Source organism: Microcoleus sp. T3_D1 (assembly GCF_036700405.1).
Taxonomy (GTDB): Bacteria; Cyanobacteriota; Cyanobacteriia; order Cyanobacteriales; family Microcoleaceae; genus Microcoleus.
The window spans coordinates 1-57,671 of record NZ_JAUBOV010000019.1; the positions used below are offsets into that span (position 1 = coordinate 1).

General features: G+C 47.0%; 49 protein-coding genes (1 of these 49 running past the window's edge). 22 read left to right on the top strand and 27 right to left on the bottom strand.

Annotated elements, in window-relative coordinates; all coding sequences use genetic code 11:
- Positions 1–208: 208 nt before the first annotated feature.
- From QT992_RS10915 to purL, 7 genes are all read right to left on the bottom strand, one after another.
- Positions 209–1,294: a DUF3474 domain-containing protein gene (locus QT992_RS10915; protein WP_333337646.1), complete on the bottom strand. Its 1,086-nt coding sequence runs from the start codon at positions 1,292–1,294 to the stop codon at positions 209–211.
- 733 nt (positions 1,295–2,027) lie between these two features.
- Positions 2,028–3,494, bottom strand: coding sequence for an amidophosphoribosyltransferase (gene purF / locus QT992_RS10920; RefSeq protein WP_333315590.1), 1,467 nt, complete (start codon positions 3,492–3,494; stop codon positions 2,028–2,030).
- Between the two features lie 725 nt (positions 3,495–4,219).
- Positions 4,220–4,666, bottom strand: coding sequence for a hypothetical protein (locus tag QT992_RS10925; RefSeq protein WP_333315588.1), 447 nt, complete (start codon positions 4,664–4,666; stop codon positions 4,220–4,222).
- Entirely contained in the window at positions 4,663–4,965 is a 303-nt protein-coding gene (locus QT992_RS10930; RefSeq protein WP_333315586.1) for a hypothetical protein, read from the bottom strand. The genes QT992_RS10925 and QT992_RS10930 overlap by 4 nt, the downstream gene beginning before the upstream one ends.
- Positions 4,962–5,210, bottom strand: coding sequence for a type II toxin-antitoxin system ParD family antitoxin (locus QT992_RS10935; protein ID WP_333315584.1), 249 nt, complete (start codon positions 5,208–5,210; stop codon positions 4,962–4,964). The genes QT992_RS10930 and QT992_RS10935 overlap by 4 nt, the downstream gene beginning before the upstream one ends.
- Positions 5,211–5,453: 243 nt before the next feature.
- Positions 5,454–7,502 (bottom strand): bifunctional serine/threonine-protein kinase/formylglycine-generating enzyme family protein, encoded by a 2,049-nt coding sequence (locus tag QT992_RS10940; protein WP_333337650.1) that lies wholly within the window; start codon positions 7,500–7,502, stop codon positions 5,454–5,456.
- A 280-nt stretch (positions 7,503–7,782) separates the two neighbouring features.
- Positions 7,783–10,344 (bottom strand): phosphoribosylformylglycinamidine synthase subunit PurL, encoded by a 2,562-nt coding sequence (gene purL / locus QT992_RS10945; protein WP_333376994.1) that lies wholly within the window; start codon positions 10,342–10,344, stop codon positions 7,783–7,785.
- Between the two features lie 135 nt (positions 10,345–10,479).
- On the opposite strand from purL, the gene QT992_RS10950 reads away from it, so the two are divergent.
- Entirely contained in the window at positions 10,480–11,085 is a 606-nt protein-coding gene (locus tag QT992_RS10950; RefSeq protein WP_333052467.1) for a pentapeptide repeat-containing protein, read from the top strand.
- 169 nt (positions 11,086–11,254) lie between these two features.
- Here QT992_RS10950 and QT992_RS10955 read toward each other — a convergent pair whose 3' ends face one another.
- Positions 11,255–11,881, bottom strand: a complete 627-nt coding sequence (locus tag QT992_RS10955; RefSeq protein WP_333052464.1) for a Uma2 family endonuclease — start codon at positions 11,879–11,881, stop codon at positions 11,255–11,257.
- A gap of 115 nt (positions 11,882–11,996) precedes the next feature.
- On the opposite strand from QT992_RS10955, the gene QT992_RS10960 reads away from it, so the two are divergent.
- Positions 11,997–13,751 carry a DUF3352 domain-containing protein gene (locus tag QT992_RS10960; RefSeq protein WP_333376996.1) on the top strand — a complete coding sequence of 585 codons (1,755 nt, stop codon included), beginning with the start codon at positions 11,997–11,999 and terminating at the stop codon, positions 13,749–13,751.
- Between the two features lie 130 nt (positions 13,752–13,881).
- On the opposite strand, the gene mrdA is transcribed toward QT992_RS10960, so the two are convergent.
- Complete coding sequence (gene mrdA, locus QT992_RS10965; RefSeq protein ID WP_333337709.1) at positions 13,882–15,708, bottom strand: penicillin-binding protein 2; 1,827 nt, start codon at positions 15,706–15,708, stop codon at positions 13,882–13,884.
- Between the two features lie 175 nt (positions 15,709–15,883).
- A complete protein-coding gene (locus QT992_RS10970) occupies positions 15,884–16,144 on the bottom strand; it encodes a hypothetical protein (RefSeq protein WP_333315574.1) in 261 nt (86 codons plus the stop codon).
- Positions 16,145–16,270: 126 nt separating this feature from the next.
- Between QT992_RS10970 and QT992_RS10975 the strand changes: the two genes are divergently transcribed.
- Complete coding sequence (locus tag QT992_RS10975; RefSeq protein WP_333337663.1) at positions 16,271–16,753, top strand: hypothetical protein; 483 nt, start codon at positions 16,271–16,273, stop codon at positions 16,751–16,753.
- A gap of 147 nt (positions 16,754–16,900) precedes the next feature.
- Positions 16,901–17,707 (top strand): serine O-acetyltransferase, encoded by an 807-nt coding sequence (gene cysE / locus QT992_RS10980; RefSeq protein WP_333337666.1) that lies wholly within the window; start codon positions 16,901–16,903, stop codon positions 17,705–17,707.
- A gap of 98 nt (positions 17,708–17,805) precedes the next feature.
- On the opposite strand, the gene QT992_RS10985 is transcribed toward cysE, so the two are convergent.
- Positions 17,806–18,387, bottom strand: coding sequence for an Npun_F5749 family FMN-dependent PPOX-type flavoprotein (locus QT992_RS10985; RefSeq protein ID WP_333255457.1), 582 nt, complete (start codon positions 18,385–18,387; stop codon positions 17,806–17,808).
- A 232-nt stretch (positions 18,388–18,619) separates the two neighbouring features.
- Here QT992_RS10985 and QT992_RS10990 point away from each other — a divergent pair, with 232 nt between their 5' ends.
- Both QT992_RS10990 and QT992_RS10995 read left to right on the top strand, forming a co-directional pair.
- Positions 18,620–19,738 (top strand): tocopherol cyclase family protein, encoded by a 1,119-nt coding sequence (locus QT992_RS10990; protein WP_333337669.1) that lies wholly within the window; start codon positions 18,620–18,622, stop codon positions 19,736–19,738.
- Between the two features lie 300 nt (positions 19,739–20,038).
- Positions 20,039–20,539, top strand: coding sequence for a plastocyanin/azurin family copper-binding protein (locus QT992_RS10995; protein WP_333315565.1), 501 nt, complete (start codon positions 20,039–20,041; stop codon positions 20,537–20,539).
- Positions 20,540–20,627: 88 nt separating this feature from the next.
- Here the strand turns inward: QT992_RS10995 and clpS are convergent, their stop codons facing one another.
- The 4 genes from clpS to pflB all read right to left on the bottom strand — a co-directional run bounded on the left by clpS (position 20,628) and on the right by pflB (position 27,194).
- Positions 20,628–20,921 (bottom strand): ATP-dependent Clp protease adapter ClpS, encoded by a 294-nt coding sequence (gene clpS, locus QT992_RS11000; RefSeq protein WP_333315563.1) that lies wholly within the window; start codon positions 20,919–20,921, stop codon positions 20,628–20,630.
- 230 nt (positions 20,922–21,151) lie between these two features.
- Complete coding sequence (adhE, locus tag QT992_RS11005; protein ID WP_333337672.1) at positions 21,152–23,785, bottom strand: bifunctional acetaldehyde-CoA/alcohol dehydrogenase; 2,634 nt, start codon at positions 23,783–23,785, stop codon at positions 21,152–21,154.
- Positions 23,786–23,909: 124 nt separating this feature from the next.
- Entirely contained in the window at positions 23,910–24,650 is a 741-nt protein-coding gene (pflA, locus tag QT992_RS11010) for a pyruvate formate-lyase-activating protein (RefSeq protein WP_333315559.1), read from the bottom strand.
- 315 nt (positions 24,651–24,965) lie between these two features.
- Positions 24,966–27,194, bottom strand: coding sequence for a formate C-acetyltransferase (pflB, locus tag QT992_RS11015; protein WP_333337674.1), 2,229 nt, complete (start codon positions 27,192–27,194; stop codon positions 24,966–24,968).
- 696 nt (positions 27,195–27,890) lie between these two features.
- On the opposite strand from pflB, the gene QT992_RS11020 reads away from it, so the two are divergent.
- Positions 27,891–30,611: a bifunctional acetate--CoA ligase family protein/GNAT family N-acetyltransferase gene (locus QT992_RS11020; protein ID WP_333337676.1), complete on the top strand. Its 2,721-nt coding sequence runs from the start codon at positions 27,891–27,893 to the stop codon at positions 30,609–30,611.
- 392 nt (positions 30,612–31,003) lie between these two features.
- Here the strand turns inward: QT992_RS11020 and QT992_RS11025 are convergent, their stop codons facing one another.
- Entirely contained in the window at positions 31,004–31,606 is a 603-nt protein-coding gene (locus QT992_RS11025; RefSeq protein ID WP_333337679.1) for a superoxide dismutase, read from the bottom strand.
- 381 nt (positions 31,607–31,987) lie between these two features.
- On the opposite strand from QT992_RS11025, the gene QT992_RS11030 reads away from it, so the two are divergent.
- The gene (locus tag QT992_RS11030; protein WP_333337681.1) at positions 31,988–32,527 is read left to right on the top strand and encodes a phosphate-starvation-inducible PsiE family protein; all 540 of its coding nucleotides are present in this window, start codon (positions 31,988–31,990) and stop codon (positions 32,525–32,527) included.
- 213 nt (positions 32,528–32,740) lie between these two features.
- On the opposite strand, the gene QT992_RS11035 is transcribed toward QT992_RS11030, so the two are convergent.
- Positions 32,741–33,292, bottom strand: a complete 552-nt coding sequence (locus QT992_RS11035; protein ID WP_333286220.1) for a peroxiredoxin — start codon at positions 33,290–33,292, stop codon at positions 32,741–32,743.
- Positions 33,293–33,412: 120 nt separating this feature from the next.
- Here QT992_RS11035 and QT992_RS11040 point away from each other — a divergent pair, with 120 nt between their 5' ends.
- Positions 33,413–34,750: a peptidylprolyl isomerase gene (locus QT992_RS11040; protein ID WP_333315549.1), complete on the top strand. Its 1,338-nt coding sequence runs from the start codon at positions 33,413–33,415 to the stop codon at positions 34,748–34,750.
- Between the two features lie 116 nt (positions 34,751–34,866).
- On the opposite strand, the gene QT992_RS11045 is transcribed toward QT992_RS11040, so the two are convergent.
- Entirely contained in the window at positions 34,867–35,580 is a 714-nt protein-coding gene (locus tag QT992_RS11045; protein WP_333315548.1) for a tetratricopeptide repeat protein, read from the bottom strand.
- A gap of 525 nt (positions 35,581–36,105) precedes the next feature.
- On the opposite strand from QT992_RS11045, the gene QT992_RS11050 reads away from it, so the two are divergent.
- The 5 genes from QT992_RS11050 to QT992_RS11070 all read left to right on the top strand — a co-directional run bounded on the left by QT992_RS11050 (position 36,106) and on the right by QT992_RS11070 (position 40,302).
- Positions 36,106–36,822 (top strand): pentapeptide repeat-containing protein, encoded by a 717-nt coding sequence (locus QT992_RS11050; protein ID WP_333315546.1) that lies wholly within the window; start codon positions 36,106–36,108, stop codon positions 36,820–36,822.
- A 58-nt stretch (positions 36,823–36,880) separates the two neighbouring features.
- On the top strand, positions 36,881–37,174 hold the full coding sequence (locus tag QT992_RS11055) for a hypothetical protein (protein ID WP_333315545.1): 294 nt from the start codon (positions 36,881–36,883) through the stop codon (positions 37,172–37,174).
- A 208-nt stretch (positions 37,175–37,382) separates the two neighbouring features.
- Positions 37,383–38,114, top strand: a complete 732-nt coding sequence (locus QT992_RS11060; RefSeq protein ID WP_445251107.1) for a cytochrome c biogenesis protein CcdA — start codon at positions 37,383–37,385, stop codon at positions 38,112–38,114.
- A 318-nt stretch (positions 38,115–38,432) separates the two neighbouring features.
- A complete protein-coding gene (locus QT992_RS11065) occupies positions 38,433–39,845 on the top strand; it encodes a cytochrome c biogenesis protein (protein WP_333337686.1) in 1,413 nt (470 codons plus the stop codon).
- Between the two features lie 259 nt (positions 39,846–40,104).
- Positions 40,105–40,302, top strand: coding sequence for a DUF2283 domain-containing protein (locus tag QT992_RS11070; protein ID WP_015178821.1), 198 nt, complete (start codon positions 40,105–40,107; stop codon positions 40,300–40,302).
- A 37-nt stretch (positions 40,303–40,339) separates the two neighbouring features.
- Here QT992_RS11070 and queF read toward each other — a convergent pair whose 3' ends face one another.
- Complete coding sequence (gene queF / locus QT992_RS11075; protein ID WP_006633986.1) at positions 40,340–40,759, bottom strand: preQ(1) synthase; 420 nt, start codon at positions 40,757–40,759, stop codon at positions 40,340–40,342.
- Positions 40,760–40,904: 145 nt separating this feature from the next.
- On the opposite strand from queF, the gene QT992_RS11080 reads away from it, so the two are divergent.
- On the top strand, positions 40,905–41,501 hold the full coding sequence (locus QT992_RS11080; RefSeq protein WP_333337689.1) for a hypothetical protein: 597 nt from the start codon (positions 40,905–40,907) through the stop codon (positions 41,499–41,501).
- Positions 41,502–41,585: 84 nt separating this feature from the next.
- Here the strand turns inward: QT992_RS11080 and speD are convergent, their stop codons facing one another.
- Positions 41,586–42,008, bottom strand: coding sequence for an adenosylmethionine decarboxylase (gene speD / locus QT992_RS11085; protein ID WP_006633984.1), 423 nt, complete (start codon positions 42,006–42,008; stop codon positions 41,586–41,588).
- 57 nt (positions 42,009–42,065) lie between these two features.
- Here speD and QT992_RS11090 point away from each other — a divergent pair, with 57 nt between their 5' ends.
- Complete coding sequence (locus QT992_RS11090) at positions 42,066–42,251, top strand: hypothetical protein (RefSeq protein WP_333337692.1); 186 nt, start codon at positions 42,066–42,068, stop codon at positions 42,249–42,251.
- A gap of 147 nt (positions 42,252–42,398) precedes the next feature.
- Here the strand turns inward: QT992_RS11090 and QT992_RS11095 are convergent, their stop codons facing one another.
- The 5 genes from QT992_RS11095 to QT992_RS11115 form a co-directional block, all read right to left on the bottom strand.
- Positions 42,399–43,460 carry a pentapeptide repeat-containing protein gene (locus tag QT992_RS11095; protein WP_333337695.1) on the bottom strand — a complete coding sequence of 354 codons (1,062 nt, stop codon included), beginning with the start codon at positions 43,458–43,460 and terminating at the stop codon, positions 42,399–42,401.
- A gap of 348 nt (positions 43,461–43,808) precedes the next feature.
- Positions 43,809–43,949, bottom strand: a complete 141-nt coding sequence (locus QT992_RS11100) for a hypothetical protein (RefSeq protein WP_333245709.1) — start codon at positions 43,947–43,949, stop codon at positions 43,809–43,811.
- A gap of 995 nt (positions 43,950–44,944) precedes the next feature.
- Positions 44,945–46,165, bottom strand: a complete 1,221-nt coding sequence (locus QT992_RS11105; RefSeq protein ID WP_333337698.1) for a histidine kinase — start codon at positions 46,163–46,165, stop codon at positions 44,945–44,947.
- Between the two features lie 398 nt (positions 46,166–46,563).
- Positions 46,564–47,046 carry a BON domain-containing protein gene (locus tag QT992_RS11110; protein ID WP_333337701.1) on the bottom strand — a complete coding sequence of 161 codons (483 nt, stop codon included), beginning with the start codon at positions 47,044–47,046 and terminating at the stop codon, positions 46,564–46,566.
- A gap of 485 nt (positions 47,047–47,531) precedes the next feature.
- Complete coding sequence (locus tag QT992_RS11115; RefSeq protein WP_333337703.1) at positions 47,532–48,086, bottom strand: hypothetical protein; 555 nt, start codon at positions 48,084–48,086, stop codon at positions 47,532–47,534.
- A gap of 69 nt (positions 48,087–48,155) precedes the next feature.
- On the opposite strand from QT992_RS11115, the gene QT992_RS11120 reads away from it, so the two are divergent.
- Both QT992_RS11120 and QT992_RS11125 read left to right on the top strand, forming a co-directional pair.
- On the top strand, positions 48,156–49,562 hold the full coding sequence (locus tag QT992_RS11120) for an S-layer homology domain-containing protein (protein ID WP_333315532.1): 1,407 nt from the start codon (positions 48,156–48,158) through the stop codon (positions 49,560–49,562).
- A gap of 641 nt (positions 49,563–50,203) precedes the next feature.
- Entirely contained in the window at positions 50,204–51,238 is a 1,035-nt protein-coding gene (locus QT992_RS11125; RefSeq protein ID WP_333315530.1) for a histidine kinase, read from the top strand.
- Between the two features lie 341 nt (positions 51,239–51,579).
- On the opposite strand, the gene QT992_RS11130 is transcribed toward QT992_RS11125, so the two are convergent.
- The gene (locus QT992_RS11130; RefSeq protein ID WP_333315528.1) at positions 51,580–52,569 is read right to left on the bottom strand and encodes a hypothetical protein; all 990 of its coding nucleotides are present in this window, start codon (positions 52,567–52,569) and stop codon (positions 51,580–51,582) included.
- 230 nt (positions 52,570–52,799) lie between these two features.
- Entirely contained in the window at positions 52,800–53,777 is a 978-nt protein-coding gene (holA, locus tag QT992_RS11135) for a DNA polymerase III subunit delta (protein WP_333337706.1), read from the bottom strand.
- Positions 53,778–53,953: 176 nt separating this feature from the next.
- Between holA and QT992_RS11140 the strand changes: the two genes are divergently transcribed.
- The 4 genes from QT992_RS11140 to QT992_RS11155 form a co-directional block, all read left to right on the top strand.
- The gene (locus QT992_RS11140) at positions 53,954–54,694 is read left to right on the top strand and encodes a DUF1868 domain-containing protein (RefSeq protein ID WP_333337712.1); all 741 of its coding nucleotides are present in this window, start codon (positions 53,954–53,956) and stop codon (positions 54,692–54,694) included.
- A gap of 511 nt (positions 54,695–55,205) precedes the next feature.
- A complete protein-coding gene (cbiE, locus tag QT992_RS11145) occupies positions 55,206–56,510 on the top strand; it encodes a precorrin-6y C5,15-methyltransferase (decarboxylating) subunit CbiE (RefSeq protein WP_333343028.1) in 1,305 nt (434 codons plus the stop codon).
- A 377-nt stretch (positions 56,511–56,887) separates the two neighbouring features.
- Positions 56,888–57,586 carry a hypothetical protein gene (locus QT992_RS11150; RefSeq protein WP_333315524.1) on the top strand — a complete coding sequence of 233 codons (699 nt, stop codon included), beginning with the start codon at positions 56,888–56,890 and terminating at the stop codon, positions 57,584–57,586.
- A gap of 3 nt (positions 57,587–57,589) precedes the next feature.
- Positions 57,590–57,671: the 5' portion of a DUF1822 family protein gene (locus QT992_RS11155; RefSeq protein WP_333343027.1), read on the top strand. Its footprint extends 761 nt past the window's final position; 82 of the gene's 843 nt are visible here — the first part of the coding sequence; it begins with the start codon at positions 57,590–57,592; the stop codon falls past the right edge of the window.

A 57,671-nucleotide genomic window follows, 5' to 3' on the forward strand; every position in this document is an offset into this window, starting at 1 on the left:
GCGTCCCCGCTCGCGTATTGTACAATACGCGAGCGGGGACGCTCGCACTGTAAATGCAAAACTGAGATGCTCCCGAAGAGACCTCTGGGTTTGGGGCGGCTTGTCACCCCTCCAGATGTGGAACATCTTATTATCAAACACGCGCAAAAAAGAAAAACCCGGTTTCTTTAAGAAGCCGAGTTTTTACGTATTCTCTTGTTAATTTAAACTACTTAACTTCAGCCGATCGCCGACTGTTAGGCGATTCGTAGTAAACTCCAGAACCTGTATCGGAGACAAAATGACAATCCCAGTAAGAGCGAATAAAGCTCTTCCAAATTGGATCGGTTGACTTGCGATAATAATCGCCCAACACTGGTTTAATTGCTTCCGTTGCTTCCTTCAAGTGATAGTGCGGCATTGTCGAGAAAATGTGGTGGGCTACGTGGGTGCCGATGTCGTGATGGATGGAATTGATGATTCCGTAGTCGCGATCGATCGTAGACAATGCACCTTTCAAGAAAGACCAATCATTACCGCGATACCAAGGAATATCGGCTTCTGTGTGGTGCAGGAATGTTACCAAATCCAGCCACATCACGAACACTACATAGGGAACCAAGTAGAACTTGAGTAAAAACAGCCAACCAAACTGATAGGTTAGCGCGCCTAAAAAGCTTACCATCAGTACCAAGGATGCGGAACTTGTCAACACATCCCATTTTTCGGACGGACGGAAAATCGGGCTACCGGGCATGAAGTGAGAACCTACCCGATCGGGCGATCGCCGAAATAGATAAATTGGGTAGGCAAATAACATCAAATAAAAGCGTCCCAGCTTTTCGTACCAAGGCATTTGATTGTATTTGCTTTCCGATACCGGATACCAGCTTTCATCGTTATCTAAGCTGCCTGTATTTGCGTGGTGGGTTCTGTGACTAATCCGCCAACCGTGGAAGGGTACGAGAATTGGAGCGTGGGAGAGGTGTCCGATCAGGTTGTTGAGCCATTTGCTCTTAGAAAATGAACCGTGTCCGCAGTCGTGGCCCACTACAAACAATGCCCAAAACATGGTTCCTTGCATCAACCAAAAGATTGGATAAAAGAGCCAGGAATCGAGGGTGTAGGCGATCGCATACAAACCTGCGATGATGCCAAGATCTAAAAAGAAATAAGCCAGAGATTTCCATGCCGAGGGCTCAAAACAGTGGGCTGGAATGGCTGCCTTGATATCAGCAAGAGTAAAAGGTAACTCTGTTGTACGAGAGGATGAGCCTGGATTGCTCGGCTGATTGAGAACAGTATTTGATTGCACGAAGTTTCCGATTTAAGCTGACTTGAGAAACCGCATTCCGCCTTCTTTTAACAGTCAATCGATTTTAGATTTTAGATTTTAGATTTTAGATTCACTCCACAGATGAATCTGGGGGGTTAACTAATATCTAAATTTTTTGGCTCTCCCGGACAGGAGTCGGGGGGTTGTATCCCCTATGCAGGTGAGGTAACATTCAACCTGCAAGGAGCCATATTTTTACTCTGCAAGGGTTTCTAAAGTTATTTAGTTCGCATGAATAGCCCGTCCGCGATTCTCAAGCAAGTTGGCTTGTGGAATACTTGTGTGGGAAAAATTAGTGCGATCGACCCTGTTATCTGAAAAAATCTCATGTGCCCGTTGTTGGTGCGAAATGCGACTTCAATCTGAGAGTGGACATCTGGAGGAACTACCTCCAGTCTGCAGGTAGCATACAGCGTTTCGAGCAGGAATTGTGAACGAGAGTGTAGGGAAAAACCATCGATTTTAGATTGGCGATTTTAGATTCAAGCACAAATCTCAAATCTCCAATCTCCAATCTCCAATCCGAGGGTTGGGTTTCACACAAGTTCTACCCAAGCGACTGTTCACTACAGTTCACAAATTCTGCAAGAATTGCTAAAGCTAAGTTAATGTAACATTTCTACACACATTCTGGCAATGACTTACCAGAAAAACTTGAAAATCCCTAAATTGCGGAAAGTGACGGGCGATCGCTTTCTCGCTTTTGGATTTTCTAGGTTCCAGCTTTTTCTAATATGAGCTTAGACCGTTTTACCATTTCTGGAACGTCGATCGGATAATCACCAGTGAAACACGCCGAACAAAAACTCATCGGGTCTTCGTTAGTCGCCCTCAGCATTCCATCCCAACTCAAGAAAGCCAAGGAATCAACCCCAATTTGGGTGCCGATTTCTGCGACTGACTTAGTAGCAGCAATCAACTGATCTTGATTGTCGGTGTCGATACCGTAGAAACACGGATGAGTCACCGGTGGCGAGGAAATTCTCATGTGAACTGCGGTTGCGCCAGCATCCCGCAAGGCTTTGACGATTTTGCGACTGGTTGTACCGCGCACGATCGAATCATCGATAATAATTACCCGCTTTCCTTCCAACACATCTTTGAGAGGGTTGAGTTTCATGCGGATTCCTGACTCCCGCATTGTCTGAGTCGGTTGAATAAAAGTGCGCCCGACGTAGCGGTTTTTAATCAATCCTTCGGCGTAAGGAATGCCGGAAGCTTGAGAAAAGCCGATCGCCGCCGGGATTCCCGAATCGGGAACGCCGATGACTATATCAGCATCAGCCGGAGATTCTGCTGCCAACAAACGCCCGATCCGCAGGCGGTAGCTGTACAAACTTTCACCTTCCATTTGGCTATCGGGGCGAGCAAAATAGATCATTTCAAAGATGCAAAGTTTGCGCTTCTGCTGCTGACTCCAGTGGAAGGAAGCCATACCTTCCTCTGTAATCCAAACTAATTCCCCCGGTTCTACGTCCCGCAAAAATTCAGCACCGATAATATCCAAGCCACAAGTTTCCGATGCTAAAACGTATCGTACCGGAGTTGTGGGGAGGATGCCAATTACCAGCGGGCGGACGCCCTGGGGGTCGCGGACTCCCATCACGCCTTTGGGAGTGGCGATCGTCAAACTAAAGGCTCCTTGGCACATAGCAAAGGCGCTGATCGCTGCTTCCAGCCAGTCTTTGCCCTTGTCTACCTCGGAACCGATCGCCACTGCGATCGCCTCTGAATCCGTCGTGCTGACAAATTCGCACTTCCGAGACAGCAATTCTTCGCGCAATTCTTTTGTATTGACAAGATTCCCGTTATGTGCTAATGCCAGACTTCCCAAACGAGTTTCGACAACCACAGGCTGAGCGTTGACCACGCGCGACGAGCCAGTAGTAGAGTAGCGAGTGTGGCCTACGGCTAAGTTACCGGGCAAGTGACCTAAACTCGATTCGTTGAAGACTTGGGAAACCAGTCCCATATCTTTGTGCAGGTGGACTTTTTCACCGTCAAAGGTGGCAATTCCTGCTGATTCCTGACCCCGGTGCTGCAAGGCATACAAACCGAAGTAGGTCAACTTGGCGACATCTTCACCCGGTGCGTAGATACCGAAAACGCCACAAGCTTCCTCGGGCTTGTCGGGTTTGCTAGAATGCTCGTCAGCCGCGAAGGAATGGTTGGGAATCATAGATGGGTGGGTTCCTAATGGGGAAGGTGGGTTAGGGGGACAGTTTCAGCGGGAAATCTTGTTTGCGAAGGCGTCGCATAACTTAACATTCCCTTAATCTTGCCACGGATCTGTCGTAATTTCCAAATTGTGTAGCATTTCAGACCGAAGCGATGCGACGTTCAATCGCATTGTAGTATCGATCGCCGCCAAATCCTATATTAACCTTGATTAACGGCGGGCGAGGGAATCGGCGATTGAAAAAAACTGTTGGCTAATTCGCCAAGGGTGTTACCCCTCACATCACGAATGCAGCATTTTCTTTCGTTCTGGCTACTTAATAGCTATATGGTTAATTAAATATTTAGTCCAAAGCCACTATTTTTACGGGTGAGGGGTGAAACCACTTTTAAATTCGCCAGCAGTCGATTGAAATCGCTTAAGAGTCAAACTCTCGTCCCAACAGAGGGGAACGAAGAGATAGGCGATCGTGCAAGGGCAAATAAATTATAAAATTGCTTCACGGGCTTTTTGAAATATTAGAATTTAAGGGCGATCGAGCTTGACTTTTTCAGGGAATTGACCTACTATATCATCATGGGAATCTGTGCGGCCATGTAATGTCAATTTTGGGCGCGATCGAGTATTAAGTAATGTCGTATTGTGTAGGTGCGTCGCTATGAGATTGGCCTCTTACTTGGAGATTGTTTCGGGCGACGCACCCTACAGCTTCAACCCACGCACCATCAGGTTTTCGTTGGGGTAGACGTGGTTTCCACCGCCGATTCCAATTCTTGAAAAATTTTGTAACTACCGCAAACTACTTCGATACAAATATCCCCTTCCAGTCGAAAGTAGAAAAGGGACGAAGAACCTGTCTCAACCAAACCGGCTTGATTTTGAAAAGGATAGGACAAAGTAGATAAAATTTGACTCTTATCTTCTGTCAATTGTCTTAATTCTGCGTTACCCACCCAGAAGCAAGACTCTTCTGAGTCGGAGTGGACTGGTTGAGAGATTACCTGATGAACGAGTTGATAGAATTCGATGGAAGTGTCATAAATCCCGGTTCCGAATGTAAAGTCTAAGCGCAAGGTTAAAGGTTGGGGGATTAGAGTAATGCCTGCAAGGTCGGCACTTTTCAAGTCTTCTATGCAAAAATGTTTTAAAGGGCGATCGGCTGTAAGAGTCATAGAATTATATTTTCTCCGGTACTGTGGGTGCTTGAACCTGGGATAAATTGAATCTGATTGCCAAACTGGTCGTATCGGCGGCGGTAACTTTTACCGCGATCGTTTTTAATTTTAGGCCCGGTTCGGACAATTTCACCAGCGGGTCTAATATGAATTAAACTACCATCAGGATGCTCGAATGTTTCATATCCACCCTCTGTTTTAGTTTTGAATACAAAGCCGCTATCTGCTATAATCACTAGGGCTTCTGACTTGGTTTGGGCCGTTAAATTAGGCAACTGCTGAGATGCTACATTCATCGCTGCTGTGGGTCAAGTTTCTGCACCAACTGAGCGCGTTTTTGCTCCCACCAATCATCGGTAATCTCTATAGAATTGCCACTATCCAAACCAGCCAACAATAACGACTCAACCCGCGCGAGTCTTGCTTGTTCTTGGCGAATTAGGTGCAAGATGTATTCCGCTGCATTACTGTAGCCTCCGATTGCCACTTGTTCGTTAATAAAATTTTCAATTGAATCGGGAAGAGGAAGATTGATGGTCATATTTTTTATCCTTCCTGATGTGTGACCTTGGCCTATTTTAACTATTATAGGACTTATGCACGGGTGGTCAGAAACCGGGTTTTTTTGCCCAGAAGACGCGCTACAGACCGCAGAAACCGCAAAAAACCCGGTTATGAAGCTTTTGATGCGTCCAGGACTATATTTATCAACCAGGTTAAAACTGCCGAGTCTTAAAAGAATAGTCCTCGCGGGAGACTAAAGCACAACACCAGAAACCAGAGACTACGCGGAAACCAAAGCCACGCGAAAACCGATGTCCGAGTAACCATCGCCCGCCAAATTGCTAAGACGATACGCACTGCGACAATTCACCGCAGTGTCCTTCCAGGAACCGCCACACCGCACCCGGCGATCGCTTCGATCGTTGTCGAGATGACTGCACCATTCCCAAACATTTCCGTGCATATCATAAAGTCCAAAAGCATTGGGTAAAAAATTCCCGACATCAGTTGTTTGTTTGCGGTAAAGTCCCTTCGATGCCCCAGCGTAGGGATTATTGCCATTATAATTAACTAAATCTGGGGTAATTGTTTCACCAAAATAGAAAGGTGTTTTAGTTCCGGCGCGGCAAGCATATTCCCATTCCGCTTCTGAAGGTAAGCGATAAGTCTTGCCTGTTTTTTTAGAAAGCCGCTTGCAGAATTCCACAGCGTCATTCCAGCTTACTTTTTCGACAGGAAGTTTCGCACCTTTGAACTCAGAAGGGTTATTTCCCATCACCGCTTGGTATTGTTCTTGAGTTATCTCATATTTACCCATAAAAAAAGCCGGGATATTCACGGTACGCTGCGGCCCTTCATAACTACTTCGTCCGGCTTCCGTATCGGGCGAACCCATCACAAAACTGCCGCCAGGAATTGCTACCATGTCTAGAGTAATACCATTCCCCATATTTTCTATAAAAGCCTGTGCTTTTCCTTGGCGGCGGTTGGCGATTTGCCCCGTTGAGTTGACTGTCACTGTTTCAAAAGTAAAGCTTTTTAAAGCATTGGAAGATGGCGTAGGTTTGGGAGTTTCTGGTGCGGGTTTTGGAGATGGTTTTGGAGATGGTTTTGGAGATGGTTTTGGCGATGGACTTTCTGCTACAGATTGTGGAGATGGTTTTGGCGATGAACTTTTGGCTGTAGTTTTTGGAGATGATTTTTGAGCTGATGATTTAGGAGATGGGGTCGCCTTGTTGGATGAAGGTGGAAGATTTGGTGAAGATGAAGAAGTTTTGTTGTTCAACAAACTTTGACTCAGCACAGCTAATGCAAATCCTCCCCCAGCAAAACCCGCTAATTGCAAGAAACCTCGCCTTGTTGTGTTAGTTGGTAACGGCAAAGAGTGCTGTGGAATCACAGGAATTGTGGGAATTGGTGTCGGTGCGGGAGTTTGTGTTGACTGACCTTGAAAATCTCTTAAAACTTCCTCGGCTGATTGATAGCGCTGCTGGATATCTTTTGCCAACAACTTAGATAAAATCAATTCCAATCCCTTGTCTATGGGACTTTTCAAATGTTGCTGCCAATTGCCAGTCCAGCTATAACCGTGCTCCGTCCACAAACCATAAGGATGTACCCCCGTCAGTAGATGAAAAGCCGTCGCCCCCAAGCTAAACAAATCGCTGGCTGCATAAGCTTCACCCCCTTGCATTTGTTCAAGCGGTGCATAACCATGCGAACCAATTTGCGTTCCCTGTCGCGATATCACTGTTCCCGACAACTGTTTTGAAACTCCGAAATCAATCAGCACTAACACACCGTCGCTGCGACGGCACATAATATTCTCTGGCTTGATATCTCGGTGAACAATTTTTTGTTCGTGAACAAACTTGAGAACAGGTAGAAGTTCGAGTAATAGTTGCTTAACTTGGCTTTCTTGCCAAATTCCCTGATTTTGGAAAAGCGTCAACAAATTATCCCCATCCACAAACTGTTGTACGAGATACAAATATTTGTTGTCTTCAAAGTAGGCATCTAGGGATGGAATTTGCGGATGTTGTCCTAGCTGTTGCAGTTGTCTAGCTTCTAGCTGAAATAATTCTACCGCTTTGTTAATCGCCCACGTTCCCTGGACATCGGGTGCTAATTGTTTAACGACACAGCGTTGATTTAGTCTATCAATATCTTCTGCTAAATAGGTTCTGCCGAAGCCACCTTGACCGAGGAGTTTGATCATGCGGAAACGATTTCGCAGGATGGGTACGAGTTGAATACCGCAACTAATGCAATATGTTTGTCCGTCGGGGTTTTGAGGATTGGGGCAGTCGGGATTGATGCAGCAAATCATTTATTTTAGGAATGATATTGTTTATATTGTATAGTGTCTAAGAACCCGGATTTATGTAATATGTTTTTGCAAGAATCGTGAATTTTGTAAGAAGTTGGGGTTATTGGGCGTGTTTTAAACCCGGAGATACCCCCTAGCCAAGGGCGGGCACGGGGGCACCGCCCCTACGAAGGGCGGGCACGGGGGCACCGCCCCTTAAGAAGGGGGGGACAAGAGTATTCAAAGTCAACCCCTAGTCCCCTTTTTAAGGGGGATTTAGGGGACTCGAAATTTCATGTTGTCAAACAGATGCAATCCGACGCTCGATCGCATTATAGAATCGATCGCCCATCTCACTCATCCCAACCTCAATTAACACTTGATTGTCAGCACTCACAACCCGTAAAGGTGATTCAGCACAGCAAACTAAACCAAGCTTCTGCCACATTTTTGTCAAATGTTCCTGCAGGTAAGCTTCCCAAATTTCTTGATTTTTCGGTGCGACTGAAACTACAATGCAGTTGCCCATTTCACCAAACAAAATTTCATCCCAGCGGCTGACATTTGCCGAATTGAAACTTAGATGAATTTCTGCACCCATTTTAGCAGAAATACAAGATTCCGCGAGGGCGATCGCAATTCCACCTTCCGCACAATCATGGGCAGAACATACCCAACCTTGCCGAATTCCATCCCGACAAACCGATTGCACTTTTCTTTCTAACTCAAAATCTATCCTTGGGGGTTTCCCAGCTACAATCCCGTGAATTGCTGCTAAATATTCCGAACCTCCCAAAGTAGGAGAAGTTTCGATTTTTGAGCTTTCAGATGGAAGTTCTGAGTTTTGGGATGATTCACCAATTCCCAGCACATAAATTAAATCACCTTTCTTTAGCCAAGCTTGGCCAGAAATCTTGGTCAAATCGGGAATTAACCCCACCATTCCGATTACCGGAGTCGGATAAATTGGTTGAGGATTCCCCTCAGCATCAACCGTTTCATTGTAAAGAGAAACATTGCCGCCAGTAACAGGCGTTCCCAACTCCCGACAAGCATCAGCAATCCCGCGACAAGCTGACGCTAACTGCCAATATCCGATCGGCTTTTCGGGACTGCCAAAATTCAAATTATCCGTAACTGCCAGAGGTTCAGCGCCCACACAGCTTAAGTTTCTCGCTGCTTCCGCTACGACTGCTTTTGCACCTTCATAAGGATCGAGATAAACATAACGAGAATTGCAATCAACCGTTGCAGCAACTCCGGGAATAGCCCCCTGCGGCGCTTCCTCCTTGCTAAGGGGGGGAGAAACTTTTGGAGTTTCCCTACCTTGTGCCTTTGTAAATAGAGGAATTACCTCTTCTTCCTGTTTGCTTTCGGAAGCTAGAGAAACGGCATTTTCTCTCAGTAGATCCCCCTTAGCAAGGGGGTGTACTTCTAACCCGTTAGCAAGGGAAGAGTGGCAAGGTTCTAGCGGACGCAATCTGACAACCGCAGCATCAGCGCCTCCCGGCAAAACAACAGTATTGTTTTGCACTTGATGGTCGTATTGGCGATAAACCCAGCGTTTAGAAGCGATGGTAGGAGTATCTAAAAGCGTCAGCAAAATCTGAGTCCAAGTTTGGAAATTGCCGTTAATTTCGATACCTGCAACTGTGGATTGTGGCAGGGAATCCGCCGTCCATTCCCATGCTTTTTTAGCATATTCTGGCGGTTCTGTCAACAGCTCTCGGTGATAAATTGGCGTGTTATCTGCCAAAGCAGTTGCGGTAATTTCGGCAGCGATTTCGCCTTTAAAGAGAATTCGGACGATCGGCTCTTCGATGACTGTCCCCGCTACTACGGCGTGCAATCCCCATCTGTGGAAAATATCGATTAATTCCTGTTCCCGTCCTTTTTGGGCAACAAACAACATCCGTTCTTGGGATTCCGAAAGCAGGTATTCGTAGGGAATCATGCCGCTTTCTCGAACGGGAACTTTGTCTAAATCGAATTCAATGCCGACGCCGCCTTTGGCTGCCATTTCTGATGTCGAACAGGTGATTCCCGCCGCACCCATGTCTTGGGCGGCGACGACTGCACCGGTTTTGAATGCTTCTAAACAAGCTTCAATTAAGGATTTTTCTAAAAATGGATCTCCTACTTGGACTGCGGGGCGATCGTCCATTGATTTGTCGGTCAATTCGGCACTGGCAAAACTTGCTCCTCCCATGCCATCTCTGCCAGTAGTTGAACCGACGTAAAGCACGGGATTTCCGATGCCGGATGCGCCGGATTTGACGATTTCTTGAGTTTCCATTAAACCCAAGGCCATGACGTTAACTAATGGGTTGCCGGAATAAGCCGGATCGAAGTAAACTTCGCCGCCAACTGTGGGCACGCCGATGCAATTTCCATAATGGGAAATTCCCGATACTACGCCTTTGAACAATCTCTGAGTTTTAGCATCGTCTAAGTTGCCAAAACGCAGGGAATTTAAAAGTGCGATCGGGCGAGCACCCATTGTGAAGATATCGCGGAGAATCCCCCCGACACCGGTTGCTGCACCTTGGAAAGGTTCGACTGCTGAGGGGTGGTTGTGGGATTCAATTTTGAAGGCGAGTTGCAAGCCTTCTCCCAAGTCTACGACGCCGGCATTTTCTCCGGGCCCGACGAGAATTCGATCGCCCTCTGTGGGAAACTGTTTTAATAGTGGCCGCGAATTTTTGTAACAGCAGTGTTCGCTCCACATGACGCCGAACATTCCCAATTCAGCTTTATTAGGATGGCGGCCTAGACGCTGAACGATTTCTTGATATTCTTCAGGTGTGAGTCTTTCACCGGCAATTTGTTCCGGGGAAAATGGGGATTCGGAGATGGGAGACATGGAAACTCGTTATAAACCACAGGCTTTATTCTAAATGCCCTGCGCTTGGTTAATCTAAAATCTATAATCTAAAATCTATAATCCCAGGCATTTGCTTGGTTAATCTAAAATCTAAAATCTAAAATCTAAAATCGAATGACTTTACCTCAAAATCTCAATTTTGCTAACCAAAACTTGCGGAACCGTTCTTTTAAAGGGCTTGACTTATCTGGGGCGAATTTCAGCGGTTGCGACATTCGAGGCTGCAATTTCACCGGGGCGATTTTGAGGGGGGCAAATTTTCAGGGTGTCAGAACCGGACAAAGCCGCAGGCGGGTGAGAAATTTGATTGCTAGGGCTGGGGTGACAGCGGTGACAGTGACGGCTGCTGGGGCTTTGACGGGACTGATAGCCGGGGCGGATGCGGGGGCTGTGGCTGTGGCTGGAACCGCTGCGACGGCGATTGCTGCGACTCGGTGCGAGGCTGGGATTGTGGCGGGGGCTGTGGCTGGGGCTGCTGCTGCGATCGGCGCTAGCGGTATTGTGACATTTTTGGGCGGAGATACTCTCAGGGGAATTGTCTTATTTTTGGTTTCTGGGGTAATTCTGGGGTTAACTGCGATCGGCTTTTTTATCGCTGTTGAACAGATAGAAAAATTGTCGATAACGTCGTTTAGAAAAGCTGATTTAACTGATGCTGTATTCGATGCGGGGGTGGTTCTAGATGCAGATTTTTCTGATGCGCGAGGAGTGCCGTGGTAGACTGCACAATTACTGATTTTTTTGATTTTTTACCGAAAGCATCCAGGATACAAGCCCCCGGATTCATCCGTGGAAAAATAAAAAACCTGTATCCGATGAAACTTGCCGAACGTATTTATTCGTGGGGTGAATGCTTCAATTCTAAAATCTAAAATCTAAAATCTAAAATCTAAAATCGATTGACCCATTCCCGTAATTCTCGCACTGCTGTGGTTGCGCCTGTAGTTTGAGTGCGATCGATAAATTCCTCAACTTTTGCAGTAGGTAGCATCGGGAAAGCCCGCGAAAAATTGCACTCGGCATATTCGCCATTTTGCAATTGATAAAACTTGATGCTTCGTCCATCGTACCGCCAAATTTCGGGTACGCCTAAATCTGCATATAAATCGAATTGATTTAAGGAACTGCTGGTAATATCAATTTCCAGTGCTAAATCGGGCGGCGGATCTTGAGCAAAGTCTAATTCTGTTCTCCCTCTGACCAGTGCTTCATTCTGGATATAATAACAGGAATCTGGTTCTTTACCCGCTGCTTTTTTGCGTTTTTTGATCGTCATCGAGCCAAAGGGGTTGTACTCTAGATTGAGTTCTTCTATGAGAGTTACAATTAAGCGATCGATCAGCCTGTTGCGATTTTCATGTTCCGGTAGCGGCACCATAATTTCTAATTGACCTTGATGATAAGCAATTCTGGTGGAACGTTGGTTGCCCAGTTCCGCTAGCAGGCTTTCATATAACTGCCAACTGATATTTTGCAGTAAAACTCGCTGTTCGGGGGGCGTTGATATTGTTAGCATTTTACTTGAGTTTTAGAGCTTGAGAATATTTTAATTGATTCTTTTTTTTTGCGAACAGCACAAAAAGTATCTGCCGACAGCTACGGTCATGCGCTACTCTAGTTAATAATAGACTGTGGTCATTAGTCCTTGTTGTATGAAGTTGCGATCGTTCTTTTCTTTCCTCCTTGCTGGCGTCTTGGCACTCTTAGGCTTGAGTGCCGGTGGTTTTTACTGGCTGACAACTCACACTCCCCTGAATTTGCTCGCTGGCGGGCCGACAACTACTCCGGCTGCGGCTGTGTTTGTCTCGAAACAAGCACCTTTGTTAGCATCAATGCTGGTAAATCCCGATCGCCTCGAAGCATTGCGACAAGTTTTTGCCACTCCCGAAGAAAGAAGTCGATCGCACGCAGAATTTGAGCAAATCAAAAAAAGTTTCCTCGGCAATACAGGCCTCGATTACAGTCGAGATATCCAACCTTGGATAGGTGACGAAATTACCCTCGCCGTCACAAACCCCGATTTCGATGGCGACAGCAGCAACGGCAAACAAACCGGGTTTTTGCTGGCCGTTTCCTCCCAAAAGGTCGATCGCAGCCAAAAATTTCTTGACTCCTACTGGCGCCAACAATCTCGTGGCGATAAAACAGTGCAGTCGGAAATATATAAAGGCGTGAGAATTAATTATAAACAAGCACCAAAATCCCAGAAAAAATCTGCTTCGCTTTCGCCTTTTAATCCGTTTTCTCTGCCGACTTCCAAGTTGCCATCCAGCTTCGCAACAGCAGCCATCGGCGGTAATTTTAATTCTGGGAATAACCAAAGTTTTGTTTTATTTTCCAATAGCCCGATTGTGATTCGAGATGCAATTAATAACCTTGAAACAGCAAACCTAAATCTCAACAATACCCCGGAATATCAAAAAGCTTTGCAGCAGCTAACTCAAGGCAGAATCGCTTTAGCATTTGTCAATCTCCCGCAATCAGCAACCGAGCAAAATCCCCAAGTTTCTCTTAATTCCCTCGCAGTTGCTGTCGGAGTCAACCGACGGGGATTGCTGGCTCAAACTGCTTTAGTGACATCGCGAGAAAACACAGCTTCTCCAACGCTTTCCGAACCTGTGCAAGCCTTGCAATACATTCCCTCAGCGAGTCCTTTCGCGGTCGCCAGCACCGACTTAAGGAATTTTTGGGCTGATTTGTCATCGGCGGTTTCTACTAATCCAGAAGTCTCAAATTTAGTCGATCGCACCCTGGGAGATATTCAGCAACTTTGGGGCGTCAACCTGCCGCAGGATATATTTGACTGGGTACAAGGAGAATACGCTTTAGCAGTGCTTCCGAATTCGTCAAATGGTGCCGACTGGATTTTTGCCGCCGAAAACTCTGCTGATTCCCAAAAGGCGATCGACAAACTCGATGAAATTGCCCGCAGCAAAGAGTACAGCATCGGCAGCTTCACTCTGAGAAACCAGAAAATTACCGCTTGGACGCAGTTGACAACTAGCCAGAATTATGGTAAAGAAAATAATAGAAAAAGTGCGATCGAAACCGAGGCAAAAGGAGTCCGAGCCACCGTCGGCAAATACGAAATTTTCACCACTTCAGTAGAAGCAATGGACGCAGCACTAGAAGCAGCAGAAACAGTCTCTTTAGTTGCCAATCAAGATTTTCAAACCAGCATTGAACCGCTACCGCCCTCTAACGACGGCTATTTTTATTTAGACTGGCCCTCCAGCAGGGCAATTTGGGAAAAACAAATCCCGCTGTTGAGGTTAATTGAACTTTCGGCAAGACCATTGTTCGATCACTTGCGATCGCTAACTGTCACCAGTACGGGAGAAATAACAGGAATTCGCAAAGCTACTATATTTATGCGGCTCAATTAGTTAGTAGTCAGTAGTCAGTAGTCATTAGTCAGTAGTCAGAAGTCAGAAGAAAAACAAGACACTATGCCCAATTCCCCATTCCCAATAACTAAGGACTAATGACTAATGACTACTGACTAAGGACTAAGGACTAAGGACTAATAACTACTGGCTGCTTCACATTTTTCTGTGGCCCAAAATAAGCTTGAAATACCTCTTTGGCGATCGGGGCCGCGGCAACAGAACCATAACCGCCATTTTCCACAACCACGGCGATCGCAATTTCCGGCTTGTCAGCGGGCCCGAAGGCCACATACAAAGAGTGATCCTCCTGTCCGATGACCTCCGAAGTCCCTGTTTTGCCCGCTGTCAGCGGAATCGAACCGTCATTCAATCCCTGTCCCGTACCCTGGGCAACCACCGCGATCAGTCCTTCCTTAACCACCTGAACTGTTGAAGGTTTCATCCCCGTATGTACCCGTTGAGTCTCCGCTGTGCCGGTCATGGAAGTCAAAAGATGAGGCTTCACGCGATAGCCCCCATTAGCGATCGAACCCACCATCACCGCCCCCTCCAAAGGAGTCATCAACACCAACCCCTGCCCGATCGACATCGTTACCGTATCACCCGCATACCAAGGTTCTTTATATATTTTCTCCTTCTCGGCCGGCGTCGGGGCTTGACCGTGATCGCCGCCGCCTAGCCCCAAAAGATTCAAATCCGTCTCCTTGCCAATTCCCAGGCGGTGTCCCCACTTAGAAATTTGCTCCGGCCCGGTACTAATCCCCATTTGATAAAAAAACGTATTGCTGCTGAAAGCCAAGGCCTCCCGAAAGCCGATGTCGCCGAAACCGCCGCTGTGTTCGTTAAAATCAATTCCCCCCACAGTAATGTAAGACGAAGTACCCAGAATTGAGTCCGGCGAAAATTTGCCCGACTCCAGGCCCGCGACGGAAGTCACAATTTTAAAGGTACTGCCGGGGGGATAGCCTTGCGTGGCCCGATTCAAAAATGGATTTTCCGGGTCTTGAAGAGTTTCCCACTCATCCTTAGTGATTTTTCGCGTAAACAGATTGGGGTCAAAAGTCGGGTGGCTGGCCATAACTAATACCGCCCCGGTTTTGACATCCAGCGCCACTACTGCTCCCCGGCGGTTCCCCAGGGCTTTTTCGGCTGCTTTTTGCATGGACAAGTCTATGGTTAGCTGCACCGCCTCACCGGGTTTGGGCGGTGTCTCTCCCATCAGCCGCAATTCTTGATTTTGGGCATTTACCTCGATCAGCCGATCGCCCCAAACTCCGGCAATCTTCTGGTTAGAGCTCGCTTCTATGCCCATCTGACCTACAATCATCCCCATCGGATATTCAGGATGAGCTTCCAAGTCTGCTGCGGTAGCTTCGCCGATATATCCAATAACGTGAGCCGCCAAACTGCCTTCGGGATAGTAGCGGTTCGCTTCTGGCCGCACTTCCACTCCCCGCATTTGTCCCACCTCTTCTGCTAGCGGCACAAACACCTCTGGCGGCATTGCTTGCTTGAGCCGCACCGGTCTATAGGATTGAGGATCGACCTCTTTTATTTTTTTTAAAATTTCTTCGACCGGGATTTTAACCAGCGGACTCAACTTTTCTGCTGTCGCTTTCCACTGTTCCGGCGTTTGTTCTTTCGGCCACAAATATACCGATCGAGCTAAATTGTTTGCCGCTAGCAACTTGCCTTTGCGATCGATAATTTGTCCGCGATTCGCCGGCATGGGCACTAGGCGAACGCGATTGTTTTCGGCTCGTTCCCGGTGTTGCTTGCCTTGTATCAGTTGCAATTCCACCAGCCGACTAGCGTGCAGGCCCAGCAAACCTGTTGCCACCAGCATTAACACGATCGCCCGGTGTATCGGGCGATCCTGTTTCTTAGGAGTTTCCCCCAGGGTTTTGTCAGAAGAGTGAAATGCTGATATCGAATAAACTTGTCGTTGCATCATTCTATAGGTAGATGTCAAATCCTAGATTTTAGGTTTCTGATTGTCAATTGTGAAGTATACATCATCAAACCGGGCCCAATCTGGCCTTGACCTTTGGGGGAAGCGGAATGATTGATAATTTTTTGACTAACAACTAATAACTCATCACTCATGACTGTTGACTGCTGACTGTTGACTAATCCCCCAAGCACCAAGAAATAGCCAGAAAAATCAAGGCCAGGCTCAGCCAATTAGGGATGTGGAGCCAGCCCGATAGACCTATAGGTAACAATACCAAGGCCTGTGTCAATAGGGAACCGATCGCCAACAGCAAGACTAGAAGTATCAAATTTATCATCTTGACACCGTACAATTTCGGATATGAGTCGATCGCCTGTGGCAGAAATCCGACTGGCACAAGCGAGCGCGATCGTACAGGGATTGTCCTGATAGACATAAGGAAGAGAAGCCAGGAGGTTTTGAACTAATTTAAAAAATAGTCTTCCTCCAGAGTTTTTATTCCAGGGGCTGCGATGGGTAAATTCTGAGTTGTGATTTTAAGTTCTGACCGAGGAGTATTGCCATGTGGTTTAATCAGGGAGCCAATTTCAAAAACGGTGCGCTCTTGGGTGCGATCGCGGCGATCGCAGCCCTACCAGTTTTAGCAGAAACAGCCAATTTCGGCACTTTAACTTTATCGCGAGGTTTTGCAGCCCCAACAGCAGTTTTGAGAGGTTCCACAGGCGGATCGTACTCTCTATCTGTCATAGCCAACGCCGATCGCCACAAAAACAAATGTTTGGGTTTTGCCACCCCAACTCCCGACCACATCATAGTCTTGCAGCAAAAATTTTCACAACTCACACTCCAAATCAACAGCGGAGGCAAGGACACGACCTTACTCGTACAAGGCCCCGGTAATGCGGTGCGCTGCGGAGACGATATAGGTCAGAATAAAGATGCTGGCATAGTTGATTCAAACTGGCAAGCAGGCTCTTACAGGATTTGGGTAGGTACTCTCGAACCCGGAGTCCAGTCTAACTATACAATCTCAGTACAGGAATAGAACGCAGCGGCGCTGTTGGATGGTGACAATAAAATGTAGTCAAATTCTACCCCCCTCTCCCCCCTCCCGATCGACCGCTCACTTCCGCCATCAAGTAAAATGTAAAATCGAAAGTGGCGTGTTTAACCAAAATAGGTAACTCCGAAAGTGCTAAAGACTCTTAGAGCTGACTTCAGTATAATTTTCGATCGCGACCCTGCCGCTCGCAACTGGCTGGAAGTTTTGTTTTGCTACCCCGGTCTTCAGGCCCTAGTGCTGCACCGCCTCGCACACTGGCTTTATGTGTTGGGGCTTCCCTTCATCCCCCGCTTGATTTCCCACATTGCTCGCTTTTTGACCGGAATTGAAATCCACCCAGGGGCAACCATCGGCAAAAGCGTATTCATCGACCACGGTATGGGGGTTGTGATCGGCGAAACAGCGATTATCGGGGATTTTGCCCTAATTTACCAAGGTGTCACCCTTGGCGGAACTGGCAAACAAAGCGGCAAGCGTCACCCTACCGTCGGCGAAAATGTAGTTGTCGGTGCCGGCGCCAAGGTACTCGGCAATCTGCAAATTGGCAATAACGTTCGCATCGGCGCCGGTTCCGTCGTGCTCCGCGACGTACCATCTGACTGCACCGTAGTAGGGATTCCCGGCCGCATCGTCTATCGATCGGGAGTGCGCGTCAATCCCCTAGAACACGGCAGTTTGCCGGATTCGGAAGCTGTGGTAATTCGCTCTTTGCTCGATCGTATCGAGTCCCTGGAACAGCAAGTAAAAAGTTTGCTTCCTCAAGCATCTGTCTCCTTAACTTCTGATCCCAATTCCCACAATTTCTACTCAGTATCAGAAGCTTTAAACCAAGCCAGCAATGTAGCCTTAGCCGAAAAAACACAGCTAGTTACAACCCCTAGCTGCAAGTTAAAAGATAAAGCAATTCAAGAATTTTTAGACGGCAGCGGCATCTAAAAATAGTTTTGAGTGTTGAGTTTTTCATTGGGAATTTTTCAACTTAAAACTTTCCTACTGACAACAGTCAACAGTCAACAGTTAACAGTCAACTGACTTCAAGGATTAACCGATCGCACAGACCAATTTCCCTCCCCGTCGCGGCGATAAAGCGACCGGTTTTGCGGTTCCCCCCGCAACTCCAACAAATCCACCGTTTCCGGTTCCAACAACAGCAAGCAAAAATTAGGCAGCGGCTCGATCGCATTTGGGGAAGCAGAATCAAAAGCACTAGCCTCGGCTTTGTCATCCCCCGGATGCGGCCAAGCAAACTGTGATCTAGCCGCCTCAGAAAGCTCCTGCCAAGTTGTGCACCGCGATGAGCACAACTGGGCCTCTGGATAATCGGCCCCTACCAAAACTAGCTTTCCAGCAATCCGAAATTGTTCGCGAGTTTTCGGGAAATACCAGCAAATTTCCCCCCAAGGATAGAGATTAATCTCCTCTGCTTTTTGGCTGCGAATATCTGTAATAAACTTTAACTGATTAGTATCTGCTAAAAAGCCTCGAAACACCACAGTGCGGTTGGCCGGACGCCCGGTAGCCCGAACCGTTGCTAGTTGCAAGTAGCGGGCAAAAGCAAGACTCCGGTTGCGGTGGAGCGCGCGAGCTAAGGGCGATCGCCAAAGTGCTAAAGACATAATTAATAACCTATCATATTGGTAATGGGATTAGTCATTAGTCCTTAGTCAGTAGTCATTAGTCCTTAGTCAGTAGTTATGGGGAATAGGGAATTGGGCATAGTTTCGGGTTTTTCTTCTTCCTTCTTCCTTCTTCCTTCTTCCTTCTGACTACTGACTAATGACTGCTAGCTAATAACTAATAACTAATGACTCCTGACTAATGACTCTTCTTTCTGCTATTGGTAATTCTATGTCAAATTCACTCTCAAAACTCAAAACTATTGAAACTCCCCACAGTGGCTACCACTGGGACGGCAGTTCCCGCCGCTTTTTTGAAGGCTGGTACTACCGAATAACATTACCGATTCACGGACAATCCTTTGCATTCATGTATTCCATCGAAGACCCCAGAGGCGGTCAACCTTACAGTGGCGGTGCTGCTCAGATTCTCGGCCCGAAAGATAGCTATTTGTGCCGCACCTTTCCCGATGTAAATAAGTTTTGGGCGCACCGAGAAAGCTTGGGTTTCGGACATTGGGGCAGAACAGATTTACAAATTCAACCCCAATTTTTAGAGCCGCAAGTATTCGACAGCCGCGTCGAAGAAGGCTATCAAGCGACTGCTACTTTGAATCAAGGTTATTTGCACGATCCAGGAAGCGGCAGCCACTGTTTTTGGCAGTACGAAATTAAACCTATTTATGGCTGGGGAAACTCTGAGGAAATCCAGAAATCTACGGCGGGAATAGTATCTTTTCTACCCATATTTGAACCGGGATGGCAAATTTTAATGGCTCACGGTTTAGCCACGGGCTGGATCGATTGGAATGACGAACGCTACGAATTTAAAGATGCTCCTGCTTACAGCGAAAAAAACTGGGGCGGTGCTTTTCCGCAAAAGTGGTTTTGGGTTAATTGCAATTGTTTTCAAGGCGAAAGCGATTTAGCTTTAACTGCTGGCGGCGGCAAGCGGGGCGTGCTGTGGTGGATGGAATCGGTAGCAATGATTTGTCTGCATTACCGAGGCAAATTTTACGAATTTGTGCCTTGGAATTCCCAAGTTAGTTGGAATATTGAACCTTGGGGAAGCTGGAAAATGCAGGCTAGTAATAGTCAGTTTGAAATTGAGTTAATTGGCACTACAAACAGTCCTGGTACTTATGTGCGAACTCCTACAGAAAAAGGGATGGCTTTTTGCTGCCGGGATACGACGCACGGCGAATTGCGCTTGCAACTGCGAGAGTTGTTGGGGGGAAATGTGGAAAAAAATGGCAAGCAGCGTTCTAGAATTATCTTAGAGGCTCAAAGTTCTTTATCGGGTTTGGAAGTTGGGGGCGGGCCTTGGGATGAAGTTTGGCGATCGAATTAAGTCAGTAGTCATTAGTCAGTAGTCATTAGTCAGTAGTCAGTTGTCAGTTAATATAGCAATCCTAAATGATTCAGATAAATTTGTAGGGGTAGTGCCTTTCTTTGCCTAAGCTGTTGTACACCTAATTTGACAGTCAATTTTTCTATAATTATTGTGGAACGGGCATCCTGCCCGTCTCTGGATTCAATTTAAATGCGTAGCAGCCTACCCCCTATCTATCGGGCAACCACGGGGGGATTGCCCCTACAATAATTATGAAATGATTTAGGATTGCTATAGTTAACAGTAGTCAGAACAGCCATGATCAATTTACTCGGTTTGCAATTAGGCAAATTCTACCGCAGCCAGCGGTTACAAAAAACTTTCAAGGTGATTTTGGGACTAATTTTATGTTTGATCGCAATCTTGATGCCGGCGGCAATTGCTAGTGCGGCCGGTGATTTGTCTCGCCAACCTGTCACCGAAATTACTGTTAGTTTGGGTAACGAAGCTGGGGAACTTAAGTTTTTTCCCAATTTGCTAGAATTTGAATCGGGAAAGCGCTATAAATTAGTGCTGAAAAATCCCAGTTCGCAGAAACATTATTTTACTGCTAAAAACTTTGCTGATGCGAGTTGGACTCAAAAAGTTGAAGCTGGGAAAGTGGAAATTAAAGGAAGTATTCACGAATTGGAACTTAAACCGGGCGCTATGGCAGAATGGGTGTTTGTGCCGATGAAATCGGGAACCTACAACCTGCGCTGTACGGTAGCCGGACATACGGAAGCAGGGATGATTGGCAAAATTACGATCGCCTCTTAACCCCAATCTCCGTCGCCTCACCGGACATCCTATCAATTTCAGATTAATTACCGAAAATCGATCGAACTTTCGGCCCCCTAGACACTTTTCAAATAGACTCTAGCGGAGCCATTGTCAGTCCAGCACGGCTCAATTGCATATGATAAAGTTCTGCTTGCTCTTGCGGGCCAACCCAGACGGTGGCCTGGCCTTCGTGGTGGATTTGGTTGGCGAGTTTCCAAGCTTGATCGCTCGTCATCCCTGGAATGTATTTGGTCAAACATTCCACAACGTGCTGAAATGTGTTGAAATCGTCGTTGAGGACTATTACCCGATAGTTGGGATAAGGTTTGCGGGTAACTTGACTCGATCGAACGGGTGCTATGGTTGGTGAAGAGGTCATCGCGCGAACAGCCACTGAAACTACAAGATTTGTAAAATAGTTACCTCTAACATCATAACACAATTTCACAATTTTTTAACCCCTACTTGGTATTTTGATCCGGTTCGGGGTTTATTTTCACCGCCGGGCCCGGCGTTAGATTTCTCCAGAAAGTCTTGTGGGGAGTAGGAGTTAGGCATCCTGCCCCCCATTGACAGGCTTTTGAGGAGAAATCTATTGCACCGCGCCGATTAAACTACAGTTAACACTCGATCGACCTCAGAAGTGTCGCCGCTGTGAGAGTACGCTTGCACCAGAAGTTGCTTTAAATCTTCAATCAGCGGATAGCGGGGGTTCGCTCCGGTACACTGATCGTCAAAAGCGCGATCGGCCATTTCCTCCACGCGAGCAAAAAAGAAATCATCACTCATTCCCTGACTGGCGATCGCCTCCTGAATCGTGCTAGGAAGCTCTACCTCACGCTTGAGAGCTTCCACCGCTTCGATCAACTTCTCAACTTTCTCATCTTCTGTATCGCCGCCCAAATTCAGATAGTCCGCAATTCGAGCATAACGCCACTTGCTGTTAGGATACTTGTTTTGAGAAAAAATCGCTTGTTTAAACGGAACATCCGTTGCATTGTAGCGAATTACGTGAGAAATCATCAGCGCATTCGCTAAACCGTGAGGGACGTGGCAAGTTGCACCTAATTGGTGAGCCACTGAGTGACAAACCCCCAGAAAAGAGTTGGCAAATGCCATCCCGGCCATCGTAGCAGCATAATGTACTTTCTCCCGCGCTTTCGGATCGTTAGCACCATTTTTGTAAGCGCTGGGCAGGTATTTAAACAGCAAACGAATCGCTTCTAAAGCCAAACCATTTGTATACTCAGAAGCCAACACAGAAACATAAGCTTCTAAAGCGTGGGTTAGGGCATCAATGCCGCCGTAAGCAGTCAGTTTTCGGGGCATATTCAGCGTAAGTTCTGGATCGACGATCGCCATACTCGGAGTCAGAGCATAATCTGCAAGCGGATACTTAATCCCCGATCGTTCATCCGTAACAACCGCAAAAGGCGTGACTTCCGAACCCGTTCCCGAAGTAGTTGGAATTGCCACCATAATTGCCTTTGAACCCAAAGGCGGCAGTTCGTATACCCGCTTGCGGATATCCATAAACCGCATCGCCAATCCTTCAAACTCAATTTCTGGATGCTCATACATCAGCCACATTACTTTAGCAGCATCCATCGGCGAGCCACCACCAAAGGCAATAATCGCATCTGGATGGAAACTATTGCAGATTTCTAAACCTTTGCGAACAGTAGCAAGGGAAGGATCGGGTTCCACATCGTAAAATGTGTAGTGATCGATGCCGATTTCTTCCAAACTATCTGTGACTTCCTTAGTCAATCCCAATTCAAACAAAGGTTTATCCGTCACGATCAAAGCACGTTTCTTACCTGCAAGATCCCTCAAAGCTACAGGAAGACAACCCGACTTAAAATAAATCTTGGGAGGAATGCGGAACCAGAGCATATTCTCGCGCCGTTCTGCTACGGTTTTGATATTCAGCAGGTGATGGGGTGTCACGTTGACAGAAATCGAATTATCGCCCCAGCTACCACAACCGAGGGTAAGGGAGGGATCGAGGCGGAAATTGTACAAATCGCCGATCGCACCTTGAGAAGAAGGCGTATTAATCAGCACCCGCGAAGTCTCTAGTTTGCTTTCAAAATAACGAATGTGGTTCTGATTGTGGGGGGCGGTATAGAGTACAGAAGTATGTCCGTGTCCGCCAAAAATTATCAGCGCTTCGGCTTTGTCTACTGCTTCAGTAAAGTCCTTGGCGCGATACATAGCGAGAATCGGCGAAAGTTTTTCACAAGCAAAGGGTTCTTCTTTACCTACCGCCTCCACTTCTCCAATCAAAACCCTGATGTTTGACGGCACTGTAAAACCAGCAATCTGCGCCACCTTTTGCACGGATTGTCCGACAATTTCGGCATTCAATCGACCATCAATTAAGATTACCTGCCGCACTTTTTCCCGTTCTTCAGCATTCAGGAAATAAGCACCGCGCTTGATGAATTCCAGTTGCACTGCATCGTACACCTCATCCACAACAACCACCGATTGTTCCGAAGCACAAATCGTGCCGTTGTCGAAAGTTTTGCTGAGCAAAATTGAGCTGACAGCCATTTGGATGTGGGCGGTTTCATCGATGATGGCGGGAGTATTTCCTGCGCCGACACCGAGGGAGGGATGCCCTGAAGAGTAGGCAGCTTTTACCATTCCCGGCCCGCCAGTTGCCAAAATTAGTTTGATATCGGGGTGCTGCATCAAAGCTTGGGAAAGTGGCACAGTTGGCTCATCAATCCACCCAATAATATCCGGTGGTGCTCCTGCTGCTACAGCAGCATCGAGGATGATTTTTGCCGCCGCAGCCGTGCAGGATTTGGCGCGGGGGTGGGGCGAAAATATAATGCCATTTCTCGTCTTGAGCACGATTAAAGACTTAAAGATGGTGGTGGAAGTCGGGTTAGTTACAGGAACGATTCCCGCCAGCACTCCCACGGGTTCGGCAATGCGTTCGTAGCCAAAATGCCGATCGGACTCGATGATACCGCAAGTCTTGTCGTTTTTGTATTTGTTGTAAATCATTTCCGAGGCAAAATGATTTTTGATTGCCTTATCTTCGATGACTCCCATTCCCGATTCTTTGACTGCTGCCTTGGCTAAGGGAATGCGGGCGGCATTAGCGGCTAAAGCTGCTTGCTTGAATATGCGATCGACTTGTTCTTGAGTGTAGGTGGCAAATTCAGCTTGGGCTGCTTTCACTTTTTGAATTAGGACTTCTAATTCATCTAAATTGGTAACTTTCATGTTATTTTGCCTGATGTTTATTTCGGAAAAATTATTGCCTCAATCTTTGATTGGTAAGGAACCCGCCGATCGACGCCGATAATTTCAAGATTGTGGGTGACTTGTGTACGCGGTCTTTTAATTATTATATACCGCTAGCTCCGATCGCATTGACCCCGCGACTGCGAAAAATATCAACTGTTTGTTGCACGAGCTCCGGTGAAGCTGGAGGTGTATCCTTGAGCTCGTAATCAAATTTTAATTGTTCCCATTTGTATTCTCCCATTTTATGAAATGGTAATACTTCTACTTTTTCCACATTGTTCAGATTGGCAATAAACTCCGCTAATTTTTCTACGTTTTCGATGTGATCTGTGAGGTGAGGAACGAGAACAAATCGAATCCACGTCGGTTTGCCAATTTCGCTGAGATATTTGGCCATTGCTAAAGTAGGCTCGATGGAAACGTTGGTGACTTTGTAATACAGTTCGGGAATGTAGGATTTAATGTCCAATAAAACCAGATCGGTCTTTTCTAGAACCGGTTTAGCAACTTCTAAAACACAGAATCCTGATGTGTCCAGCGCTGTATGCAAACCCATTTGATGACAGCGGGTAAAGATTTCTTTGACAAAATCCGGCTGCATCAACGGTTCGCCGCCGCTGACTGTAACGCCTCCTTTCCGCAGGTAGGATTTACATTTTGTAATTTGATCGATTAAATAATCGACGGTTACTTCTTTACCGTCGTGGGAATTGCGACAGTCGGGATTGTGACAGTAAAGACAGCGTAAGGGACAGCCTTGGGTGAAGACGATAAACCGGATTCCGGGGCCGTCTACGGTACCAAATGTTTCGATTGAATGAATGCGACCAATTCCAGACATTTAATTTGCTGTTTGTTGGTAAGGATTTTGAGAGGACGGAGGAGCGGGAGGTCGGGATTAACAATAGCCGGAAAACTTTTCGGATCTCTTGTTTATAGCCGAGACTCGCTCCCCCGGCGCCTAGGGCGGGCACGGGGAGTAGGGGTCGCACCGCCCCTACGAAGGGGGATTTTCCGAGTTTCCGGTTCTCCCTTTCTTTCTTAAGGCTAGGGGGGGATTGAGCTTAATTGTTTAACAGCTTCTTCAGTCCCCCTCTGTTCGGATGAAAGTTTGACTATTGAGCGGTTTCAACCGCCGAGTTTTTTCGGCTGGGATTTAGACGCGTTCGTGGAAAGTCCGTTTAATCACATCTAATTGCTGTTCGCGGGTAAGTTTGATGAAATTAACCGCATAACCGGAGACGCGAATTGTTAGCTGGGGATAGTTTTCTGGATGTTCCATCGCATCTAGTAATGTTTGCCGATCGAGGGCGTTAACATTGATGTGATGGCCGCCATCGTGGAAGTAACCGTCTATAAGACTAACTAGGTTGTTAGTCCGATCGCTCTCCATTCTGCCCAAGGCCTGCGGTACAATCGAAAAAGTATTCGATATGCCATCTTGACAATCACTGTAAGGCAGTTTTGCTACAGAAGATAAGGATGCGATCGCCCCACAGGAATCTCGGCCGTGCATCGGGTTAGCACCGGGAGCAAAGGGTTCGCCTGCTTTACGTCCGTCGGGAGTGCTACCAGTTTTTTTGCCGTACACTACGTTAGAGGTAATCGTGAGTACCGATTGAGTCGCTACAGCCCCACGGTAGGTTTTGTGCTGGCGAATTTCGTTCATGAAGCTTTGCACGAGTTCGATCGCCACACTGTCTACGCGATCGTCATTATTGCCGTATTTGGGATATTCTCCTTCGATCGAGTAATCCACTGCCAAACCTTGCTCGTTGCGACTCACCTTAACTTTAGCGTGTTTAATCGCCGATAGGGAGTCCGCCACCACCGACAATCCGGCAATTCCGCAGGCCATTGTCCGGTAAACATCGCGATCGTGCAATGCCATTTCCAGGCGTTCGTAGCAGTATTTGTCGTGCATATAGTGAATGACATTCAGCGTATTGATATACGTTTTTGCCAACCACGCCATCATTTCTTGGAACCTGGCTCTTACCTCGTCATAATCGAGATATTCGGTAGTAATCGGTGGGAACTGCGGCGCGATTTGCTCGCCGGACTTCTCATCTTTACCGCCGTTAATCGCATAGAGCAGAGTCTTAGCCAAGTTAACTCGCGCGCCGAAAAACTGCATTTGCTTGCCAATTCGCATGGCGGAAACACAACAGGCGATCGCGTAATCATCGCCGTATTGAGGACGCATCAAGTCGTCGTTTTCGTATTGAATCGAACTCGTATCGCTGGATACCTTGGCACAGAATTCTTTGAAATTTTCCGGCAAGTTTTCCGACCACAAAACGGTGAGGTTTGGTTCTGGTGCAGTACCGAGGTTTGACAGGGTGTGCAAGAATCGGAAACTGTTACGAGTTACCAATGTTCTACCGTCAGTGCTTATACCGCCGATCGCCTCTGTTACCCAAGTTGGATCGCCAGAAAACAGAGCGTTATAGTCGGGAGTTCGCAAAAACCGCACCATGCGGAGTTTCATTACAAAATGGTCGATCAGTTCTTGCAATTCCACTTCGGAACTCGCGCCACTTTGTAAATCGCGCTCGAAATAAATGTCTAAAAACGTCGATACGCGCCCCAGAGACATCGCTGCCCCGTTTTGTTCTTTCACTGCTCCCAAGTAGCCAAAATACACCCACTGGACAGCTTCTCGTGCGTTTGCTGCCGGACGGCTAATATCAAAGCCGTAGCTAGCAGCCATTTCTTTTAACTCAAACAAGGCCCGGATTTGCTCGGATAACTCTTCGCGCAAACGAATTGTTGCCTCGTCCATCGCGTCTACTTCGAGTGATTCTTGCTGGGTTTTTTTATCATCAATTAGGCGATCGACACCGTACAGAGCAACGCGCCGATAGTCACCGATGATCCGCCCGCGTCCGTAGGCATCTGGCAAACCTGTGATGATACCAGAACGTCTCGCCAGACGCATCGAGCGCGTGTAAACATCGAAGACACCATCGTTATGAGTTTTGCGATATTTCGTAAATATTTCTTCTGTTTGCTCATCTAGCTGATAGCCGTAAGCTTCTAAACCCGCCTTGACCACCCGAATTCCGCCAAAGGGCATAATCGCGCGTTTCAAAGGTTTATCTGTTTGCAAACCTACTATTTGTTCTAAGTCGCGATCGATGTATCCTGCTGCATGAGCCGTGATAGATGTGGGAACTTTTGTATCAACATCCAATACACTTTTTTCGCGCTCTTGCTTCATTAATTCCAGAACTTTTTGCCAAAGCTGCTGGGTTTTTTCGGTTGGTGCTGCGAGAAATTCTGCATTCCCTTCGTAGGGGGTGTAATTCTTTTGGATGAAGTCTCTGACGTTGACTTCGTTTGTCCAGTTGCCTTCAGTAAAGCCGTGCCATTCTGCAAACATAGCTTGCTTTCCCCTCAATTTTTTGTTAGCGATCGATCTTTTCTTCTTCGACCACTACATCCAGTATATATTTAATTTCACTATTTTAAATCCTCAGTTCGCTATTTGTTACAAAAATTGACTTGCTAATTCCGTGGGAAGAATTAACTACCAGCCGGGAAGTCCCTCGGTATATTTAGAGGGGATTAATCACAGCGCTGCGCCCCGTACCCCGTTGGGAATTACGCCCGCGTGATGAAAGGCTCGTCGGGTGTAGGTACGGAAACCGACAATTATTCTTTTATACCCCTTGATGCTCTGAAAATACTCTGATACTATATTAGCAAGTGGGGGTGGAACTACCTCACTATAAAAAGCCTTTGAAAAAAAGGAAAAAGAAGCCTGCGGTCTAACTGTACTCAGTTGACCGTCAGGTTTGTTCACGATAGATAGTAGGCAGAGCATCCTCTTGAATTATTGTTGAGGAAGCTCTGACAAACTTGGCTCCCCAACTAACACTTGGACAACGGAAAGGTTGTTTAAGGGCGGGTCGGTCGGAAACGGGAAATGAGATTTTTGGGTCACGAACCGCGAACACGAGAGAAAGATGAAGAAAAAGCCGAAAAAGAGTTCGGATTTGATTCGGTGATTGTTATCGAAAGCAGAGCAATATTAATTGCTGATTAATTGAAGTAGGTTACTATGCAGATAAATTCAATGAATCAAAGCACTGCGAGCGATCGGGCTCACGATATTTGGAAAGAACAGCGTCATCCGCTCGATCGGATTTTTCGGCCTCGCTCCGTGGCTGTAATCGGCGCCACAGAGAGAGAAGGAAGCGTCGGACGAACTCTCCTGTGGAACTTGATTCGGAATCCCTTTGGCGGAACAGTTTTTCCAGTGAATCCGCAGCGCCACAGCGTCTTGGGGCTCAAGTCTTATCCTGACATTGCTAGCGTCCCGGAAAGAGTGGATCTGGCGGTGATTGCTACGCCTGCTGCTGGGGTGCCGCAAGTGATCCGCGAATGTATCGCTGCTGGGGTGAAAGGGGCAATTATTGTTTCTGCTGGGTTTAAAGAGATTGGTGCGGCTGGGGAGGCTTTAGAACAGCAAGTTATGGCCGAGGCGCGTCGGGGCGGAATGCGGATTATCGGCCCAAATTGCCTCGGGGTGATGAATCCTGTGCTTGGACTCAATGCTACTTTTGCAGGTACGATCGCCCGTCCGGGTAATGTCGCTTTCATCAGTCAAAGCGGCGCCCTCTGTACTTCGATTCTCGACTGGAGTTTGGGGGAAAATGTCGGTTTTAGCGCCTTTGTGTCGATCGGCTCTATGCTCGATGTCGGTTGGGGCGATCTGATCGAGTATTTCGGGGACGATCCACATACTCACAGTATCGTTTTGTACATGGAATCTATGGGTGATGCTCGTTCGTTCCTGTCCGCCGCCCGCCCAGTGGCGATCGACAAACCGATCATCATTCTCAAGGTAGGACGTACCGCCGCCGCCGCCCAAGCCGCCGCTTCCCATACGGGAGCTTTGACCGGCAGCGATGACGTGCTTAACGCTGCTTTCCGCCGCTGTGGCGCGTTGCGCGTACATACGATTTCCGATTTGTTCGACATGGCAGAAATTCTCGCCAAGCAACCGCGACCGCAGGGCAACCGCCTATCGATCGTCACCAATGCAGGAGGCCCAGGGGCGATCGCCACTGATGCCTTAATTAGCGACGGCGGTGCGCTGGCAAATCTGTCACCGGAGACGGTGCAGAAGCTTGATGAGTTTTTGCCGCCTCAGTGGAGTCATCACAACCCGATCGATATTTTGGGCGATGCTAGTAGCGATCTTTACGCCAAAACTCTAGAAGTTGTCGCTCCCGATCCCAATAGTGACGGATTGCTGGTCATCCTGACGCCACAAGCGATGACAAATCCCACCCAAACGGCAGAAAAACTCAAGTCTTACAGCCAACTCGGAAAGCCCTTATTAGCAAGCTGGATGGGCGGTGTGGAAGTGTCAGCGGGAACGCAAATTCTCAATCAGGCAAATATTCCGACTTTCCCCTATCCCGATACCGCCGTCAGGTTATTCAACTATATGTGGCGGTACACATACAACCTGCGCGCTATCTACGAAACGCCTTCTCTCTCGGCTGATTCCGATGTCTGGAGTCCCGATCGCTCGGCGGTCGCAAATATTGTGACTTCTGCACGCAAAAGCGATCGCACTCTGTTAACAGAATACGAATCAAAGCAGTTGCTCTCCGCTTATGGGATTCCCACCATCGCCACATCCATAGCCACCAGCGATCGCGAAGCTGTGGAAATTGCCGATCGCCTCGGTTATCCAGTGGTGCTAAAACTCCATTCTGAGACGATTACTCACAAAACCGATGTGGGGGGCGTCCAACTAAATTTAGGCGATGCTAACGCTGTAATTAGTGCCTTTGAGGCGATATCCCAGCGGGTACGGGCGATCGATCCTGCAGCGTTTCTCGGCGTAACCGTGCAGCCGATGGTGCATTTGGAAGGCTATGAACTAATTTTGGGTAGCAGTATTGACCCACAATTTGGGCCGGTGATGCTGTTTGGTTCCGGCGGACAATTAGTGGAAGTCTTTCAAGATCGATCGCTGGCACTTCCGCCTTTAAATACCACCCTAGCGCGGCGGATGATGGAGCAAACGCGCATCTATAAAGCTTTGCAAGGAGTGCGCGGTCGATCGGCAATTGACCTGGTAAAACTCGAACAGTTATTAGTTCGTTTCAGTCAACTGATTGTAGAGCAACCTCAAATTGCCGAGATTGATATTAATCCGCTGTTGGTTTCTCCTGAAGGGGCGATCGCTCTTGATGCCCGCGTTGTTCTCCAGACAACAGAAAACCGCATTTCACCCGCGATTCGCCCCTATCCTACGCAATACGTTCAAACATGGTCAACGGAGGGCGATCGTCCCCTCACCATCCGTCCCATTCGCCCAGAAGATGAGCCGCTGATGGTGATCTTCCACCAAGAACTTTCCGAAGAGAGCGTGTATTTGCGCTACGCTCACATGGTAAAGTTAAAGCACCGCATCGCTCACGAACGTTTGACCCGGATTTGTTTTATTGACTACGATAGCGAAATGGTATTAGTAGCCGATCGTCAAGACCCGGAAACCTCAGAACACCGGGTTTTGGGAGTAGCGCGTCTGAGCAAACTCCACGGCACAAACCAAGCCGAATTTGCGCTGATCGTTAGCGATAGCTATCAGAAGCGCGGTTTGGGAACAGAATTATTGAGGCGGATGCTGCAAATTGGTCAGGAAGAGAAATTAGAGGCGATCGTTGGCTACATTCTCAATAGCAACTACCAGATGCAGAGCCTCTGTAAAAAACTAGGATTTGAACTCCAACCAGACCGAGGCGAAGGAATGTTGAAAGCTGTTTTTGTTTGCTAATAGCAAGTTTGGTTAAATAATATCAATTCCGGCGACCCCGGAATGATATCAAATCCGCGTTTCATCGTCCCGATAAAGTTGAATCAAGCTGCCCACAAATAATTGCCATTTTCAGTTTTTTGACTCACAGTCAACAGTCCACAGTCAACAATCAGCGACGGTGCAACCGGAATCAATATAATTCTCATTGATTGCAACTTTAGTCCTCACTACAAACTTTATCGGTTTGTAGTGATATCATGTCCGGTCGAGCGACCGTGATTTTTGTAGGGGCCCGTGAGCCAACAATACCTGCCAACAATGGGCCATCTCAAAAACCCGCCCCGACCGGGATATTATGGTTAATCGATCGGACATGATATGAGGACTTTATTCCTGAAACTAAGATGCTACTAAGCCGCAGCCAAATTTGCTGCTGCAAACTCCCAGTTAGCCAAATTATCCAAGAAATTAGTAATGTAGTCGGGACGGCGGTTTTGGAAATCCAAATAATAAGCGTGTTCCCACACATCCAAAGTCAGCAACGGAGTTTGGCCGTGTGCTACGGGCGTGTCAGCGTTAGCAGTTTTGGTGACTTTCAAAGTGCCGTTGTCCACAACCAGCCAAGCCCAGCCGCTACCGAACTGAGTTGTCGCAGCAGTCTTGAATTCTTCTTTGAATTTGTCGAAGCTGCCGAAGTCGGCGTTGATTTTCTCAGCTAAAGCTCCTGTCGGAGTGCCACCGCCGCCCGGTGCGAGGGAATTCCAAAAGAAATTGTGGTTCCAAACTTGACCTGCATTGTTAAAAATGCCTGCTTTGGAGGGGTCTTTAGCAGATTCCTTGACAATTTCTTCAAGGGATTTGCTCGCCATTTCAGTCCCTTCAATCAGTTTATTCAGATTGGTGACGTAAGCAGCGTGGTGCTTGTCGTGGTGGAAGGAAAACGTCTCAGCCGACATATGAGCTGGTTCTAGGGCGTCAGGGGCGAAGGGTAATGGTGCGAGTTCAAATGCCATTGTGTTCAATCCTCTCTGGATTACTTTTGGTTTTTCGGTTGACTTGGCGGCTTTTGTATGATTAAAGCCGAGAGTCCCTAGCTTGAGTTTATCAAGCTGTGGTAAATAATTCTTTACAATTTTCCTATTTTATAGCAGTTGCAGCATTTTAGGATTTTGACTTGTGCTTTTCACCAGTCAAATCTACTAATCGGAGGTCGTATTTACCACAAACTTTGGCGAACTGTCAACCCGCCAGCGCGGTAAATAAAAGTTTGTGGGAAATTGTCAACAGAGGGAATTTTTATAAGGGTTATAAATAAATTAAACGGATTTTTGGTCAAATATAAGCTAAGTTTAACTTAAGCTGTAAACAAGTCAAACAGATTGGAGGAGCCGTCTATGCAAAACCGTTCAAATAACCAGATCAATCACCCCCCCCAATGGTTGAATCTAAAACTAATAGTCACCGCTCTGGAAACAGTCCAAGATTTAATTGTAATTTCTTTGTGTATTGGTTTGTTCTGTTTCATGGTACTCGAACTGCGAGAAATGTTTTTCTCGCTGCTGCCTCCTTTGAATTTTCAGGAAGTGACGGCCGACATTCTATTTTTATTGGTTTTGGTGGAATTATTTCGGCTGCTAATTATTTACTTGCAAGAGCAGCGCGTTTCGATAGGGGTGGCTGTGGAAGTTTGTATTGTATCAGTTTTGCGAGAAGTCATCGTGCGGGGTGTGCTGGAAACTCCCTGGGTTCAAATATTATCAACAGGCGCATTTCTGCTAGTTTTGGGAGTGTTGTTGGTAGTCCGAGTTTGGTTGCCACCGACTTTCGAGGGAATTGACCCGGAACGCCGCATGGCTAGCAGAAATAGAAAATTTTCAGAGCCTGAATCTTCTGTCGAGCCTCTTGCAGTCAATAGCAAGTTTAATTCTCACTGAGTATGGCAGCACAGGCGATTTTAGATTTTAGATTTATTCTGATATTGCTTGTCACGTTACCCGCCATCATTTCCAGTAAAATCAACCTGATAACGTGTGTACTGAAGACTAAAATCCTCTGAAAATACAGAGGACTTTAGTCCTCACTACAAATACAAGCTTCATCAGTCCTTCCCAATTATTCAAATCTCAAATCTCAAATCTCAAATGGTATTACCCGTTAGCCTGCAATTCCCCCAAACGAGCCAACACTTCTTTGGAGTGAATCGCCGGATTAATCTTCACAAAAGTTTCGCGCAAAATTCCTTCAGGGTCAATAATAAAACTGTGCCGCGCCGAGATAAAACTCATCCAAGAACCGTAAGCTTTACTCACTTTACCATCCGTATCAGCTAACAGCGGAAACTTTAAACCTTCCGAATCGCAAAATTCCGCGTGGGAGTTGACATCATCAGCGCTAATACCGATAATTTGAGTATTCTTTGCCAAGTATTTCGGCAAGTCTTCCTGAAATCTCCGCGCTTCGATCGTACATCCCGATGTAAAGTCTTTCGGATAAAAATAGACTACCAGCCACTTACCGCGATAATCGGACAGGGACACTTGTCCGTCGCCGCTGTTTGTCGGCAAACTAAAATCCGGTGCGGCTTCATTCAGCGTCGGAAGCTTGCCACCGAGGGCCAATGCAGGTGTGGCAAAATTGAAACTTAGAACAACTAGACAAATTGCCAATAAAGTGCTAAAAAACTTGCGACGGGACATCATAAATTTTAGAAGTAGAACTGTACTTAAGACAAGTTTACAGTTTTCTGATTAAATGGGTAAGGGCAATTCGCGGATTGCTTCTAAAACCCAAATATCACTCACTCAAATAGCAATTTACCCATGAGCGCTGCACTCCCGTTAACAGGCAAAGCTATAGTAGTCCAGGTAATTAACGGTCAACCCGTTACGATCGAAGTAGACGGCACTAATGCCCCGATTACAGGGGGAAATTTTGTTGACTTAGTTGAACGAGGCATTTACGACGGGGTGATGTTTCACCGAGTTGTGCGCCAGCCAGAGCCTTTTGTGGTGCAAGGAGGCGATCCGCGCAGCAGAGATACGAGAATTCCAGCAAGTCAATTGGGAACGGGTAATTTTATTGACCCGGATACCAATCAGCCGCGTTTTATTCCTTTGGAAATCAAGCCGCAAGGGGCCGCGCAACCTGTTTACAACCAAGTTGTAACCCAGACGCCGCAGTTGCCGCACACTCGCGGGGCTGTGGCAATGGCTCGTTCTAATGCTTTGAATTCGGCTTCTTCGCAGTTTTATTTTGCTTTGGATGAGTTGCCATTTTTGGATGGTAATTATGCTGTTTTTGGCAACGTTATTCAAGGTTTTGAAACGGTGAATGCGGTGCAGCAGGGCGATCGCATTTCGACGGCAAAAGTCGTTCAAGGAATCGTTCCCAGCCGGGTTTCTAGCATAGTTAGCGATGTTAATGCGCTCAACGCTTTAATCAATAGTACCAATTTCGTAAATCTATCTTTGGGAGCGCTCAGACTGCCAAACACCACCAATAACTATCAAGTTACTTCCCAAGACTCTCAGCAAAATCCCAGCGGTGTAGTGGGAGGTAGCGGCAACAATGCCATCCTCGGTTCGCCGACGGATGATGCAATTAATGGCAGCCAAGGCAACGATACCCTCACGGGGGAAGCGGGTGACGACTTTCTCAGAGGCGGCAAAGGTAACGACTCCATTAGCGGAGGTGTGGGCGACGATATTATCAACGGAAATCTCGGCGACGATAATGTCAATGGTGATGCTGGTAACGACTTTTTGCGAGGCGGCAGAGGAAACGATATTTTAATCGGCGGCGATGGTAACGATTTTTTGATTGGCGATATTGGTAGCGATACTCTTACTGGTGGCGCGGGGGCAGATACTTTTGTTCTGGTTACGGGTGAAAATCTGGAGTTGGATGGGACGAGCGATATAATTCTTGATTTTAGGCCGGGAGATGGCGATCGTATTGGCTTAACCAGCCCTTTATCCAACACCTCATTCACCCAATCTGGCAGCAACACACTCATTCAATTTGGAGGAGTGACTTTGGCTGTGGTTCAAAATGCCGCCCCTGCAGCAGTTCAAAACGCCGCCTTTGCAATTAACTTTTCTACTGCTTTCCTTGTCGATAACTTGCCCCCCGGAGACGCCGCCTTGAGAGTTGGCTAACTTTAACCAGACTGACGCCATAATTATAGGTGTAGGGTGCTCTTCGGTGCACCTTACCTGATTATCAATTCCCAATTCCTAATTCCCAATTCCCAATTCTCAATTCCCCAATTCAACTAATACCTTAGCTGGCTAATTTTAGAAACTGCATCTTGATAAGAATCCATTCTTCCCTGCAGCTTAAAAAGCTCGGCCGCCTTCTGAAAATCCTCAAATGCTCCCTGAACCTCTCTCAATTTATATCTAATCACTCCTCGGTTAAAGTAAGCTTTAGCAAAATCGCTATCGAGGCGAATTGCTGACTCAAAATCAGCTAGTGCTGCCAGGGAATTCTCCATTTGCAGGCGGATAGCACCTCGGTTAAAGTAAGATTGAGCTACATTAGGGTTGAGCAGGAGTGCTGAGTTGTAATCGGCGATCGCCGCAGTATAATCTTTTAAACCAGTCAGCATAAACCCCCGATTGCTGTAATACTTGGCTCGGTAAGGATTGAGTTCGATGGCGGTAGTTAAATCTTCGATCGCCGATTGCTTGTAGCCTAATTTGTAGCGGGCCACACCGCGATCGTTGTAAGCGGACGCGAATTGCGGATTAATGTTAATTGTGGCAGTAAAATTTTTAATAGCGCCGTGCAAGTCTTGTTGTTCGAGATTTTTTAAACCCTTAGTGTAAAACTTTTGGGTACTAACTTTTAAATTTGCCTCTTGTCGGGATTCAGCTTGCTCCCCCGGAAATACTTTGCCTGCAATATTAGTGAATCCCAAAGATTCGATCGAATTGAAAATAGTTGTGACAACTAATTGGCTTGGGAGAAGGGGGATAGTAGGCATGGGAGGAGTGGTGTTCAACTGTATGCTCTTATTTTCCTCCATACTTCAGCTACTGACAGTGATATCCGTAGTCTCAGGAACGTGATAAGTTTGATGAGATTTTGTGATGCTGGGGCTTGAATTGTGTGATGAAAGTTGGGCTTAGTTAGTGATGACGATCGCAATTCAGAACAAATGCGTCTACAACCCTTTAAATATAAGGTTTTTAGGCTAGCTTGGCGGTTTCTTTCTTCCCATATTGAGCAGTTCCTACGGGGATTGTTTGCAGGTAGGCCCCTGGGGGAGCGATCGCAACTGCCCGCAGCAAGTATTACTTTGTAGCGATATTCGATCGGGATTTGTCCATCGAACACGGCCATCTTAAACCCGGTTTTTACTCACGCCCAGAGCACCATTCTCAAGAACAGGCTTTCCGGCCTGTTCCACAAATTACTAATATTTTTGAGTAATCTTGCGGAGGAAAGTTGCAGATTATTTGCTATGCTTTGATTAGACATCAATAATTAATGGCGCAAATTAGTGTCAATGAAAAGAGTTATGAGGTTGAAAATTTTCTTCGCGGCCGTATTGGCGATCGTCCTGTTCACTCTCTACTTAACTCCTCCTGTGATGGCCGCGAATGCGGAGGATTTGAGTCACCTATTAAAAGATAATTGGTGCGTCAGCTTTCTCTGGAAGCAATGCGATTTGAGCGCTGTCGATTTGCGGGCAGCTAATCTCCAAGAAGCCAATTTGTCCGGCGCTAATTTGTCCGGTGCTAATTTGTCCGGTGCTAACTTAAAAAATGCTGACCTTTCTGGTGCAGACCTCAGTAGCGCTAATTTAGCAAATGCTGATATTTTAGGCACGGATCTCAGTCGAGCCAATTTGACGGAAGCTAATTTCAACGGCACGAAGTTGTGGGATGCTAATCTGACTTTAGCAAATCTGAGCCGCGCCAATTTACAAGATGCTAATGTCTTAGATTCTCGACTTTGGGGAAGCAATCTTACCCAAGCTAATTTAACGGATGCGACGCTGCACGGTGCTGACTTGCAATATGCTAATTTAGCCGACAGTAACTTGAGAGGTGCTGACTTGCACAGCTTCTTTTTCCGAGGTTCCAAACAAGTCACAAATTTGAGCAATGCTAATTTAGAAGGCGCTACCTTAACGGGAGCAAATCTCAGAGGTGCGGTGCTGGCAGGGGCAATAATGCCGGACGGGTCTATTAATGAAGAAAGTAGCTTGAATTTACAGTAGAGTAAAATTAAAGTCTGCTTGAATAATTTCAACAACAGGCTTTCGGGCTGATTTCGCAGTGCATGAATTATCGGGTGTAGCTGCGCCCGTTGCCAACAGCTTGTTGAGGATGCTGTCAAGATATCAATTTAAACCAGGGTGCGATCGACCTTTTAACTCCCAAGCTGCGCCCATTGCCAACAGCTTGTTGAGGATGCTGTCAAGATATCAATTTAAACCAGGGTGCGATCGACCTTTCAACTCCCAACCAGTAAATATCGCTAAAATCTTAAATCTCAAACCGAACCTGCACGCATCTGTTACAATTTTCAACAAAGCCAGAACACCCCCGAACCTGAAGTCACCTGCCTAGGGCTACAAGCCCCCGACAGGAGTCCTGAAGAGCAAAAAAATTAGATATTTAGTTTAAACTCCCAGATTCATCTGTAGAGTCAATCTAAAATCTAAAATCGATGGGCTGTGGAGTCAATCTAAAATCTAATAATCTAAAATCTAAAATCTAAAATCGATGGGCTGTGAAGTCAATCTAAAATCTAAAATCTAAAATCTAAAATCGACTGATGGAAACCCTGCAAACTCAACTTTACGAACTCGCACAATTTGCTAATAATTTAGTAAATACTCAACTGACAAACCTCAGTTTAGTCAGCGTCGGAGTCATCTTTCTGGCAGGGTTGCTAACGAGCTTAACGCCCTGTATGCTTTCAATGTTGCCGATCACGATCGGCTACATCGGCGGATACGAAGCAAAAAGCCGCCTGCAAGCTGCCGCCCAGTCTGCGTGGTTTTCCCTGGGATTAGCCACCACCCTTGCGGGTTTAGGTATTGTAGCATCATTTGCCGGACAAGTTTACGGGAAAATTGGCGTGGGTTTGCCGATTCTTGTCAGCATTATTGCTATTCTAATGGGGCTGAATTTACTCGAAGCTTTACCCTTGCAACTGCCGTCTTTCGACGCTGTGGGGTGGGTGCCGAAAGATTTGCCGGCGGGCGTGCGATCGTACTTATTGGGCTTAACTTTTGGTTTAGTAGCGTCTCCCTGCAGCACGCCGGTTTTAGCTACCCTCTTAGCTTGGGTTTCCAAAACGGGAGATACAGTTTTAGGTGGTGTGTTGCTGCTGTTTTACGCGGCGGGCTACGTCGCTCCGCTGATTATAGCAGGTACTTTCACTGCTAGCATTAAAAAGTTGTTAGAATTGCGTCGGTGGTCGAGTTGGATTACGCCTGTTAGCGGCGTTTTGCTAGTAGGATTTGGCGTTTTCTCCCTGCTTTCCCGGATACTGCCCGCGTAAGTTTCGTTGTAAGGACTTCAGCCCTTATTTAGAGAGATAGCAATCACTACGGAATGCGTGAATTAAGTTTTTTTTAACGAACCGCGAAGACGCGAAAAACACGAAGGAAGAAAGAAAGAAAAGAGAAAGAATTCAAAATTGATTGAGACTTTTTCAATAAACATAATAATATTTTGTTCATCTTTTGTTTTTCCCTCTTTTTTCTTCCTTCTCCCTTGTGCCATCCGTTACATCTTGTACACTGCTTCGTTGCCGAACTTGCTGACATCCGTTACATCCGTTACAAAATCCGTTGCCGAACTTCCTCCATAATTACCAATGACATCAAAAGAAGTATTTCTATCAAAACTCTCAAACTGGGCGACTGCCCCTCAAAGGTTTTTCAAGCGAGAAATCTTGCCGGTGCTAGCAGATTTGCGGCTGGCAATTATCTTGCTGCTGACGATCGCATTTTTCAGCATTTCCGGCACCGTCATCGAACAAGGCCAATCAGTACCCTTTTACCAATCTAACTATCCCGAACACCCTGCTTTGTTCGGCTTCCTAACTTGGAAAGTTGTGCTAATTGCAGGACTTGACCACGTATACCGCACTTGGTGGTTTTTGTCAATCTTAATTTTGTTCGGCAGCAGCTTAACAGCTTGTACATTTACCCGACAATTTCCCGCATTAAAAGCCGCCCGCCGCTGGAAATTTTATGAAGAACCAAAGCAGTTTGAAAAATTAGCTCTCAGTGCGGAATTAGAAACAGTTGCTTTAAGTTCGTTAGAACCACTTTTGCAGCAAAAAAACTACCGCATATTTCGAGAAGGCGAAAAAGTTTATGCCCGCAAGGGAATAATTGGCAAAATCGGCCCGATTATTGTTCACGCCAGTATGCTAATTATTTTAACTGGGTCGATATGGGGCGCAATGACGGGATTTCTCGGTCAAGAAATTGTTCCCAGCGGCGAAACATTTCAGGTGCAGAATATCTTAGATGCGGGGCCTTGGGCCGGGCCGCAAATACCGAAGGATTGGTCGATGCGAGTTAATCGGTTCTGGATTGATTATACTCCCGAAGGCGGCATCGACCAATTTTACTCTGACCTGTCAGTTTTGGACAAAACAGGCCAAGAGGTCGATCGCAAAACCATTCACGTTAACGAGCCCCTCAGATATCGGGGAGTCACTTTTTATCAAGCAGATTGGGCAATAGCCGCCGTGCGAGTTCGCCTCAACAAAAGCCCGGTTTTACAATTGCCAATGGCTCAGCTAGACACTCAAGGTAAAGGCAGAATTTGGGGAGCTTGGATTCCGACAAAACCCGATTTGAGTGCGGGAGTTTCTCTGCTAGCAAAAGACTTGCAAGGCACAATGTTAGTGTACGGTACGGATGGCAAATTGTTAACTACAGTTCGCGCAGGAACGGCGGTAGAAGTTAACGGAGTCATGCTGACAATTGACGAAGTTGTAGGCAGTACGGGATTGCAAATTAAAGCCGATCCGGGTATTCCGATCGTTTATACTGGCTTCGGGTTGCTGATGCTCAGTGTGCTGATGAGCTATCTGTCTCACTCGCAGATTTGGGCTTTGGAAACCAACGGCAAACTATACGTCGGCGGGCGAACTAATCGCGCTCAGGTGAGTTTTGAAAGAGAAGTTGTGGAGATTTTGGACAAGTTGGCAGAATCGAAACAAGAGGAAGAAAAGAGCGAAATAGCGCCGACTTCTCTAGCGAATCAAAACTAACCGTAGGGTGCGCTGCACCTTACACCAGGTGAAAAACGGATAATTAAACAGGAAATAAATGTGATAAGGAATGAGAATTAAATAACTTACAATTTTGATGGTTCTTGTGGGATGGGCGTCCCGCCCGTCCAGAAAGGGCGGGCGGGACGCCCAACCCCTACTCCCCACTTTCAAGAGTGTAAATTATTTAATTCGCGATCCTAAAAAGGATTGAGTTCAGTTAACACGCATTACTAAAGAGATTCTAGAAAGTCAAGATATGAAAAAGATTAGATACAGCCCCGATGTAGATGCGATGCTGATCGAAATTTCCGATTGCCCGATCGCCTATGCCGAAGATGAAGGAAACATGATTCTGCACTATTCTAGCAGCGGAGAACTGGTGTTGATTGAAATATTAAATGTCAAACAATTTATGTCATTAGAATCTCTCTCCGATGAGATACCTACCCGCTAAAGCAGTTCAAGCGGGCGGACACTCACAGGGACTTCACCTACTTCTGATGCGACACCTCAATCACAGTGTGCACGTTCCCGCGCGGCGAAAAATCGCCTTTAATCGTCGCTTCCAGCGGCGCGCAAGCGGCCACAAAATCGTCTAAAATTTGATTGATCGATTCTTCGTGAGAAATGTAGCGATCGCGATAACTGTTAACGTACAGTTTCAGCGCTTTTAACTCTACCACCCGCTCGTCGGGCACGTAAGTAACGTGAATTGTCGCAAAATCGGGATAGCCCGAAAATGGACACTTGCAAGTAAACTCTGGCAACGTAATGTTAATCGAGTAGCGCCGCCCGACTCGCGGATTCGGGAAAGTAATTAACTCCCCTTCCAAAATCTGGCGCTCGCCGTATTTCATTTCCTCGGTGCTTGACTTTTGCGACATAGTTTGTTCCGGTGCGTAGTTGTTCATAGCGATCGACTAAAAACTTGTAACATTAAATTAAATTAACGTTCAATATCTGTAACAAATATCTTGACGAATTGTGTTGCGATCGATCTAATTGCAAATAGTCTCAGGCTACACTAAAACAAGTTCACCCTCGCCATCTACAATTATGCAAAATACTACCTTATCTGACAATACTTCCCCCGAAAACTCAAATAGTTACTCTCCATCGGTACCGATTTCCCTCTATCGAGAAGTCACGGCAGAGCTGCAAGCAGCCCAAGCGATGGTGGACTCCCTCAAAACCCACAATCAGCAATTAGTCCAACAAAATCAACAACTGCGGCGAGAAGTAGAAACAGTAGTTCAAGTATCCCAACAGTTACAGCAAGTAGTCAACTCGGCTCAGAGCGTCACCCAGACAGGGATGCCTCAAATGCCGTCAGTCAAATTCAATTTCAGCATTGAACCTCCGCCCCCACCACCTGTAACCTCGCAGACTAACTCTGCCATACCTCAACCACCTCAGACAGTGGCTTTCCCCTTCCCCCTACCGGAACCGGAGCCAACAGTCCCCTCGATGCCGCAGCCACTTCCCGAAAAATTATTTACAGAGGTGCCGGAAACTCCTTACCGCGTGCGCTCTCAACCCAAAAAAGCCTCAGATTTAAGCGGATTGTGGTTGGCGATCGCGATTTTTCTGATTGTGATTGCAGCTTTCGGTGCAGGTTATTTAGTTGTCCGCCCCTTATTAATGAAAAAGTAAATTCCAACAAGAATCCCACGGCTCAAGCCGTGGGATTTTAAACAAAACCTAGCATAAATTGTTCAAAGTTACGCTAATTGGCCATCATCCTCTGGCGGCACTCGTTTCTACTGAACGAGGGGCATACTGCTCTTCACAAGCAGAGCCTACAATTCCCACCCCTGGCTCGAAACCGCGCGTGAACTCAGTGAGTTTTACCTGTTTAGCTTCCAAAGCTGTCTGTAGCACCTTCATGGCTCGGTGAGGGTCGCCGGCTCCGCAGAAAAATAAGTCTGCGGCAAAATAACCGTGTTCAGGCCAAGTATGGATTGCTATATGGGACTCTGCCAAAGTAGCAGTAGCTGTCACTCCGTGAGGACTAAACTGGTGTACGCACAAATCGATGAGAGTAGCTCCTCCGGCTTCGATCGCATCGAGAATAGCGCGGCGGATACGTTCAGGATCGTTAAGCAGGTCTCCAGGAGACTGCCAAGCATCAGCGACCAGATGGGTTCCCAATTGTTTCATTCTGCGGGGTTTTACCTCTATTGATTTTTAAGTCTCAAACCTTTTAACCATAGCACGGTGTCCATAAATTTTCAAGTAAATTCCCAAAATATTTCCCAAATAGCGATGAGCGCGAGGATACCGGGTTTTTTGGGGCGCTTTGGCCCTGACCGAGTGCAGGTTGAGTTCGATTGGAGTTTGAGCGGGGCGATCGATGTTTCCTGCATTTCCTGCCAAAATCGGCTTTCCGTAGAATTGGGTTAAAGCTCAACCGCCTTAATCAGCTCCGGGCGATGGAGAGGCTAGAAACCCGGAAGGGCCGGCACTCTGGGCACCGCCCATACAAAAATCGGGTTTCTCGGTGTTCGGTTTTGTTGAGATTGACCTAATTAATTATGGTTAATCAACTGATCAATCACGGCTGTGAGTAGCTCCATTCGGCAAAATCGCCCCGCCCAAAGCTGCTTCATTCAAATTATCCACATTCAAGCTGGCCCCAATCAAATTAGCCTCCGACAAATTAGTTCCTGTCAAATTCGCCCCTGTCAGAGAACTCAGCAGCAAACCGGCTCCCGACAAATTGGCGTGACTCAAATTCGCCCCCCGCAAATCCGCTTCCAGCAAGCTAGCACCTGCCAAATTTGCACCGCACAAGTTAGCTCCCCGCAAAGAAGCTTTGTTCAAATTCGCAGCCCTCAAATCCGCATTGTGCAGAATCAAACCATTTAAATTAGCTTTACTCAAATTAGCTCCCTGCAAGTCGGCACCGCTCAAATTAGAGCCATTTAGATTGGCCGATTGCAAGTCAGCACCGCTCAAGTCAGCACCGCTTAAATTAGCAGCGCTAATAGAAGCCTCCCGCAGACTTGCTTCGCTCAAGCAAGCCCCAACCAAATTGACGCCGCTGAGATTTCCGCGATTGAGATAAGCCCGAGTTAAAGTTGCTCCGCTCAGGTTCGCCCCGGTCAAATCTACCTCGCTGAGAATCGCTCTCGTCAGATTTGCTCTGCTTAAATCAACCCCGCTCATAATTGCTCGGCTCAGCGTCGCCCCGCTCAAATTAGCCTCAGTGAGTTTCGAGCCGCTTAGCAAACAAGCTCCTACTAAACTCGCTCCCGTCATCACAGCTTTGCTCAAGTCAGCCTGAGACAATATTGCTCCACTGAGATTGGCGCCGCTAAAATCTGCGCCGATCGCCACAGTTCCAGTGAAACTAGAACTCCCCAGGTTAGCTTCAATTAATTTCGCCTTAGACAAATTAGCCCCGCTCAAGTCGGCGGCGTTTAAATTAGCACCAATCAGTTTGCTTCTAATTAAGTTGGCACCTTTCAAATTAGCGTTGCTCAAATTTGTTCGACTGAGATTAGCTTCACTCAAATGAGCTGCAATGAGGTTAGCCCCTCGAAAATCTCGTTCCCCGTTTCTATGTCTAATTAAAAGTTCATCGGCACTTAAAAGTTCAGTGAAATTCATAAAAAAATTGAGTGAGTTTCCTTAATTTCTCGATGTTCTATGTTGTGTGAAAGTTTGTACTATCGTGTTTGCCAGTCAGTTTTTTAAACTAATACGGCCACATTAACAATTGTCAAAACTGCTTGATTCCTACCATCACCCTGCTCTCCTAGTTATAATTTACGAAAATAAACAGGGTTCTGGTATAATCTGAGGTTGGCTAGCGCGGAAGTTATGAAAAAATCGCGTTTCTCGCCGCCTGTAAGTCCTGTAAGTATTATTCGGCTAGTAATTATTTAGCCGTTGATGTTAGTTGTTAATTGTTAGTTGTATTTATACTAACTGCTAACCACTAATATTACCTGCTAACTAATTACCAAAATACCGAGAAGTTGTCGATCGCTCTTGTAAAGATAGATCGAATATTTGGGGTATTGCTGGCGGCATCCGCGCCGCATTCTGACCGGAAAAATTGCTGGTACTGGCGATCGAATTTATGAGTGCAATCAAGAAACAAGATATCGGAGCTTCAACCCCAAATGCCTTCTACATAAGTGCCTTCTATCTTCCATCTCCCATGAAAGCAGAGCCCGGTCAGCTCAGCTAGTTTCACCTCCCCCCACTGTGCTGCGCGCCAGTGAAATCCAACAGGAAGGCTGTTTCCCTCGGAGTGCTGAGCGAGTCGCAGGCAAAGCAAACAATACGCTGCCCTGAGCCTGAGATTTCGCGAAAAAAGACGCCGCGAGCCATTGTGCTCCCGCGCTGCTGTGCTTGCTGTCAATCTTTACTCGATCCATGAGCGCTTGCGGTTCTAATTAACAGACCACCCTACACCAGACGCGCTCGGACATAAAAGCTGTTCCTGGGCTTCTCAAATGTTTCGCTGAGGCATTCCCAGAAAAACTGTATTCCTGTAGCAGGTTTTGCCAAAGGCAAGTCTGCTGCTACAGCCAACTAATGACCAGCCTAAGTCTTGCCCGAAGGATCTGACAATATTATTCTTCTAATATTTACCGACCACGGCAGGCATTTCTGGGCGCGCGGGGCTGGCTACTTCACCTGTATAAGTTGGTGAAATTAGACACCCCATAATTAAAGATAGTCGCTCTTTGACTAACTGGGCAATATCTGCTGTAATTTATGTCATCTAATTTCATAATACAGCAGGGTTTGCAATCGAGCTGTAGTGAGTGTTACAGACTCAAAAATCGGTGCAGATTTCGGCTGAAAAAATTCAGGGAAGCGATCGATCCTCCGGCGCCAAGCCCAGCTCACGGACTGGGCCCCTAATCAAAATTAAACTTTTGACAGGTGGCTTTTTTAAGTTTTCAGAACAAAACAAAAGCCGGCTTTCAGAGAAAAAGCCGACTTTTGAGATAATTTTACCGACGAAGCGTAAAACCGCTAGGTGGCCGGTGTTGGTGGGATCGCTTTCCACAATCCGAGTGCGCGAGTGCGACTACCCTGCCGGAAGTAGAAACAATACTCAAACAAACTCTGAAGTATTAAATCAGAGGCCGGCCGGTAGTGCCATAAGTTGGATCGTAAACACCAGCGGTAGTATCAACCCCTGGAGTGCCAGGTGCGCCGTAATCAGCCCGAGCGCTATCGACGCTGGGATTATTATAGTCGTAGGTGTTCCAATGCTGAATGCCTCCGCGGCTCAGAATGGTTTCAGCTTTAGCGACTTCTGCTTCGCTGCCGTCAACCAGTACCAAGTAATCTCCTCTTGCCACGCGATCGTTGTATGCTCTAGCTTCCTCTTCGGGAATTCCCATACCGACTAAAGCTCCGATCAAGCCGCCTGCTGCCGCACCCAAAGCCGTACCGGCGAGTGTAGTGGCGATCGCCGTAGCTGAGGCTCCTGCCAGCATAATCGGCCCGATTCCCGGAATTGCCACTAGGCCCAGACCTACCAACAAGCCTGTCAAACCGCCCAAAGTACCACCTGTGAGTGCGCCCTTTGTGGCCCCTTCATCGGATTTGTTGTCCGCGCTGCCGTGCACGTCAATGCCTGCGATGTCCCCTTTAGACTCAGCATCCTTAGCGATCACCGAAACCCGATCCATGTCGAAACCGGCAGTTCTAAGTTCTCCCAGTGCGTGTTCCGTCTCGCGGCGGGTTGAAAATACTCCCACGGCGCGCTTCTGGCGGCCCGAAGCTCTGCGGCCGGTGTCTGCAGGCACATCGTAAATGCCCCAATCCTGAATGCCCCGCACGCTCATAATTCCTTCGGCTGTGGCAAGTTCGGCATCTGTTCCTTCTATGAATACCAAATATTCTCCACGCGAGACGCGATCGTTATAAGCTTTAGCTTTTTCTTCGGGAACTCCCAAACCGACCAAACCGCCTACCAAACCGCCTGCTGCTGCCCCAATCGCGCCTCCGATTACAGTATCTGCCAGCAGAGTTGCGATCGCACCCCCCGCCATCACCGGGCCCACTCCCGGAATCGCTAGCGCTCCAATGCTTCCGAGTAACCCAATCAAACCGCCCGTCACGACTCCCGCTGTCGCGCCTGCTTTGGCGCCGCCGCCCACTTTGTCGTCGGTACCCTTACCAGTACCAGTGCTAGCGCCGGCAATTTCGCTGCGATCGAGATTTTCCCCAACTACCGAAACTTTATTCATCGGAAACCCGGTACTTTGCAGTTCCATCAGGGCTAGTTCCGTATCTCGGTAATTAGAAAATGCTCCTACAGCTCGCTTGTGTTGACCTAAAGCCATTTTTTTTCTCCTGAAAAATATACTACTTTTACACAACCACAGAATTTATGCTCTGCCATCAATCACATTTAGTCATTTTTTCCCAACAATTTTCATCGGTCGCTGGGAATAACTTCCCGCTCTATCTTCAGGTTGGTTTCCAACTAATTGTCCGGGATGGGAAATCGGAAATTGGGAAGGGGAAGTTGCAGGTATTGCGCGAGTTTTGAGTTCGTGAATTTAAAATTCAATTTACACTCTTTCACTTAAAACCCCACTCTCCCTAGAGAGTCACCTAAGCGTTGCAATCCGCTCCGCCAGCAATCTTACAATGCCCAACTATACCCTCTTCCCTCAGACTTCTCTCCTAGATAACTACATCCTTTTCCCTTCTTTCCCTCGCAATTCTTCCTGCTAATTTATTGATTGCTGCTAGGCGATGCGGGTGCAGCAGGGGCGACAACAGCCGTCACATTCACCTGTTTGACACCCTTAATCTCTTTAGCTAGCGGCTCAATTTTAGCTAAATCAGTTTGATTGGGAACTGTGCCACCTACGGTGACAACCCCGTCTTTTGCATCAACAGTTAGCTGACCTTTAGTGATGTTTACTTCTAACTTCGATCGTACTTCACTTTGGAGGTCGCCATCGGCTCTTATGGCATCGCCACCCGTCACATTGTTGCGCTGTTCTCTGGCCCTGATATCAGAATTTGCTTGTGCTTTGCGAATATCGCTAGTTGCGTCACCCTGAGTTTTTTGAACTGTCTCGGCAGGGGGCGGGGTAGTGGTATTTTCTGTGGTAGTATTAGGAGCATCAGCGCTAGTTTTAGCCCCCTCGCTGCAAGCAGCAGCTCCAAATAATAGGATGCCGCTGAGGAGAATTGGTGTTAGTTTGTTCATAATAGGTTAATACCCTCCGGGTAAGCTTTCGATGAGCCTGACTTCCCTGCCTTCGTTGAGCCAGATGGGAGCCAGATGGGAGCCAGATGGATCAAGACAGCATCTTTATTTGTGCTTTCTGCGATTTAAAAATCCTTATATCAAATATATAAACTTGAGGAAGTATCTACATCGCTCCACGGGTGTAAAATTTATCTATGCCGTTAGATAGAGTACAAAAAACAAAATAAGGTCTTCAGTCACATTTAACTTAATGAGTTTTGACCGCATTATTCCTCAGAAACCTGGTAGATGAAGCCATTTTTCGTTGCTCAAGCCAATATTTTCCTAGGAACCAAGTTTAAAGGCGTAAGTTTTATTAATAAATGCGATCGCCACTCCCAACAAATTTTTCCCTCGAACCTCGAACCTGGGACTTCTTCCCCCAACATCCATCCATTAAATCCGTTAAATCCCATACACTGCTCGTTGCCGAACCTCCTGCTTCAAAACAAACGAAAAGAGTCGAGAAATTTTTGAGCATTTTCTGGTTCTGGGGTAGTGGCTACCAGCCCGTAAACGCGCGTTTCCACCAAAAAGACTTGGCCCACACCTATCGGTTCAGTGGGGGAAAGCGGCTGAAACTCAAACTCTTTTCCCGGATAGCCTCCGAGGGAAATATCCCGCACTTGCAACAATTTAGCATTCGCTCCCACTACAAATAAATCAACGGCATTATTTAAAGTAATTCTGATATTATTGATATTATTGTTCCTTAGCCGAAAATCTAGGTCAAAGTATTGAAGCAAATAAGTTTCTTTATTTTTTAAGTTCGATCGGTATGTATGAGCAATAATTTGATTTGAAAAAATTTCGGAATTAATTTTGGGATTTCCCGGCATATCGATCGCAAACTGACCCATCGCTGAGCAAAATGGCTGCCACTCTGGCGTCTGAATGGCTGTCCGCAGCGGGGCTGGTTGAGATGCAGCGGGACGGGACAATTTGAGAGGCGAGACAAGTAATGTAGCAGTAACTAGAAGTAAATACAGAAATTTCATTTGGTTAAGAAATATATTTGCCCGATCGATCTGCGCTAGCCTAGAAATATATCCGCAAAGGGGGGATTTATGCTGAATATTATATTTACTCCACAGCGACGCAACTCTCAAGGGCGATCGCCAGCTAAAACCAGTAAAACCAGTAAAACCAATATACTCGCTGCTGTAAATACTTGGCTAGCTGTGTGTCTGCTGGCTGCTGTCACAGCTTGTGCAAACAGCCCCAACAGCAAGGCACTCGAAGAATCTTTAGCCGCCGATCCGACATTAAAACAAAATCCAGTGGTTTTCTCTTCCCCGCCACCAGCGACAGCAATTGAGACAAACTCTACCGCCAAACTTCCTCCCGATTTCCCAACAGAGATTCCACTCTATCCTAATGCTGAGTTAATCGAAGTTAGTGGGCAAACAGATCCGTCGCCAAAAAATGTGCGGCTGCGCTGGGAAAGCACAGATCCGGTTAATTCGGTTCAAAACTTTTACTCCACAGAGTTTGGGCGTCGCAACTGGGAAATAGTCAGCCGCCCCACCGCCGAGGGACAAGGTTCTTTGGTAGCAACGCGAGATAATTTACGGGTAACAGTGTCGCTTTCTCCTACTCAGAAAGTAGGGGGTTCTACAGAATTTGCGATCGACTACAGCAAAGAAAGCCCCGAAATTGCCGCCAGTCCCCAACCTAATAATTCCGAGTCTAGCGCATCTCCAACCGCTTCACCAACTCCATCTAATTCAGAGGGAACTACTCCAACACCATCCGCCTCGCCAAAATCAGCAAAAGTTAGCGAACAAGAAAGCCAAATTCCTCAACAGTTGCGGCAGTATGTGGCAGATTTAAGTCAGTTGGAAGTGCTAAAAGTGCGAGCGGCACAAAGTGCTAATTTAGAAACTGGCAGCACTTTACCCAAACCCAACAAAATTATCACTCGCCGCGAATACGCCCGCTGGTTAGTAGCAGCTAACAATCAGATTTATGCTAGCCGTCAAGCCAAACAAATTAGATTAGCAGTAGACTCTAGCGAACCGGCTTTTTCTGACGTACCCAAAACAGACCCGGATTTTTCAGCAATTCAAGGTTTAGCAGAAGCAGGTGTAATTCCGAGTTCGCTTTCTGGAGAAACTAAAGATGTGAAATTTCGCCCGGATGCACCTTTAACTCGCGAAACAATGATTCTCTGGAAAGTGCCTTTAGATAGTCGTCAAGTTTTACCGACAGCTAACATTGACGGAGTGAAAGAAAAGTGGGGTTTTCAAGATGCTTCTAAAATTGATTCCCAGGCGTCGCGGGCAGTTTTAGCTGATTTTAACAATGGAGATTTGGCGAATATTCGCCGCGTTTTTGGTTTTACTACTCTGTTTCAGCCGAAGAAATCAGTGACTCGCGCCGAAGCTGCTGCTAGTTTGTGGTATTTTGGCGTTCAAGATCAGGGATTGTCTGCTAAAGATGCCCTGGAAGCAAAGTCTCCACCTGCTGAGTAGAGTTTTTTGGGGTAGTTAAAAGTTTTGAACACAGCATCTACTTAGCCAAAACAAAGAAACCGGGTTTTTTCTCTGTAACAAAACCCGCTTTCTGCGTCCCAGACTGACGAAATTGTACCAATTTTTGATGAATCGGCGTGCGATCGCCCGCCACAAAAATTGCCGCTTGAGTTTCAAGGATTTCTGTGAAGATGGCTGACCCAGAAACCGACTTTTATCTACGAAAATGCCCAATACAACGCGAGGCATATCCGCTGAAAAACCTTGTTTCTTTAATTCCTATGGGCGAGTCATCGTAAAAAATTATTCCATAAATTATACATCGGCTTTTCTGTCCTTGTGGCCTACCCTAGGGGATAGATTTTTTTTAATCTTAATTTCTGTATCCTGGCATACAACCGCTGCATTTGGCGGGCAAATTTTCTACATATTTTAACTAATATCGTTTCCGGTTGTATCGGAATGATTTAACCGCAGAGGGCGCAGAGAACGCAGAGGGAGAGAATACAGAGAGGAATAATTCCGATGCTACCGGATTTGATATAACACTTTGTTGAAAACTCTCCCTAGGATTCCGGATGGCTTAGCGGCCTTAACGATAAATGAAAAACAGTGTTTGAGCTCTTGGAGAGCATTTTTTAATGTACGATATTACCTTATTTACCCCGCAAGACATGGCGAAATGCAGCTTAGTCCTGCGCCATTTAGGTAGAAATACTGCTAGTATGGAAGCCAGCAGCCAGAAGATTGTTAACTATATTTACCGACATTTTTGCGATTCGCAAACTGGAGAAAATACCTGTGCCTTAGTGCGTTTGTTCAAAACTCATCCCTACGGGGAATTAGAAGACTCATTGCAACAATCTGCGCGCCGCTTGATGAAGGGCAATTCCCCCGCCGCCGACATGAAATGTTGGACTCTGCTAGCAGCCGCAGGCACAGAACCGCAGTGGAATTCTCGGCACACAGCAGCAGAAAATACAGCTATTCCATTAGTTAGCACCAAATTAGTGGCTCAAATGCCGGCGATTTCGGAAATAATCCGGCAGTTTGGTTTAGACATTCCTACATTCCTCGGAATTGAGCGAGAAAGGTTCCTGCAATTAGAGCCCGCAGTATTAAATATTTTTCACGTATCAGAGGCAAAAGGCAGCCCCTTTATTCCTGAGCAAAATTCCTTAATTATCCCCTACCAAGTCAAGTCTGTCTTGGGATTTGGGGGACTTCTGCCGTCAGGAAGTGTGTTTGCGGTAGTGATGTTCCTCAAAGTTAAAATTCCCCACAGCACGGCTGAAATGTTTAAAGATTTGGCACTTAGTGTCAAAACTGCATTGTCCATGCCCGACAAACAAAGTGTTTTTGACTATTCAGAAAATCCTACAAGCTTTGTTACAAATAACAATTTTGGCGAAACCCAATTACTGGAACATCAAGTTGCCAATTTGATGCAAATGCTGGACTTTTCCGAACAAGAAATGCTCAGACAAGCCACTCGGTTTCAACAGACTATTGACAATTTACAGCACGAGATCGCCGAATACAAAAATAAAGAACAAGCTGTGAAAGCAAGTCAAGATCAATTTACAGGTATCCTCAATATTCCCAATGATGCTATTGTTATGGTCGAAGAAAGTCAAGTAATTCAGCGCTTTAATCAAGGGGAAGAACACATTTAACCCAAGCTCTGTGTTTAGTAACCCGGTTTCTTTGATAAACCGGTTGTTGCTGTATTTGTTGAGTTATACCAGTTCCTACAAATATGCTGCAATGATCTTAGAGTTTAAGGATTATTATATCAAAGTAAACTACCAAGAAAGAATTGATTTAACAGTTAATGTCCTATGCGCTTTTGAGGAGTCCCTGAGAAGCCTACGCCATAATTTACTTAGTTGGTGTATGAATATGTCACTAAAATTGAAAAAAGTCAAAAGTAAGAAAGCTGGGAGTAAAAAAAGATTTTTTACTTTTGGCTTTTGACTTTTGACTTTTAGCACATTTAGTATTCCAATCAAAACTCTTAAGGCGCTGCTGCCGCCCTGCGGTTGGCAACAATCAGATTAGCCTGATACTCTGCCGCTTTTTGCTGAGCCTTTTGATAGTTCGGGCTGGTTGACGGTACGGCTCTCATGAGCTTAACCGCTTGCTGCCACTCGCTTGCTACTGCGATCCACTCATTTTGAGACTGAGCCGTCTGGGCCGAAATTGCTGCCTTCTGAGCTGTGTTAACGGCTGCCCTCCAAGAGTCAGGCTTAGGCGCGGCGGGTTTTGGTGCAGGAGAAGCTGGAGCTGGGCTTGCTGGCGCAGCCGCAGTGGGAGCGGGTTTTGGTGCAGGGGAGGCTGCCTGTGGGGTGCCCGGAGATGCGGCGGTCGAGGATGCGGCGGCTTTAGAAGGGGGAGATGCGGGTTTCGGGGAAGGGGAAGCAGCTTCGGGGGCTATCGGTTCTGGGTTCGAGTCGCCGAAGGGGAAAGTTTTAGTAAAGAAAAGCCCTGCGATCGCCGCCAGAGGTACTAAGATACCCACAGGTATTACCCATTTGGGAAATTGTTTTTTCGGAGGCGGGGCTTGATCTTCGTCTTCGTCTTCGTCTTCCTCGTCGTCATCTCGATCGAATTCTCCTTCTTGATAATAGTCTTCCTCTTCGGGCTCGACATCATCTAAACCTACAGAGTCGTCAGGCATTCCACTATCCAAGGGGTAAGGCATTGAATCCGCAGGCATCAGATCAATTTCATCTTCCCACGCAGGCTCACCGTCACCTGTTCGACGCCCGTAAACCTTTACAGTGTGAATTGATTCGAGTCCCAGCTTCGTCATGCCGGTGCGGATGAAATCGACCAATACCATTTGATCCGGTACTTTGTCTGCCTCCAGAGTTATGTGGAGGCAGCCGTTGTCCCGCGTCACATCGGCGTTGATGCCTTTGGGTTTGAGTGTACGGTTGATGCTAGATGCGATCGCTTTTGGATCGCCTTGCTTGAGCAGTTCCCGCGGGTTCTGTTGTGTCATGGGTAGCGCTCTTTTTTGGGGGGGGGTGGAGAGCCGGCAAATAATATTAACCGATCGGCATTCGGCGGACAATATTTATTTACCACATTAACTTCTAATTTGGCATTCTGAGAGTATTTCTAGTATCTATTGACCTTTTGGCCTGCGAGCCGGCATCAAGCACATAGCCGAAGAAAGAAATTTGTTGTAAAAATTTACAGTAAGGGGCCGATCCTGTGCCCTGTCGCGCATCAGCGAAACAAGCTAGAAAGTTCTATAACTTTGGTTTGCAGGGTTGAGATTTCTTCCCGGCCCCGCTTTAAAGAAGCTTCTAACTCTAGCAGCAAGGGCAAACTTTTTTGCAGTTTTTCTAAGCTGGCGTTCTTGACTTCTTGACGAAAATAGTATACTCGTTTCGGATTGCCGAGTTCTAGAGCTTGAGCAATTTTATCATCGCGATCGCCCGCTTGGATCATCGCCTTTACCCACAGCCAAATCCGAAACTTACCAGTCAAGCCAGCCACAATCCTCAAACCAGGCTCGCTGCGGCCAGTTAAGCCTGCCAATAAATCCAAAGCGGCGGAGGTATTGCCCTCGCGAATCGCATCGGCTAGCTGGAAGGTATTCTGGGCGTGACAGTGCACCAGTGCGGCAACTTCCTCCGGGTTCAGAGGTTGGCTGCGGTTGCCCGCAAACAGCAGCAATTTTTCGAGTTCGCTGTATAGCTGGCGGGTATCGCTGCCAATGGATTCGGCCAAAAGTTCGATCGCTGTGGCTGTCAATTTTACGTTCATTTCGCCCGCGACTTGGCGCACCCGCTGGGCTAATTCTTTGTCATTCCAAGGCGGAATCGGTGAAAATTCCCGCACTTGGGCGGACTGGGAAATTAACTTGGTAGACTTGAGCCGGCTGTCGGGTTTTTTGACGGATGTCAGCAGCAGCACGGTGGTAGGGGGAATCACTGGCAGTGTTCGTTCAAATTGTGCTAACAGTTCAGGAGAGCACTGCTGCGTTACAGTCGTATTTGCCAGCCAGACAAAACGGCTGCCGGTACCGAAGGGCGGGGTTAAGGCTCGATCGAGCCCTTCGACCACAGCTCCGGCGGAATCGGCAATAATTTTGTCATAGTTAAAACTAGCCCAGTTGGGGTCGAGGACTGTTTGCCGCAAACTTGTCACAGCCTGCGCCATCGCAAAGTCGTCTTCTCCCCAAAACAGGTAAATTTGCATAATCAACGCTCACTAGCAAAAAAAATCCGAGTTGCAGGCGAGGCTTGTCCAACATATCCTGAATTGGGCTGTTGGAAGCCCGCGCCATAATATAAAATTTGGTGTGGGAGTATGTCACCGCGAGGAAATCAAGATTGGATGATACTTATCAAGCTTACGTAAATCGGGTGGCGCGAATGACGCTGCTGGACTCCTACAAGTCCCAGGTGGAACACATTCAGGAATCTCCAAAATTTAAGCCCGACGAAGCAGGCCGGAGAAATCCTGTACCTTTTCCAGGTTATTCCGTGATTACGCCCCCTGCGGGGGAAGATGCAGAAAATGCTGCATTTTATAGTAATTTGCACTCGAGCCAACAACGGCTATTGCAGGAAATAGCGGAGGGTGCGATCGTGGCACTGCCTCCTGATACCTTCCATTTAACCGTAGCCGATTTGATTTGGAGCAGCGCTTTTCGAGATGCCTCTGATAAAAATCCCGAATTTGAGGAGCAACTGCGCTCGCGCATGGCCGATCGTTTTGCCGCCTGCAAACCCTTGGCGGGCGGCGCTCCCATTCGCTGGATAGTGCTGGGGTTGATGGTGATGACTAGAGCTGTGGGTGTTTGTTTGGCACCGACGGACGAAAACTCTTACAAGCAAATTCTGGAGTTTCGCCGATCGATCTATCAAAATCCCGATTTAATGGCTTTGGGAATTGAACAGCAATATCATTTCACGGCACACATTACTCTGGGTTATTTTGGGGACATCGGGCCGAACCTTGACCGCGCTCGCTTGTGCGCTTTGCTGTCAGAGTTAAACGAGCAATGGCTGGACACGCCGCAAGAACTGTCCGTAAACCGAGTGGAACTGCGGAAGTTTGACGACATGACCACCTATCTCCGGCAACCGGAATGGCCTGTTTTTGAGTTTTAACGAAGGAAGAGGGAAGAGGGAAGAGGGAAGAAGGAAGAAGGAAGATTTTTTCCCATCTCCCACTCTCCCCATCTCCCACTCTCTCGCCCCCTCTCCCTCTCTCCCCTGTGACCATAGTCAGGATATTGCCTATTAACTACCAGCCGGGAAGTCCCGGGCGTATATTTAGAGGGGATTAATCAGAGCGCTGTGCCCCGTACCCGTTGGGAATTACGCCCGCGTGATGAAAGGCTCGTCGGGTTTCGCTACGGGAACCGACAATTATTCTTTTATACCCCAATACGATCGGGAAATACTCTGATACTATATTAGCAAGTGGGGGTGGAACTACCTCACTATAAAAAGCCTTTGAAAAAAAGGAAAAAGAAGCCTTCGGTGTAACTGTACTCAGTTGACCGTCAGGTTTGTTCACATGCTTTAATTATTTTTGTTTGACATTAAAGTCAAGGAAAAAATTTATGAAAAACCAGGAAAAATCAGTAATTCTGGTTTTTTACTTTTTGCTTGAAAAGTGACAGTAAACGTTGTTGGTATAGGTTTAGATGGAGCTGCTGGGCTGAGCGAATCGGCGCGGCAGGTTGTAGAAATGGCGGCTCTGCTAATAGGCAGCGAGCGCCATTTAAGCTATTTTCCCCAGCACGACGGAGAGCGCTGGGCGTTGGAAGATTTGACCGAAGCAATTCTGGAAATTCGGCGATGGTGGGCGACTGAACCCGAATTATATCCCTCTGGGGAGACGGTGGAACCCCGCGATCGACCGATCGTAATTTTAGTGGCCGGCGACCCGCTGTTCTACGGCTGGGGAAAGTTGTTAATTGCCCAATTGCCGGCAGAAAAATTGAGTTTTCACCCCCACGTCAGTTCTGTGCAGTTGGCTTTTAACCGCTTGCAAATCCCTTGGCAAGACGCTCATTTTGTTGGCTCTCAAGGACGTTATTTTGAGGAACTGACGGCAAAACTCAAACTCGGTGTCGAGAAAATTGCGGTGCTCGCCGACGAAACTCATACTCCGGCTGTACTGGCAAATTTGGTGAAAGCTCTAGATTTGCCTACACGCTACGAGTTTTGGGTTTGCGAAAATTTGGGGGCGGCCCAGGAACGGGTAAGCCGCAAGTCTCTGTCAGCTTTGCTGGGAGAGTCTTTTGCACCGCTGAGCGTGGTTGTGATGCTGCGGGAGTCCCCGGCGGGGACGGAACCTTTGGATTTGGAAAAGTTGCCTTTGTTGGGAATACCGGATGCAGCTTTTATCGGTTGTGGCGACAAGCCGGGTTTGACGGTTGAACGGGAAGTGCGGGTGTTGGTGCTGGCACAATTGGCTTTGCAACCGGGACAAGTTGTCTGGGATGTGGGTGCTGGTAATGGTTCTGTGTCGATCGAGATTGCTCGTTTATTCCCGCAGTCTGAGGTGTACGCGATCGAAAAAACGGTTTCTGGTACTTCTGCGATCGAGTTCAACTACGGCCGTTTTGGGCTGCAAAATGTGTTCTCGATTAACGGAACTGCCCCGGAAATCTTGCACCGCTTGCGTCCTCCGCACCGGATTTTTATTGGCGGTAGTGGGGGAGGGTTGACTAAAATTTTGGGCGTTTGCGCGCTGCGGCTGCTCCCTGGAGGCTCGATCGTCCTGGCTTTGGATGCTTTTGAGGATATTGCTACTGTTTTGAGCTGGATGGGCGATCGGGTGCGCCGGGAACCGCACTGGAGTTACCGAATTGTGCAAGTGCAGTTATCGCGTTCTGTGGCTGGGGGTAATTCAACTCGTTTTGATGCGTTGCGGCCGGTTTCGATTGTGACGATCGATCGACACTTGAATTAATCTGAAATCTGTCATATCAAATCCGCGCTTGGGGAGTCAGGCGTACAATCGAGTCAACATTCAACACTCAAGCATCATTCAGTTTGGCGACACCGAATCAACAATTAACAGTCATAAGGAGTGCAAACGGCAATTGATATAATATCATGTCTAGTCGAGCGGCCGCGATTTTTGTAAGGGCGGGTTCACGAACAATACCTGCCAATAATGGACAATCTCAAAAACCCGCCCCGACCGGGATATTATGGTTAATCGATCGGACATGATATAACTCTAACTTTTGGGTGCACGCAGAACACAGAGCATCCTCTGGTTAGCGGAGAATATCCAAGCGGTGCAACAATGAGTTTAGAACTCAAATAATTAATTTAACACCCATGGATCAACTGCTGCGCCAACTAATTGAGGAGGTATGCGAGTATCCCCAAAACAGCTCCCAAAGGCGCAAAGCGATGAACCGATTGCTAGCCGAACTACAGGAACTTCCCGGACTACTGCGATCTGCACATCCCGATTATTTAGACGCCTTAAATAAAACCTGGGTATGGGTGAACAAAAGCATTTGCTCGAACTTCAAGCTTAGCGATCCGAATGTGTCAAGACGACTGCGACAATGGATAAATAGTTACCTAGAGTGGCGCATTAAGGATTTGAATTTACCTTCTCAACCGCCCACCTACAGTTTAGATGCCCCCATAGGAAGCTCAGATACTGAAACCGCGTTGCTGGATTTGCTTTCAGAAACAAGTTTTTATACTCCTACCCGCAGTGGTTTGGATGGCTACATAGCACTTTTAGAGCAAGAAAATTATCAGAATATTATTCAACAGCTAGAACAATACGTCCAAGAAGACCCCGATGGGAAATTTCGCTCCTGTCATCCTAAAAATCATCCAGAGTGTAACTGTCAAGTTCTCACATTAAAGGTACTGTTTAAAACCACGCCTGACAAGTTTACTGCGATCGCCAAAGAATTTAACATCAACTACCAAACTCTAAAATCACACTGGGAAAGGAACTGTCGCCCCTTGCTCCAAGCGATCGCATTAGAGCTAGGATACACAAGAGAGGATTAAATTATGCAAAGCACAAACCCAACGCTATTGACAGTTCCACTAGGTACTGATGCTCACCGCACCGCTCGAAAATTTGCTGCCGAAA

Coding starts and splice junctions, on each gene's coding strand:
- holA (WP_333337706.1), bottom strand. CDS start 53,777: ATGCAAATTTACCTGTTTTGGGGAGAAGACGACTTTGCGATGGCGCAG.
- purL (WP_333376994.1), bottom strand. CDS start 10,344: ATGTCTCCCATCTCCGAATCCCCATTTTCCCCGGAACAAATTGCCGGT.
- QT992_RS11020 (WP_333337676.1), top strand. CDS start 27,891: ATGAATCAAAGCACTGCGAGCGATCGGGCTCACGATATTTGGAAAGAA.
- QT992_RS10935 (WP_333315584.1), bottom strand. CDS start 5,210: ATGACCATCAATCTTCCTCTTCCCGATTCAATTGAAAATTTTATTAAC.
- QT992_RS11035 (WP_333286220.1), bottom strand. CDS start 33,292: ATGATGTCCCGTCGCAAGTTTTTTAGCACTTTATTGGCAATTTGTCTA.
- QT992_RS11120 (WP_333315532.1), top strand. CDS start 48,156: ATGCTGAATATTATATTTACTCCACAGCGACGCAACTCTCAAGGGCGA.
- adhE (WP_333337672.1), bottom strand. CDS start 23,785: ATGAAAGTTACCAATTTAGATGAATTAGAAGTCCTAATTCAAAAAGTG.
- QT992_RS11130 (WP_333315528.1), bottom strand. CDS start 52,569: ATGACACAACAGAACCCGCGGGAACTGCTCAAGCAAGGCGATCCAAAA.
- QT992_RS10995 (WP_333315565.1), top strand. CDS start 20,039: ATGATCAATTTACTCGGTTTGCAATTAGGCAAATTCTACCGCAGCCAG.
- QT992_RS11065 (WP_333337686.1), top strand. CDS start 38,433: ATGACATCAAAAGAAGTATTTCTATCAAAACTCTCAAACTGGGCGACT.
- QT992_RS11040 (WP_333315549.1), top strand. CDS start 33,413: ATGAGCGCTGCACTCCCGTTAACAGGCAAAGCTATAGTAGTCCAGGTA.
- QT992_RS11045 (WP_333315548.1), bottom strand. CDS start 35,580: ATGCCTACTATCCCCCTTCTCCCAAGCCAATTAGTTGTCACAACTATT.
- pflA (WP_333315559.1), bottom strand. CDS start 24,650: ATGTCTGGAATTGGTCGCATTCATTCAATCGAAACATTTGGTACCGTA.
- QT992_RS10955 (WP_333052464.1), bottom strand. CDS start 11,881: ATGCTAACAATATCAACGCCCCCCGAACAGCGAGTTTTACTGCAAAAT.
- QT992_RS11030 (WP_333337681.1), top strand. CDS start 31,988: ATGCAAAACCGTTCAAATAACCAGATCAATCACCCCCCCCAATGGTTG.
- QT992_RS10925 (WP_333315588.1), bottom strand. CDS start 4,666: ATGACTCTTACAGCCGATCGCCCTTTAAAACATTTTTGCATAGAAGAC.
- QT992_RS11060 (WP_445251107.1), top strand. CDS start 37,383: ATGGAAACCCTGCAAACTCAACTTTACGAACTCGCACAATTTGCTAAT.
- speD (WP_006633984.1), bottom strand. CDS start 42,008: ATGAAACAATTGGGAACCCATCTGGTCGCTGATGCTTGGCAGTCTCCT.
- QT992_RS11110 (WP_333337701.1), bottom strand. CDS start 47,046: ATGAACAAACTAACACCAATTCTCCTCAGCGGCATCCTATTATTTGGA.
- QT992_RS11115 (WP_333337703.1), bottom strand. CDS start 48,086: ATGAAATTTCTGTATTTACTTCTAGTTACTGCTACATTACTTGTCTCG.
- QT992_RS10990 (WP_333337669.1), top strand. CDS start 18,620: ATGTCAAATTCACTCTCAAAACTCAAAACTATTGAAACTCCCCACAGT.
- QT992_RS11125 (WP_333315530.1), top strand. CDS start 50,204: ATGTACGATATTACCTTATTTACCCCGCAAGACATGGCGAAATGCAGC.
- QT992_RS11025 (WP_333337679.1), bottom strand. CDS start 31,606: ATGGCATTTGAACTCGCACCATTACCCTTCGCCCCTGACGCCCTAGAA.
- clpS (WP_333315563.1), bottom strand. CDS start 20,921: ATGACCTCTTCACCAACCATAGCACCCGTTCGATCGAGTCAAGTTACC.
- QT992_RS11105 (WP_333337698.1), bottom strand. CDS start 46,165: ATGGCTTTAGGTCAACACAAGCGAGCTGTAGGAGCATTTTCTAATTAC.
- QT992_RS11050 (WP_333315546.1), top strand. CDS start 36,106: ATGAAAAGAGTTATGAGGTTGAAAATTTTCTTCGCGGCCGTATTGGCG.
- QT992_RS11095 (WP_333337695.1), bottom strand. CDS start 43,460: ATGAATTTCACTGAACTTTTAAGTGCCGATGAACTTTTAATTAGACAT.
- QT992_RS10940 (WP_333337650.1), bottom strand. CDS start 7,502: ATGATTTGCTGCATCAATCCCGACTGCCCCAATCCTCAAAACCCCGAC.
- QT992_RS10950 (WP_333052467.1), top strand. CDS start 10,480: ATGACTTTACCTCAAAATCTCAATTTTGCTAACCAAAACTTGCGGAAC.
- QT992_RS10930 (WP_333315586.1), bottom strand. CDS start 4,965: ATGAATGTAGCATCTCAGCAGTTGCCTAATTTAACGGCCCAAACCAAG.
- QT992_RS11140 (WP_333337712.1), top strand. CDS start 53,954: ATGACGCTGCTGGACTCCTACAAGTCCCAGGTGGAACACATTCAGGAA.
- QT992_RS11080 (WP_333337689.1), top strand. CDS start 40,905: ATGCAAAATACTACCTTATCTGACAATACTTCCCCCGAAAACTCAAAT.
- QT992_RS11070 (WP_015178821.1), top strand. CDS start 40,105: ATGAAAAAGATTAGATACAGCCCCGATGTAGATGCGATGCTGATCGAA.
- pflB (WP_333337674.1), bottom strand. CDS start 27,194: ATGTTTGCAGAATGGCACGGCTTTACTGAAGGCAACTGGACAAACGAA.
- QT992_RS11150 (WP_333315524.1), top strand. CDS start 56,888: ATGGATCAACTGCTGCGCCAACTAATTGAGGAGGTATGCGAGTATCCC.
- purF (WP_333315590.1), bottom strand. CDS start 3,494: ATGATTCCCAACCATTCCTTCGCGGCTGACGAGCATTCTAGCAAACCC.
- QT992_RS10985 (WP_333255457.1), bottom strand. CDS start 18,387: ATGTCTTTAGCACTTTGGCGATCGCCCTTAGCTCGCGCGCTCCACCGC.
- mrdA (WP_333337709.1), bottom strand. CDS start 15,708: ATGATGCAACGACAAGTTTATTCGATATCAGCATTTCACTCTTCTGAC.
- queF (WP_006633986.1), bottom strand. CDS start 40,759: ATGAACAACTACGCACCGGAACAAACTATGTCGCAAAAGTCAAGCACC.
- QT992_RS10970 (WP_333315574.1), bottom strand. CDS start 16,144: ATGTCTATCAGGACAATCCCTGTACGATCGCGCTCGCTTGTGCCAGTC.
- QT992_RS10975 (WP_333337663.1), top strand. CDS start 16,271: ATGTGGTTTAATCAGGGAGCCAATTTCAAAAACGGTGCGCTCTTGGGT.